General features: G+C 40.0%; 61 protein-coding genes, 1 riboswitch and 1 other annotated feature (2 of these 63 running past the window's edge). Of the genes, 44 read left to right on the top strand and 17 right to left on the bottom strand.

What is annotated here, in order from left to right:
- On the top strand, positions 1–2,058 hold the final stretch of the coding sequence (locus CGICJO_RS11870; protein ID WP_486499057.1) for a lamin tail domain-containing protein. The gene continues 2,544 nt to the left of window position 1, outside the view; only the last 2,058 of its 4,602 coding nucleotides appear in the window; its start codon lies beyond the left edge, outside the window; the stop codon is at positions 2,056–2,058.
- A 90-nt stretch (positions 2,059–2,148) separates the two neighbouring features.
- On the opposite strand, the gene yaaA is transcribed toward CGICJO_RS11870, so the two are convergent.
- Entirely contained in the window at positions 2,149–2,892 is a 744-nt protein-coding gene (yaaA, locus tag CGICJO_RS11865) for a peroxide stress protein YaaA (protein ID WP_486499056.1), read from the bottom strand.
- Between the two features lie 9 nt (positions 2,893–2,901).
- Positions 2,902–3,312 carry a peptide deformylase gene (locus CGICJO_RS11860; protein ID WP_486499055.1) on the bottom strand — a complete coding sequence of 137 codons (411 nt, stop codon included), beginning with the start codon at positions 3,310–3,312 and terminating at the stop codon, positions 2,902–2,904.
- A 192-nt stretch (positions 3,313–3,504) separates the two neighbouring features.
- Here CGICJO_RS11860 and CGICJO_RS11855 point away from each other — a divergent pair, with 192 nt between their 5' ends.
- From CGICJO_RS11855 to CGICJO_RS11845, 3 genes are all read left to right on the top strand, one after another.
- Positions 3,505–3,879, top strand: a complete 375-nt coding sequence (locus CGICJO_RS11855) for a YccF domain-containing protein (RefSeq protein WP_486499054.1) — start codon at positions 3,505–3,507, stop codon at positions 3,877–3,879.
- 31 nt (positions 3,880–3,910) lie between these two features.
- On the top strand, positions 3,911–4,996 hold the full coding sequence (locus CGICJO_RS11850) for a DUF5131 family protein (protein ID WP_486499053.1): 1,086 nt from the start codon (positions 3,911–3,913) through the stop codon (positions 4,994–4,996).
- A gap of 141 nt (positions 4,997–5,137) precedes the next feature.
- Positions 5,138–5,881 (top strand): transglycosylase domain-containing protein, encoded by a 744-nt coding sequence (locus tag CGICJO_RS11845; protein WP_486499052.1) that lies wholly within the window; start codon positions 5,138–5,140, stop codon positions 5,879–5,881.
- A gap of 43 nt (positions 5,882–5,924) precedes the next feature.
- On the opposite strand, the gene CGICJO_RS11840 is transcribed toward CGICJO_RS11845, so the two are convergent.
- The 6 genes from CGICJO_RS11840 to CGICJO_RS11815 form a co-directional block, all read right to left on the bottom strand.
- Entirely contained in the window at positions 5,925–6,314 is a 390-nt protein-coding gene (locus tag CGICJO_RS11840) for an arsenate reductase/protein-tyrosine-phosphatase family protein (RefSeq protein WP_087376044.1), read from the bottom strand.
- Position 6,315: 1 nt separating this feature from the next.
- Positions 6,316–6,636: a thioredoxin family protein gene (locus CGICJO_RS11835; protein ID WP_486499051.1), complete on the bottom strand. Its 321-nt coding sequence runs from the start codon at positions 6,634–6,636 to the stop codon at positions 6,316–6,318.
- A 20-nt stretch (positions 6,637–6,656) separates the two neighbouring features.
- Positions 6,657–7,658 (bottom strand): permease, encoded by a 1,002-nt coding sequence (locus CGICJO_RS11830; protein ID WP_486499050.1) that lies wholly within the window; start codon positions 7,656–7,658, stop codon positions 6,657–6,659.
- An 88-nt stretch (positions 7,659–7,746) separates the two neighbouring features.
- Positions 7,747–8,031, bottom strand: a complete 285-nt coding sequence (locus CGICJO_RS11825) for an ArsR/SmtB family transcription factor (RefSeq protein WP_486499049.1) — start codon at positions 8,029–8,031, stop codon at positions 7,747–7,749.
- A gap of 97 nt (positions 8,032–8,128) precedes the next feature.
- The gene (locus tag CGICJO_RS11820; protein ID WP_486499048.1) at positions 8,129–9,034 is read right to left on the bottom strand and encodes a DNA/RNA non-specific endonuclease; all 906 of its coding nucleotides are present in this window, start codon (positions 9,032–9,034) and stop codon (positions 8,129–8,131) included.
- On the bottom strand, positions 9,031–9,441 hold the full coding sequence (locus CGICJO_RS11815; protein ID WP_486499047.1) for a ribonuclease Z: 411 nt from the start codon (positions 9,439–9,441) through the stop codon (positions 9,031–9,033). Before CGICJO_RS11815 ends, CGICJO_RS11820 begins: the two co-directional genes overlap by 4 nt.
- 125 nt (positions 9,442–9,566) lie before the next feature.
- On the opposite strand from CGICJO_RS11815, the gene CGICJO_RS11810 reads away from it, so the two are divergent.
- From CGICJO_RS11810 to CGICJO_RS11800, 3 genes are read left to right on the top strand one after another with little or no spacing between them, the layout of a single operon-like run.
- Positions 9,567–10,067, top strand: a complete 501-nt coding sequence (locus CGICJO_RS11810; RefSeq protein WP_486499046.1) for a hypothetical protein — start codon at positions 9,567–9,569, stop codon at positions 10,065–10,067.
- Positions 10,068–10,094: 27 nt separating this feature from the next.
- Positions 10,095–10,838 (top strand): NAD-dependent protein deacylase, encoded by a 744-nt coding sequence (locus tag CGICJO_RS11805; RefSeq protein WP_486499045.1) that lies wholly within the window; start codon positions 10,095–10,097, stop codon positions 10,836–10,838.
- Positions 10,839–10,861: 23 nt separating this feature from the next.
- On the top strand, positions 10,862–11,974 hold the full coding sequence (locus CGICJO_RS11800) for an SLC13 family permease (protein ID WP_486499044.1): 1,113 nt from the start codon (positions 10,862–10,864) through the stop codon (positions 11,972–11,974).
- Between the two features lie 47 nt (positions 11,975–12,021).
- On the opposite strand, the gene CGICJO_RS11795 is transcribed toward CGICJO_RS11800, so the two are convergent.
- A complete protein-coding gene (locus CGICJO_RS11795) occupies positions 12,022–12,918 on the bottom strand; it encodes a LysR family transcriptional regulator (protein ID WP_486499043.1) in 897 nt (298 codons plus the stop codon).
- Between the two features lie 117 nt (positions 12,919–13,035).
- Between CGICJO_RS11795 and CGICJO_RS11790 the strand changes: the two genes are divergently transcribed.
- The 3 genes from CGICJO_RS11790 to CGICJO_RS11780 are packed head-to-tail and all read left to right on the top strand — an operon-like array spanning position 13,036 to position 14,974.
- Positions 13,036–13,539 (top strand): flavodoxin, encoded by a 504-nt coding sequence (locus tag CGICJO_RS11790; protein ID WP_486499042.1) that lies wholly within the window; start codon positions 13,036–13,038, stop codon positions 13,537–13,539.
- Between the two features lie 12 nt (positions 13,540–13,551).
- Positions 13,552–13,959 carry a cupin domain-containing protein gene (locus tag CGICJO_RS11785; protein ID WP_486499041.1) on the top strand — a complete coding sequence of 136 codons (408 nt, stop codon included), beginning with the start codon at positions 13,552–13,554 and terminating at the stop codon, positions 13,957–13,959.
- Positions 13,960–13,984: 25 nt separating this feature from the next.
- Entirely contained in the window at positions 13,985–14,974 is a 990-nt protein-coding gene (locus tag CGICJO_RS11780; protein WP_486499040.1) for an alpha/beta hydrolase, read from the top strand.
- Between the two features lie 61 nt (positions 14,975–15,035).
- Here CGICJO_RS11780 and CGICJO_RS11775 read toward each other — a convergent pair whose 3' ends face one another.
- Both CGICJO_RS11775 and CGICJO_RS11770 read right to left on the bottom strand, forming a co-directional pair.
- The gene (locus CGICJO_RS11775) at positions 15,036–15,533 is read right to left on the bottom strand and encodes a prolyl-tRNA synthetase associated domain-containing protein (protein WP_087376120.1); all 498 of its coding nucleotides are present in this window, start codon (positions 15,531–15,533) and stop codon (positions 15,036–15,038) included.
- Between the two features lie 69 nt (positions 15,534–15,602).
- Positions 15,603–16,997 (bottom strand): NAD(P)/FAD-dependent oxidoreductase, encoded by a 1,395-nt coding sequence (locus CGICJO_RS11770; RefSeq protein ID WP_486499039.1) that lies wholly within the window; start codon positions 16,995–16,997, stop codon positions 15,603–15,605.
- Between the two features lie 64 nt (positions 16,998–17,061).
- Positions 17,062–17,158: riboswitch (purine riboswitch) on the bottom strand.
- 226 nt (positions 17,159–17,384) lie between these two features.
- Here CGICJO_RS11770 and yfmF point away from each other — a divergent pair.
- The 12 genes from yfmF to CGICJO_RS11710 all read left to right on the top strand — a co-directional run bounded on the left by yfmF (position 17,385) and on the right by CGICJO_RS11710 (position 27,998).
- Positions 17,385–18,662, top strand: coding sequence for an EF-P 5-aminopentanol modification-associated protein YfmF (gene yfmF, locus CGICJO_RS11765; protein ID WP_486499038.1), 1,278 nt, complete (start codon positions 17,385–17,387; stop codon positions 18,660–18,662).
- Between the two features lie 2 nt (positions 18,663–18,664).
- Complete coding sequence (gene yfmH, locus CGICJO_RS11760; protein WP_486499037.1) at positions 18,665–19,939, top strand: EF-P 5-aminopentanol modification-associated protein YfmH; 1,275 nt, start codon at positions 18,665–18,667, stop codon at positions 19,937–19,939.
- A gap of 38 nt (positions 19,940–19,977) precedes the next feature.
- The gene (lgt, locus tag CGICJO_RS11755) at positions 19,978–20,814 is read left to right on the top strand and encodes a prolipoprotein diacylglyceryl transferase (RefSeq protein ID WP_486499036.1); all 837 of its coding nucleotides are present in this window, start codon (positions 19,978–19,980) and stop codon (positions 20,812–20,814) included.
- A complete protein-coding gene (gene folD / locus CGICJO_RS11750; protein ID WP_486499035.1) occupies positions 20,802–21,659 on the top strand; it encodes a bifunctional methylenetetrahydrofolate dehydrogenase/methenyltetrahydrofolate cyclohydrolase FolD in 858 nt (285 codons plus the stop codon). The genes lgt and folD overlap by 13 nt, the downstream gene beginning before the upstream one ends.
- Before the next feature lie 26 nt (positions 21,660–21,685).
- Positions 21,686–23,920 (top strand): ComEC/Rec2 family competence protein, encoded by a 2,235-nt coding sequence (locus tag CGICJO_RS11745; protein WP_486499034.1) that lies wholly within the window; start codon positions 21,686–21,688, stop codon positions 23,918–23,920.
- Between the two features lie 20 nt (positions 23,921–23,940).
- Positions 23,941–24,014, top strand: a sequence feature (ribosomal protein L21 leader region).
- Between the two features lie 14 nt (positions 24,015–24,028).
- Positions 24,029–24,337, top strand: coding sequence for a 50S ribosomal protein L21 (rplU, locus tag CGICJO_RS11740; protein ID WP_087376127.1), 309 nt, complete (start codon positions 24,029–24,031; stop codon positions 24,335–24,337).
- 2 nt (positions 24,338–24,339) lie between these two features.
- Entirely contained in the window at positions 24,340–24,660 is a 321-nt protein-coding gene (locus tag CGICJO_RS11735; protein WP_486499033.1) for a ribosomal-processing cysteine protease Prp, read from the top strand.
- 4 nt (positions 24,661–24,664) lie between these two features.
- Complete coding sequence (gene rpmA, locus CGICJO_RS11730; RefSeq protein WP_087376129.1) at positions 24,665–24,949, top strand: 50S ribosomal protein L27; 285 nt, start codon at positions 24,665–24,667, stop codon at positions 24,947–24,949.
- Positions 24,950–25,031: 82 nt separating this feature from the next.
- Positions 25,032–25,337, top strand: a complete 306-nt coding sequence (locus CGICJO_RS11725; RefSeq protein ID WP_087376130.1) for a hypothetical protein — start codon at positions 25,032–25,034, stop codon at positions 25,335–25,337.
- A gap of 77 nt (positions 25,338–25,414) precedes the next feature.
- The gene (gene obgE / locus CGICJO_RS11720) at positions 25,415–26,686 is read left to right on the top strand and encodes a GTPase ObgE (RefSeq protein ID WP_087376131.1); all 1,272 of its coding nucleotides are present in this window, start codon (positions 25,415–25,417) and stop codon (positions 26,684–26,686) included.
- Between the two features lie 28 nt (positions 26,687–26,714).
- Positions 26,715–27,122, top strand: coding sequence for a Mini-ribonuclease 3 (locus CGICJO_RS11715; protein WP_087376132.1), 408 nt, complete (start codon positions 26,715–26,717; stop codon positions 27,120–27,122).
- Between the two features lie 15 nt (positions 27,123–27,137).
- Positions 27,138–27,998, top strand: a complete 861-nt coding sequence (locus tag CGICJO_RS11710; protein WP_486499032.1) for a YitT family protein — start codon at positions 27,138–27,140, stop codon at positions 27,996–27,998.
- A gap of 117 nt (positions 27,999–28,115) precedes the next feature.
- On the opposite strand, the gene CGICJO_RS11705 is transcribed toward CGICJO_RS11710, so the two are convergent.
- The 3 genes from CGICJO_RS11705 to CGICJO_RS11695 form a co-directional block, all read right to left on the bottom strand.
- On the bottom strand, positions 28,116–28,496 hold the full coding sequence (locus CGICJO_RS11705) for a BlaI/MecI/CopY family transcriptional regulator (protein WP_486499031.1): 381 nt from the start codon (positions 28,494–28,496) through the stop codon (positions 28,116–28,118).
- Positions 28,497–28,708: 212 nt separating this feature from the next.
- A complete protein-coding gene (locus tag CGICJO_RS11700) occupies positions 28,709–30,055 on the bottom strand; it encodes an alanine/glycine:cation symporter family protein (protein WP_486499030.1) in 1,347 nt (448 codons plus the stop codon).
- A 76-nt stretch (positions 30,056–30,131) separates the two neighbouring features.
- The gene (locus CGICJO_RS11695; protein ID WP_087376136.1) at positions 30,132–30,773 is read right to left on the bottom strand and encodes an HAD family hydrolase; all 642 of its coding nucleotides are present in this window, start codon (positions 30,771–30,773) and stop codon (positions 30,132–30,134) included.
- Between the two features lie 233 nt (positions 30,774–31,006).
- Here CGICJO_RS11695 and CGICJO_RS11690 point away from each other — a divergent pair, with 233 nt between their 5' ends.
- The 4 genes from CGICJO_RS11690 (at position 31,007) to CGICJO_RS11675 (ending at position 35,099) form a co-directional block, all read left to right on the top strand.
- On the top strand, positions 31,007–31,957 hold the full coding sequence (locus CGICJO_RS11690) for a GDSL-type esterase/lipase family protein (protein WP_486499029.1): 951 nt from the start codon (positions 31,007–31,009) through the stop codon (positions 31,955–31,957).
- A 32-nt stretch (positions 31,958–31,989) separates the two neighbouring features.
- Positions 31,990–32,859 (top strand): GDSL-type esterase/lipase family protein, encoded by an 870-nt coding sequence (locus tag CGICJO_RS11685; RefSeq protein WP_486499028.1) that lies wholly within the window; start codon positions 31,990–31,992, stop codon positions 32,857–32,859.
- Between the two features lie 66 nt (positions 32,860–32,925).
- Complete coding sequence (locus CGICJO_RS11680) at positions 32,926–33,396, top strand: DUF4358 domain-containing protein (RefSeq protein ID WP_486499027.1); 471 nt, start codon at positions 32,926–32,928, stop codon at positions 33,394–33,396.
- A gap of 203 nt (positions 33,397–33,599) precedes the next feature.
- On the top strand, positions 33,600–35,099 hold the full coding sequence (locus CGICJO_RS11675) for a DUF1846 domain-containing protein (RefSeq protein WP_486499026.1): 1,500 nt from the start codon (positions 33,600–33,602) through the stop codon (positions 35,097–35,099).
- 66 nt (positions 35,100–35,165) lie between these two features.
- On the opposite strand, the gene CGICJO_RS11670 is transcribed toward CGICJO_RS11675, so the two are convergent.
- Positions 35,166–36,461 (bottom strand): Na+/H+ antiporter NhaC family protein, encoded by a 1,296-nt coding sequence (locus CGICJO_RS11670; protein WP_486499025.1) that lies wholly within the window; start codon positions 36,459–36,461, stop codon positions 35,166–35,168.
- Positions 36,462–36,642: 181 nt separating this feature from the next.
- On the opposite strand from CGICJO_RS11670, the gene CGICJO_RS11665 reads away from it, so the two are divergent.
- The 7 genes from CGICJO_RS11665 (at position 36,643) to CGICJO_RS11635 (ending at position 44,756) form a co-directional block, all read left to right on the top strand.
- Positions 36,643–38,172, top strand: a complete 1,530-nt coding sequence (locus CGICJO_RS11665) for a DUF3794 domain-containing protein (protein WP_486499024.1) — start codon at positions 36,643–36,645, stop codon at positions 38,170–38,172.
- Positions 38,173–38,185: 13 nt separating this feature from the next.
- Positions 38,186–39,664, top strand: coding sequence for a stage IV sporulation protein A (gene spoIVA / locus CGICJO_RS11660; protein WP_087376142.1), 1,479 nt, complete (start codon positions 38,186–38,188; stop codon positions 39,662–39,664).
- Between the two features lie 225 nt (positions 39,665–39,889).
- On the top strand, positions 39,890–40,276 hold the full coding sequence (locus tag CGICJO_RS11655; protein WP_087376143.1) for an OadG family transporter subunit: 387 nt from the start codon (positions 39,890–39,892) through the stop codon (positions 40,274–40,276).
- Between the two features lie 42 nt (positions 40,277–40,318).
- A complete protein-coding gene (locus CGICJO_RS11650; RefSeq protein WP_087376144.1) occupies positions 40,319–41,560 on the top strand; it encodes a sodium ion-translocating decarboxylase subunit beta in 1,242 nt (413 codons plus the stop codon).
- Positions 41,561–41,852: 292 nt separating this feature from the next.
- Entirely contained in the window at positions 41,853–42,545 is a 693-nt protein-coding gene (locus CGICJO_RS11645) for a YveK family protein (protein ID WP_486499023.1), read from the top strand.
- Positions 42,542–43,240 (top strand): CpsD/CapB family tyrosine-protein kinase, encoded by a 699-nt coding sequence (locus CGICJO_RS11640; RefSeq protein WP_486499022.1) that lies wholly within the window; start codon positions 42,542–42,544, stop codon positions 43,238–43,240. Before CGICJO_RS11645 ends, CGICJO_RS11640 begins: the two co-directional genes overlap by 4 nt.
- A gap of 196 nt (positions 43,241–43,436) precedes the next feature.
- Positions 43,437–44,756 (top strand): aspartate aminotransferase type Ic, encoded by a 1,320-nt coding sequence (locus CGICJO_RS11635; protein ID WP_486499021.1) that lies wholly within the window; start codon positions 43,437–43,439, stop codon positions 44,754–44,756.
- A gap of 5 nt (positions 44,757–44,761) precedes the next feature.
- On the opposite strand, the gene CGICJO_RS11630 is transcribed toward CGICJO_RS11635, so the two are convergent.
- Positions 44,762–45,034 carry a hypothetical protein gene (locus CGICJO_RS11630; protein ID WP_143256346.1) on the bottom strand — a complete coding sequence of 91 codons (273 nt, stop codon included), beginning with the start codon at positions 45,032–45,034 and terminating at the stop codon, positions 44,762–44,764.
- Between CGICJO_RS11630 and secD the strand changes: the two genes are divergently transcribed.
- Both secD and secF read left to right on the top strand, forming a co-directional pair.
- Positions 45,003–46,403, top strand: a complete 1,401-nt coding sequence (gene secD, locus CGICJO_RS11625; RefSeq protein WP_486499020.1) for a protein translocase subunit SecD — start codon at positions 45,003–45,005, stop codon at positions 46,401–46,403. The two genes, CGICJO_RS11630 and secD, sit on opposite strands and share 32 nt — an antisense overlap.
- Positions 46,393–47,349, top strand: coding sequence for a protein translocase subunit SecF (gene secF, locus CGICJO_RS11620; protein ID WP_486499019.1), 957 nt, complete (start codon positions 46,393–46,395; stop codon positions 47,347–47,349). Before secD ends, secF begins: the two co-directional genes overlap by 11 nt.
- A gap of 61 nt (positions 47,350–47,410) precedes the next feature.
- Here secF and CGICJO_RS11615 read toward each other — a convergent pair whose 3' ends face one another.
- A complete protein-coding gene (locus tag CGICJO_RS11615) occupies positions 47,411–47,968 on the bottom strand; it encodes an HAD-IB family phosphatase (protein WP_087376151.1) in 558 nt (185 codons plus the stop codon).
- Between the two features lie 165 nt (positions 47,969–48,133).
- On the opposite strand from CGICJO_RS11615, the gene CGICJO_RS11610 reads away from it, so the two are divergent.
- From CGICJO_RS11610 to CGICJO_RS11570, 9 genes are all read left to right on the top strand, one after another.
- The gene (locus tag CGICJO_RS11610; RefSeq protein ID WP_486499018.1) at positions 48,134–49,012 is read left to right on the top strand and encodes a DUF5685 family protein; all 879 of its coding nucleotides are present in this window, start codon (positions 48,134–48,136) and stop codon (positions 49,010–49,012) included.
- The gene (locus tag CGICJO_RS11605; protein WP_330395796.1) at positions 48,993–49,628 is read left to right on the top strand and encodes a DnaJ domain-containing protein; all 636 of its coding nucleotides are present in this window, start codon (positions 48,993–48,995) and stop codon (positions 49,626–49,628) included. Before CGICJO_RS11610 ends, CGICJO_RS11605 begins: the two co-directional genes overlap by 20 nt.
- 50 nt (positions 49,629–49,678) lie before the next feature.
- Positions 49,679–50,215 (top strand): hypothetical protein, encoded by a 537-nt coding sequence (locus CGICJO_RS11600; protein WP_486499017.1) that lies wholly within the window; start codon positions 49,679–49,681, stop codon positions 50,213–50,215.
- Between the two features lie 24 nt (positions 50,216–50,239).
- Positions 50,240–52,705: an SH3 domain-containing protein gene (locus CGICJO_RS11595; protein ID WP_486499016.1), complete on the top strand. Its 2,466-nt coding sequence runs from the start codon at positions 50,240–50,242 to the stop codon at positions 52,703–52,705.
- A gap of 26 nt (positions 52,706–52,731) precedes the next feature.
- Positions 52,732–53,538, top strand: coding sequence for a pyrroline-5-carboxylate reductase (gene proC, locus CGICJO_RS11590; RefSeq protein ID WP_486499015.1), 807 nt, complete (start codon positions 52,732–52,734; stop codon positions 53,536–53,538).
- 95 nt (positions 53,539–53,633) lie between these two features.
- Positions 53,634–54,548, top strand: coding sequence for a hypothetical protein (locus CGICJO_RS11585; protein WP_486499014.1), 915 nt, complete (start codon positions 53,634–53,636; stop codon positions 54,546–54,548).
- A 48-nt stretch (positions 54,549–54,596) separates the two neighbouring features.
- Positions 54,597–55,586 (top strand): hypothetical protein, encoded by a 990-nt coding sequence (locus CGICJO_RS11580; protein ID WP_486499013.1) that lies wholly within the window; start codon positions 54,597–54,599, stop codon positions 55,584–55,586.
- The gene (locus CGICJO_RS11575) at positions 55,576–56,175 is read left to right on the top strand and encodes a hypothetical protein (RefSeq protein WP_486499012.1); all 600 of its coding nucleotides are present in this window, start codon (positions 55,576–55,578) and stop codon (positions 56,173–56,175) included. Before CGICJO_RS11580 ends, CGICJO_RS11575 begins: the two co-directional genes overlap by 11 nt.
- Positions 56,176–56,296: 121 nt before the next feature.
- Positions 56,297–56,636, top strand: partial view of a DUF1810 domain-containing protein gene (locus CGICJO_RS11570; protein WP_486499011.1) — the 5' portion only. 74 nt of this gene lie beyond the right edge of the window; 340 of the gene's 414 nt are visible here — the first part of the coding sequence; its start codon is at positions 56,297–56,299; the stop codon falls past the right edge of the window.

The following is a 56,636-nucleotide window of genomic DNA, read 5'->3' as shown; positions in this document are numbered from 1 at the left end:
ATCACAGACTCAGGTTCAGGAATTGCCACATCAACTGTAAAGCTTGACGGTGAAGCTGTAGAACTTCCAATGGACATAAACGGAGTGGACATGGAAGCAGGCGAGCACACACTCCAGTTCAATGTTACTGATAAATGCTCAAATACCACAGATAAAACAATCACATTTATAATCCCTGAAGAAAATCCGGATATCTCAGACGGTAAGCCTGAGGACGGTTCAGAAACAGACACTGACCCTGTACTTTCCGTAAAGGTTGACGACCCAACAGGTGACGACATGAATGTTGTATTTAAGCAGGGCGAGCTTTATAGTCTTGGCGACAGCAACATAACAGTTTCAGAGGGAATAAGCGATACAGCAGGAACTTCCGAAAATGTTTTTGAAGAGAATACAGGAGACGGTTTCCCTTACCAGCAGTTTGAAATTTCACTTCCAAAGGGAATTGAAGCTGACGAAAACATCAGAATAAGCTGGAGCGGAGAAACAAACAATAACGCAACTTACCTTTATGTATACAATACAGACACAAACAGCTGGGACAAGACAGATGCAGAGCTTATAACAGAAAACGGAACTTCAACTCTTGAAGCTACAATACCTGCCGCAGCTCACGTGTCAGATAATGTTGTAAAGGTAATGGTACAAAACGGCGAAGGCTATACACCTACTCAGTACGCTGAGGGAGAGCCGGCAATACCTTCCGACAATGAAAATATAACAACATCAAACCCTGACGATTTGGACAGAAGCCTTTACGACTTCACATTCGCAATAGAAAGCGATACACAGTATTACAACGAGGATACACCGGATAACCCTGGTGCAATAGGACAATATCAGTATCAAAACGATATACACGACTGGCTTATTGCAAACCGTTCAAGAATGAATATTCAGTATCTTTTCCATGACGGAGATATTATAGATGACGAGCCTATCGAATCAGAGTGGATAAATGCAGACAATGCATACAAGAAGCTTGATGAAACAAACTTCCCGTATGGAATACTTGCAGGTAACCACGACGTAGGACATTTAAGCGGCGACTACTCAAAATTCTCCCAGTATTTCGGTGAGGACAGATACAGCTCAAATCCTTGGTACGGCGGAAGCTACAAGGACAACAGAGGACATTACGACCTTATTACAGTTGACGGAATAGACTTTATAATGATATTTACAGGCTGGGGAATAGGCGACGAAGAGATTAAGTGGATGAACGATGTTCTTGCACAGTATCCTGACAGAATAGCAATACTCAACTTCCATGAATATCTCCTTGCCAGCGGCGGCCTTGGAGAAGAACCTCAGAGAGTTTATGACGAGGTTGTTTCAGTAAATCCGAATGTACGCATGGTGCTTTCCGGTCACTACCACAACGCACAGACAGTAGTTTCTCAGTTTGATGACGACGGAGACGGAGTAAACGACAGAAATGTTTACCAGATGCTATTCGACTATCAGGGACTGACAGAAGGCGGCATGGGATATATCAGACTTATGCACTTCGACTGCGAGGGCGAAAAAATAATTATAAAGACTTATTCACCGTCACTTGACGACTACAATGCAAAGGATTATCCGGGAATAGGCGGAGAAGGTATTGTAGGTGAAGAGGATTTTGAAATCAGCTTTGCAGATTTGGGAATAACTCCTGAGACAAAGACAGTTTCCACAAGCGGATTTACCGCAGAGGTTCTCACTAACGATGTAATCGGTACAGTTGAAAATGTTAAGAGCGGTGAAACAGCTTCCGTAGTTTGGGAGAATGCACCGGAAGGCAGAAACGGCTGGTACGCAGAGGTTACAGACCAGTTCGGAGGAATTACAAGAAGCAAGGTTTCCTATGTAACTGTAGGCAATGAGAAGCTTTTGGGCGACCTGAACAATGACGGAAAAGTCACAGTTATGGACGCAACAATAATTCAGCTCCATCTTGCAGGCTCTGATAAGTACGGTGACTTGGATACAGCAATAGCGGATGTAAACAAGGACGGAATTGTCAATATAGACGATGCAAGTAAAATTCAGAGAATTGCAGCAAAAATGGAGTAACTAAAAATAATCAAAACATTTTCTGATTCATTATCTTTTATACTGCCATTAAAAAACGCTGTCGGACATTAGTCCGGCAGCGTTTTGAGTTTATTCCTTGATAAAAACATAGGTGTTTTTGTCCGAATGGTTTTCTGAAAATTTATATCCCAGACGGTCAAAAGCCTTTATTTCCTCAGGATTTTCTATGTTGTTTTCAGCCATAAATCTTACCATTTCACCTCGTGCCATTTTGCAGAAGGTTCCTTTTTCTGCAAGCTTGCCCTTAGAAAATTCCGCAAATGAACAGGTTATAAAATCAACATATTCCCTAATATAATCGGTAATACATTTAGAGTATTCTTTGGAGGCGAGATTTATTATGGTGCGGTCATTGCTGGTTATTTCCTTATAAATATCGTCTTTCCAGAACTTGTAAAGATTTGAAAAATTATCTGTTTTAAGCTTTGCCTGCATTTCCAGACGATAGGGAGTTACCCCGTCAAAGGGCTTTAAGACACCGTAAAAGCCGGAGATAATTCTCAGACTCTGCTGTACATACTCGAGCTGTTTTTCTGTAAATACAGAGGGCGCCATGTATTGATATTGTATTCCCTCGTAAGCGATAATAGCCGGAGTCAGATTCTTTCTTAAATCCATTTTATTAAGTCTTTCATAATTGAGGTTTGCAATATTATCATTGCATTTCCAGAGATTTTTAAGCTGTTCATTGGACATTGTTTTTAAAATACTTAAAAGCTCCTCAGTCCTGTTAAGAAATATCGGATAATCAATAAAGGAAAAACTGTCCGTGTCAGTGTTCATCTTTTTTGCAGGTGAAATAATTATCTTCATAAAATCTCCTTATATTAAAATCCCGTTGCAGTGGTCTATTTCGTGCTGGATAATCTGTGCTGTCCATCCGGTAAAAGTTGCAGTTATGTATTTGAATTTGTTGTTTTGATATTTCACGGTGATTTTTTCATATCTTTTTGTAGGTCTTGAACCCTCAAGGGAAAGACAGCTTTCCTCGGTTTCGTATTCTCCCGACTTTTCAATAATCTCGGGATTGAACATAACGGAAATCATTTTGCCGTTGTCAAAAACGATAATCCTCTTTTTAACGCCTATCATATTGGCAGCCATTCCAACGCATATTTGGCTGTTGTGTCTTAAAGTGTCCACAAGGTCATTGGCTGTTTGCATGTCATCTTTGGTGGCTTCTGTGGATTTTTGACCAAGAAAAAACGGGTCTTTAACTATATCTTTAACCATAACTTGTTCCTCTTTTCATGTTTTGCGAATAGTATATTTTATCTGTTAAAGAAATAATACGATATTTATCATCAAATATCAAGTGTATTGATTTTTATTAAAGTGTTGTTTTCCTGTCGGTTTAATAAAATTTCGGCGAAAACAGTTGAAAGTTTAATTTTTATGATATAATTTATTTTAAGGAGGGATAATATGGGCTGTTTAGGTAATGTATTATGGTTTATATTCTGCGGTTTATGGCAGGGACTTTCATGGACTGTTGCAGGAATACTCTGGTGTATAACAATAGTTGGAATACCTATAGGTATGCAGTGCTTTAAGATTGCGTCGCTGGTGTTTTTTCCTTTTGGAAAGGACGTTGTGTACGGCGGCGGAGCGGTTTCCTTTATTGCAAATGTTTTTTGGATAATTATAAGCGGAATACCTTTGGCACTGGGCGCAGTTTTAAACGGTCTTTTGCTTTGCTGTACAATAATAGGAATACCATTCGGTATGCAGTGTTTTAAATTTGCAAAGCTTGCACTTATGCCGTTCGGCGCAATGGTCGTAAATAAACCTATGTTTTGATAAGTAAACTGAGACAGAGTTGGTGTAATTTATGAACATATGGAACCCGTGGCATGGATGCAGTAAAATATCTCCGGGATGTAAAAATTGTTATGTGTACAGGCGTGACGCTATGTACGGCAAAGACAGTTCTGTGGTTTCTAAAACAAAGAATTTTAATTTCCCTTTGGCAAAAACCAGAAACGGCGATTATAAACTTCAAAGCTGTGACGGAAGAGTTTATACCTGCATGACCTCTGATTTCTTTTTGCCTGAGGCGGACTACTGGAGGCGTGAGGCCTGGAGCATGATAAGAGAAAGACCGGATTTAGAATTTGTTATAATAACAAAAAGAATAGAAAGATTTTACGAGGAGCTTCCATTGGACTGGGGGCAGGGATACAAAAACGTCACAATAATATGCACCTGTGAAAACCAGGAAATGGCGGATAAACGTCTCAAAATATTTCTTGAGCTTCCAATAATAAACCGTGAAATAATCGAAGAACCGATGCTCGAAAAAATCAACATTGAAAAATATCTGGCAACAGGAAAAATAAGCTGCGTCACCTGCGGAGGAGAGTCGGGAGATAATCCCAGACCCTGCGATTACAGCTGGATATTAGACACAAGGGAACAATGTGTAAGGCAAAACGTAAGCTTTCATTTTAAACAGACCGGAGGAAAATTCATAAAGGACGGAAAGGTTTATTTGATAGACAGAAAGTATCAGCAAACCCAGGCAGAACGTGCCGGAATAGATTTTACACCTGTAAAATTTTCCGAAAGCGAATTTCAAGAGCTTTTTGAAAAGCTGAAAAAATCAGAATTTCGCAGCAGTTTTAAGCTTAAACAAAGGGACAGAGAGTATATTGAGTCAAAAGGAATTGAAAAAATAGAAAGTCACTGCCGTGATTTCATAAGGGAAAGACTTGTCCCGAAAGATATTTCAAATGACGGAAAACAGACTCCCATAAAAGGTCATCCGGTTTTTATTGCCCAACATGCAACAGCTACCTGCTGCCGTGGATGTCTTTATAAATGGCATAAGATTGCCCCGGGCAGAGAGCTTACCGCCTGTGAACAGGATTATGTGGTTTCAGTTATTATGGAATGGATAAGAGGTCAGATTGAGTAGTGAGCCTTAAAGAATTTCTTACAAAAAGGTAAGAAGTTTCGAGAAAATGTAAGCAGGTTAGATTGGTTTTAGAGTTTCTTTTTTGCTAAAATAAATTCATAAGATGATATCTTACATTTTGGCATTAAGGGGAGAAAAAATATGAAAAAAGTGATAAAAACTCTGTTAAAGCTTATTTCATCGGTAATTTGTCTGTTGCTGTGTGTTGTCCTGATTGTAGGAGTTATCTTCGGAGTTCAGGGCTACAATATGTACAGCGAAGCCATAAAGGAAGAGTCAATAGAAAACAGGGTAGAGGAAATCCAAAGTGTAGATAACTATGTTGCCTTTGATGAACTTCCCGATATTTATGTGGACGCTGTTATCTCTGTTGAAGACCATAGGTTCTGGAAGCATGGAGGAATAGATGTAATAGCGATTTTCCGTGCGGCGGTAAACGATATAAAAGCCATGGACTATGTCGAGGGAGGAAGCACAATAACTCAGCAGATTGCAAAAAACATGCTTTTTACCCAGGAAAAAGAGCTTGAAAGAAAATTTGCGGAGGTATTCGCCGCTTTTGAAATAGAATCCCTTTACACAAAAGAAGAAATATTTGAAATATATGTAAACACAATTTATTTTGGCAGCGGTTATTATGGAATATACGATGCCGCAATGGGATATTTCGGAAAAGAGCCGAAAGAACTTACAAATGCCGAAGCGGTAATGCTGGCAGGACTTCCAAACGCTCCGTCAAATTATTCGCCTGATGTAAACCCGGAGCTTGCAGTGGAGAGAATGAAACAGGTTCTTGAAAGTATGGTGGAAAATAATTTGATAGACCAAACTTTATCCGATGAATTGGTAAGTCAGTGGTATAATGAAAACACTCTATATGTATAAAACAAAAAGGATACGGCTGAATGAACCGTATCCTTTTCTTGTATCAGTATTGTTCTTTAAGGGCTTTAACCCTTGTTTCTATTTCCTTTATAATTTCAATAAAGGTATTATCGTCGGAGCCGGTGGGGTCTTTAAGTCCCCAGTTTTGGTCAAATTCTCTTCCGATAAATGGACAGCCCACATCACAGCCCATGGATATTGCAATATCCGGGTTCGGTATCTTGTCAAAGGTTTTGCTGTACTGTGTTTTCTCCATGTCTATATTGTAAAGGCTTTTAATAAGTCTTACAGCGTCCTGATTTATCTGTGGTTTTGTCATTGTGCCCGCTGAATAAAAGTCAAATTTATCATTTAAAAAATGTTTTCCGAGAGCCTCGGCTATCTGACTTCGGCAGGAGTTGTGAACGCAGACAAAGGCGATTTTCTTTTTCATATTATTCACCTCTGTCGAATTTAACTATAAGCTTTTCAATATCGCCGGACTTTAAAACCTTTCCGGTTGATACCACTTTGTCGTTGATTGCAAGGGCAGGGGTGGTCATAATTCCGTACTCTGCAAGCTGTGCCATATCGGTAACGTGGACAGTATCTGCCTTTATATCCAAATTTTTTACTGCGTCCTGAAGATTACTAAAAAGTGTCTGGCATGATTTACAGCCTGAACCCAAAACCTTGATAGTGTAATCTCCCTTTACCTGAATTTTATCCTGTGATGAATTTTCGCTCTTATTTTTTCCAAAATTAAAAAGTGCCATAATAAAACCTCCGAAATCTGTTATATAAATAAATATTGAAATGCGTTGAAAAAGTATCCTACAATTATTATGCCTGCGGTGCAGATGGCTATAAAAATACCCAAAAGCTTTGGCTTAACCGCTTTTCTCAGCATAATAATAGACGGCAGGGAAAGGGTGGTAACAGCCATCATAAAGGACAGCACAACTCCCAGCAAAGCTCCTTTTGAAAGCAAAGCTTCCGCAATTGGAATAGTTCCGAAAATATCGGCGTACATGGGAACGCCTGCAACTGTTGCCAAAATTACACCGAAAGGATTGTTGTCACCTAAAATCTGAACGATTATATCCTGCGGTATCCAGTTGTGAATAACAGCACCGATTCCCACACCTACAAGAATATAAAGAATTACTTTTTTAACTGTGTTTTTTACCTGCTGAAAGCTGTAGGAAAGTCTGTCGGATATTTTAAGCTTTTCCTGCTCAATATCCACTGATTTTCCGGTTCGTATAAAGTCCTCAACGTAATTTTCAAGGTGAAGCTTTTCAATGAGAGTTCCGCCAAGTACGGCGATTACCAAACCTAAAATAACATAAACCACAGCAATTTTCCAGCCGAAAATGCTTGTGAGAAGCATTAAAGAGCCTAAATCAACCATAGGCGACGATATCAGAAAAGAAAAGGTAACGCCAAGGGGAAGACCTGCACTTGTAAATCCTATGAATAAAGGAATTGAAGAACAGGAGCAGAAAGGTGTGACAGTACCTAAAAGTGCCGCTAAAATATTTGCCGGCAGACCTTTAAATCTTCCCAAAATTCTTTTGGTGCGCTCCGGCGGGAAATAGCTTTGAATGTAGGAAATAATAAATATCAAAACACCAAGCAGAATTAAAATTTTAATTACATCGTAAATAAAGAAATGAATGCTTCCGCCCCAAGGACTGTTTATATCAAGTCCTATTGCGGTCAAAAGTGATGCCACCAGCCTGTTGAGCCAAGCTATGCCCAAAATTTCGGTTTGTAAAAAATCAAGTACGCCCAAAATATACGCCTCCTATATATTGTTATATTTACATATATCTATATGTTTGTCTTAAAAGAACCGTGGATTATTTCCACGGCAATATAGCTTATTGATTTTTTCCGAAAACATCGGAAAGGTAATTTGATATTTCGTTAATGCCCTCCTGTGAAAGGGAATAGTGCATCCATCTGCCCTCTTTGCGGGCGTTTACAAGTTTAGAATCGCACAGTATTTTCATGTGGTGAGACAGTGTAGGCTGTGAAACCTCCAGCTCCTCTAAAAGCTTACAGGCGCATTTTTCACCTTTGGAAAGCATAATAAGTATTTCCACACGGTTTTCATCGCTTAAAGCCTTGAATATCTCTGCAATTCTTTTTGTGTCTGCGTTCATAAAATCACCAGCCTTTATTTTTATTATATGCAATACATAGATGATTGTCAATATATAATTTTTAGAAAAGCCGGCACTTTTAAAATGCCGGCTTGTTTTACGGATTACATCTGCTGCATGGTTTATATCCCTCATCAATCAGTTTATCTCTTGAACCATTAAATTCCTCTTTGTTTTTGTCACTCATGGAACTTACGCTTGAGCAGTCCGGAAGATGAAAAACACGGGAGTTTGTGTTTAAGATATATTTCTGCTGCTGGTTTGAATCGGTTGGTTTTGTGTCAGCAAGGGAGCTGGTTCCGTCGCTGTAGTCGATATCAATTCCAGGCTGAACATTATAGCAGAATACATGGAAGCAAATACCCTCGCCGTCGTCCTCAACGGATTTTGCTTCCATTCTAACGCCGTAAGCCACCAAGTCATCATCAAAGAAAATAGGAGTTACTCTGTAAAGCACATGGTTTCCTGTTTCCTTTATGTAGTCTGCAATCATATTTTCAAAAGGAAGCATACCGTCTACATTTAGATAGCGTGTTCCTGTGATAAGGTTTTCCTCGTTGGCGTTTTCTGCGGTGAGCTGCCAGCCTATCAGATGACAGCGGTTATAAAGGTAGCCGCCGTCCACATTGTCGTATTTTGTGCTTTGCCAGCCTGTAGGCTTCACCTGACTTATTGAACCTCTGTCCTCGGTGGGCATTGTGTCCGTTGACACATTGGCATAAGCCATGGTACATCTTCCGAGACTGTCAAGGGGACTGTATGCTTCAAAGGATTCGGTTGTGTAGTCGGATTCCTCAAAATACGGCTCGTTGTTGTTTACTATTGTATATGGTGAGTCGTAATAATAGGGTATTTGGTCGTTGCAGTCAGGAGCTGTAAAGTTGTCCACAACAACCACCTGAGAATTATCAGGCTCATTTAATGATAGGCTAAATGAGCATCCGGTAAAAATCATTGTCGCCGAGATAAACAGGGCGGCAAATCTTAAATATAGCTTTTTCATCTTTTGTATACCTCAATTGTAATTTTTTCGTGGGATTTTCCCGCAAATTCCTTAGAAGATATGAGCTTCCATCCGCTGTTTAAATTTATATCAAAGTGAATATCCCCGGGGTAAGCTCTGTTCCAGCGAAACAAAATTATTTCGTCAGCAGATTTTTCAAAAACCGACGGGGCAGCGGTTTCGTTAAAGAAATATGAGTTGTCGGGAAAATCCAAAGAACTGTCGTCATGAATTATAAAATCATTAAATCCCGCCTCTTCAAAAAGCTTCTTTGAATATGGATTTATGAACAATTTTCCGTTTTTAGCCAGATTTATAACGACGTTGGTAACCTCTATATCACGGCTTTGACGTCTTTTGTTAAAGGTCATTCCCATGTTGTCATCAACACAGCAAATTAAAGTCATTATTTCACCACCGATTTATTATTTTAATGATATTATATATCTTTTTGATTAAGGATACAATAACTAAACCCGGTTATTCGATGAGCAAAAATAAATTGTTGAATATACAGGATTTTTATTCTATAATGTACGATGACAGACAGTTCTGTAACGGACACAGAACCGTAACCGAGGGTATGCCTATAGGATATCTTATCTGTGGAGATTACGAAAGGGAACAGAATCTGAAAACAATAATCGAAGCCAGAGCGGATGTGGGACATAATTTTCTTGCAGGGGTTGGCTGTGATTTCAGCGGTATTGAAAGCATGTCAAAGAAGCTGTGTTATTCTTTGGAAAATTTCTATGTGCTTCCCAGAGCTTTTTACGGAGTGGGCGGCATGAAGATATTCCGTGACCTTATATATGTTATGAGAGGTCTTATGAAAGCCGACCATAAGTTTTATAAAAAACACGGGGTATACGATTTCCCTCAGAAGCAAAGGGGCAGAATGTTGTTTATAATGCTTATAGGCGGATTGGCGTCAAATCCTAAAATGCAGAAAAAAATGGGAAATAAGATGAACGAGGGAATGTTAATGCCCTATAAAAAAGTCCTTGAAAAAGCCGATACAGACGGACTTTAAAATATAATGAACAGGAGGTCAAAAGCCATGAAAGCTGAAAATATGGAAAAATCGAAGGAGTTAAAAGAGATAATTAAAAACAGCAAAAAAATCTGTGTGTTTACAGGAGCAGGAATAAGCTGTCCCTCAGGTATTCCTGATTTCCGTTCCGCAGACGGACTTTACAATCAGAAAAGCGGATATAACTACAGTCCGGAGGAGATTATTTCCCACAGCTTTTTTGTGAGAAATCCCGACCTGTTTTATGACTTTTATAAATCAAAAATGCTTTATCCCAATGCACAGCCAAACAAGGCTCACAAGTATTTTGCAGACCTTGAAAAACAGGGAAAGGATGTTTCTGTTGTAACACAGAACATAGACGGACTTCATCAAAAGGCTGGAAGCAGTAAGGTTTTTGAGCTTCACGGAAGCGTTGCACGAAATTACTGCACCAAATGCAAAAAGAGCTATAGCCTTGAATATATTGCTAATTCTCAGGGTATTCCACGCTGTACAGAGGACAAGGCAATAATAAAGCCGGATGTAGTTCTGTATGAAGAGCCGCTGGACGGAGATGTAATTGAGGGTGCAATAAATGCAATTGCCAATGCCGATACGCTTATAGTTATAGGAACCTCACTGGTTGTATATCCTGCGGCGTCATTTATAAGATATTATAAAGGTAAAAATATGATACTTATAAATAAATCAAAAACCTCCTATGACACCATCGCCAATATGGCAATAAACGAGGATGTTATAGAAGTGGTTGAGTATCTGGAAAAATAAGAAAAAATGAGGAAGTATGAAGAATGACAAAAATTAAAAATTTCATAAAAAACGAGGCAGTTCTCTGTATTGCTGCCGCCTGTACGGTGATTTCGGCATTTTTTTCTCCGCCGTCTTTGGACTATTTCGGTTACATAGACTGGAGAGTGCTTTCGCTGTTGTTCTGTCTTATGGCGGTGGTTGCGGGGCTTAAAAAGTGCGGCTTTTTTTCGTCGGTGGGAGCGAAAATGCTGAAAGGTCAAAAGTCATTGGGATTTGTGTCACTTTTACTTGTGTGGCTGCCATTTTTTGCCTCAATGCTTATAACAAACGATGTTTCCCTGATAGTTTTCGTGCCCTTTGCGGTTATGATTTTGGGAAATCTCAAAGAGAAAAAATATCTCATGAGGGTTGTGGTTATGCAGACAATAGCAGCAAATCTGGGAAGTATGGCAACTCCTGTGGGAAATCCTCAAAACCTGTTTATCTATTCAGCTTTCGAGCCGGATTCTTTGGAGTTTATAATGACGCTTTTGCCGGTGGTTATAGCAAGCTTTGTTCTCGTGACAGTAACCACATATTTTCTTTGTAGGGGCGACGGACAGCAGGTGACTTTTGATGATGAAACCCACTGTAATAAGCTGTCGGGATGGCTGTATTTTCTGCTTTTTGTTTTGTGTCTGCTGGCGGTTTTCCGTGTGGTTCATTATCTGATAATTCTTGGCGTGGTTACATTTTTCCTTATAGCCTATGACAGAACCATACTTTTAAAAATCGACTATTTTCTTTTGCTCACATTTGTGTGCTTCTTCATATTTGCAGAGAATATCGGAAACATTCATCAGGTTTCACAGTTTCTTGGAAATCTTATGAGTATTTCGCCTTTCTTTACCTCTGCCGGCGCAAGCCAGATTATAAGCAATGTGCCTTCCGCAGTTTTGCTTGCCGGATTTACCGATAATTGGCGAGCACTGCTTTTGGGAACCGATATAGGAGGACTGGGAACGGTGGTTGCCTCCCTTGCAAGCCTTATATCCTTAAAGCTTTACATAAAGACAGAGGGCGCACAAACCGGAAAATATTTTGTACTTTTCACCATACTGAATTTCCTGTTTCTCGCCATATTTTGCGTGGGAGCGGTGCTGTTTTTACTTTAATAATATAAAAGAGAGTCTATTCAAAATGGATAGGCTCTCTTTTTGTGTTAAGCTTTATTTGTAAAATCCTCAGCCGCTTTTACAAAGCGCAGTACATCCTCAGGCGGGTCAAGACTGTAAAGTAAACCGTAGGGAATACTGTAATCCCAGTTTACCGGAATGGAAACAAGACCCGGGTGTACATCCTGCCAGCATTCTATTGTGAGCAGTACATTTTTGGTTTCTGCACAGCGGTTAAATACAGATAAGTCGTAAAAATGCGGTGTATCTTCAATTTTTATTTGAGGGTGATTTTTTTCTAAATCGCTTCGTATAAAGTCGTTTGCACCGGAATCTCCGGGACTTACCATCATCAGAGTTTCTCCGTACAAGTCCTCAATGTTTATGAGCTTTTTTGAAGCCAGACGGTGTTCCCTTGATACAGCTACCATCTTTTTATATCGTCCCAAGGGCATAAACTGACACAAAGAAAGCCACATTTTTGAGTCGCAGACCCCTATAAGAAAATCAAATTTTTCCCCCAGTTTTTTTATCTCAGACAATATTCCCTCGTGGTTGTCCTCAAAGGGAACAAGATGAAGCTTATAATCCGGAAAGCTTTGATTTATGCGGTACCATAAATCCATAAAAGGTTTCGCCGGATTAAGCAGGGAAGTCCCAACACAAAAGGTGGTGTCGTGGGCGTGAGCCATGTTTTGAGCGGCGGCAATAGATTTTTTTGAATAGTCTATAATAAATTCAGCGTCACGGTAAATCATCTCCCCGGCAGGAGTTAAGCTGACACCGGAGGGGCTTCTTTCAATAAGCTTTAAATTGAGGTGATTCTCAAGTGTATTCATCTGTTTCATAACCGCAGTCGGTGAAATATAAAGCTTGTCGGCGGCTTTGGTAAAGCTTTTGCAGTCTGCCACAGCGATAAAAGTATCAAGCAAAGGATTATACATACGTACCTCCTTGAATCTGTATAAACTTTAAGTTAATACGATGATAACATATCGGAAATTCCAAGTCAATGGAGAAAGTGTTATACTGTAATCAGAAAACAAAACGGAGGGATTAAAATGTCGAAAAAGTTAATAGCTTTTTATTCAAGAGCAGACGAAAACTATGTTAACGGACTTATAAAAGAACTTGAAGTTGGCAACACGGAAATTGCCGCAGGTATAATCCAAGAGTTGACAGGAGCTGATTTGTTTAAAATTGAACAGGTTAATCCCTATTCAAAGAGCTACAACGAATGTATAGCCCAGGCTCAGGAGGATCAGAGAAAAAATGCCAGACCGGAGCTTAAAAGGTATCCGGAAAGCATAGATGATTACGACGTTATTTATCTTGGATATCCAAACTATTGGAGCACTATGCCCATGGCTGTATTTACTTTCCTTGAACATTTTGATTTCAGCGGAAAAACAATAAAGCCTTTCTGCACCCATGAGGGAAGCGGTTTAAGCGGAAGTGTAAAGGACATTAAAAAGCTTTGCCCGAAAGCAAAGGTGGAAGCAGGCCTTGCAATTAACGGCGGAAGAGTGAGCAGAGCAAGAAAAGACATAGAGAACTGGATTTAAGGAGGTTTTAACATGAGTGTTAATGAATTGAGTGTTTTTAAAATGGGAGATAAAAACGACGGCTATGCACAATATTTTATAGGACAGAGCTATCTGAATATGTTGTCTACAGAGCAGGTTCCTGTGGGGAATGTTACCTTTGAGCCAAAATGCCGCAATAACTGGCATATACATCATGCGGATAAAAACGGCGGACAGATGCTTATTGTAACAGCAGGAGAGGGCTGGTATCAGGAGTGGGGAAAACCCGCATTGAAACTCAAGCCCGGCGACGTTGTAAATATTCCGGCAGGAGTTAAGCACTGGCACGGAGCGGCGGCAAATTCATGGTTTCAGCATTTAGCGCTGGAAGTTCCGGGAGAAAACTGCAAAACAGAATGGTGCGAACCGGTTTCCGATGAGGAATATGATAAACTCTAATGAGAAAAAAGGAGGATAAACAAAAATGACACTTAATCTGGTAAATGAATGGGATAAAACATTTCCAAAAAGCGATAAAGTAAATCACAGAAAGGTGACCTTTAAAAACCGTTATGGAATTACATTGGCGGCTGACCTTTACGAGCCTAAGGATGCAGAAGGAAAGCTCAGTGCTATTGCAGTCTGCGGCCCGTTCGGAGCGATTAAGGAGCAGGCGTCAGGATTGTATGCCCAGACAATGGCAGAAAGAGGATTTTTAACAATAGCTTTTGACCCGTCCTTTACAGGTGAAAGCGGCGGCGAGCCAAGATACATGGCTTCACCTGATATAAATACAGAGGACTTTCAGGCGGCTGTGGATTTTCTCTCAGTACAGAAAAATGTTGACCCTGAGAAGATTGGAATTATAGGTATATGCGGATGGGGCGGTCTTGCATTGAACACAGCGGCTCTTGATACAAGGGTTAAAGCGACGGTTACATCCACAATGTACGATATGAGCCGTGTAAACTCTAAAGGTTACTTTGACAGTGAAGACAGCGAGCAATCTCGTTTTGAAAAAAGAAAAGCTTTAAATGCTCAGAGAACAGCAGATTTTAAATCAGGAAATTATGCGCTGAGCGGAGGGGTTGTAGACCCGTTGCCTGAGGATGCTCCTTTCTTTGTTAAGGATTATTATGACTATTATAAAACAAACCGTGGCTATCATAAGCGTTCCTTGAACTCCAACAATGGCTGGAATGTGATAGGCTGTATGTCATTTATGAATATGCCTATTTTGAGCTACAGCAATGAAATACGCAGTGCTGTGCTTATGATTCACGGAGAAAAAGCTCATTCCTGCTATTTCAGCAAGGACGCCTACGAAAATATGATGAAGAATAATCCTAATCCCGACAACAAAGAATTGATGATTATTCCCGACACAGTGCATACTGATTTGTACGACGGCGGCGGTAAAAATGCAATTCCTTTTGACAAGATAGAAAAGTTCTTCAAAGAAAATTTAATCTGATATAAAAAAGCCTTTCTACAGTGTTTATAAGCTGTAGAAAGGCTTTTATCTTTTTATGAAATTATCCCGCTTTGGGAATATCTATAAATTTAATTTTGTTTCCGTGGTCCTCGATAATTTTCACCATATCCATAGGGGAAAGCCAAACGCTTGCCTCGTTTGTGTTTGGATGAACGCCTACCTTTTCGTTGTTCATTATGTCGTTGTCGATTATAACTTCAACGCTTCTGTCCTCATCGTTTAAAATTCCGAGAGGGGTAACAGAACCCTTTATTAAATCGAGCTTAATGGCAAGGTCAACTTCTGATGCAAAGCTGAGTTTTCTGGAGCCTATAACGTCCTTGAGCTTTTTCAAATCCGCCGATTTGTCGTGGGTCATAACCACAAGGTAATAATGCTCTTTTTTGTCATCCCTTAAAAATAAATTCTTAGCCACATATTCCATGTATGGTAAATTGCAGTTTTCCATTTCCTCAATGGTGAAAACCGCCGGATGGTCTACAGAAAAATAGTTGTAGCCGTTATGGTCAAGCATGTAATAAATCTGTTGTTTGTTCATTGTTTTCTCTTCCTTAAATAATACTTCTGCTACATTATAAGACATTATGGAAAAAAACTCAACAGAAAATTACTTTAATTTTCTTCCCATCAAAACACCCATAACGGAAGCCATCATAAGACCTCTTGTCCAGCCGCTGGAATCGCCCAGACAGTGAAGTCCCTCCACGTTTGTGTTAAAGTCCTTGTCAAGCTTTACCTTGTTGCTGTAGAACTTCAGTTCCGGAGAATAGAGAAGTGTTTCAGTAGAAGCAAAGCCGGGAACAACATGGTCAACCGCCTGAATAAAGTTGATTATGTTTATCATAGCTCTGTAAGGCATGGCGGCTGTTATATCGCCTGCTACTGCGTCCGGAAGTGTAGGTTTGATATTTGAACGGGAAAGCTCTTTTTCCCATGTTCTCTTTCCGTCAAGAATATCGCCGAAACGCTGAACAAGTATTTTTCCGTCGCCTAACATGTTGGTAAGCTCGCCAACCTTTTGGGCGTAGGCTATAGGCTGATTGAAAGGCTCAGAGAAGTTATGAGAACAGAGAATAGCAAGGTTTGTATTCTGGGATTTAAGCTCCTTGTAAGAATGTCCGTTTACAACTGCAAGGTCGTTGTCGTAATTTTCCTGACTTACAAAGCCGCCTGGGTTTTGGCAGAAGGTTCTTACCTTATTTTTGAAAGGAGCAGGGTAGCCGATAAGCTTTGACTCGTACAAAACATTGTTTACGGTTTCCATGATTTCGTTTCTCACTTCAACTCTTACGCCGATGTCAACTGTTCCCGGCTGATGAGCTATCTTGTGTTCATAGCAGATTTTTTCCAGCCAGTCTGCGCCACGTCTGCCCGTTGCCACAACGGTGTGAGGAGCCTTTATTTCCACCTTGCCCTCTTTGGTGTTAAGTCTTACACCGAGACATTTTCCGTCCTCTAAAATTATGTCCTCACATTCTGTGCCAAACATCATGTCAACGCCGTTTTTCAGGAGATGCTGCTCAATGGCGTAGTAGATTTCCTGAGCCTTTTCAGTGCCCAAATGGCGTATAGGACAGTCCACAAGTTTAAGTCCCGCCTGAATGGCTCTTTTTCTTATTCTCTTAACAGCGTCGTCGTTTCCGATACCCTCAATCTTTGTATCTGCTCCGAATTCAAGATAGATTTTATCTGTGTAGGCGATAGTTTCAGCGGCGAGATTTTCTCCGATAAGGTCGGGCAAATCTCCGCCTACTTCAGGACTAAGAGAAAGCTTTCCGTCGGAAAAAGCGCCGGCTCCTGAAAATCCGGTGGTTATGTGGCAGTAAGGCTTGCAGTTCATGCATTTTCCTGTTATGTGTTTCGGACAGCGTCTGTTTTCAATGGCGCTTCCTTTTTCGATAATTAAAATTTTCTTCTGAGAACCGCACTTTAACATTTCAATAGCTGTAAAAATTCCGGCAGGGCCTGCGCCTATAATTATTACGTCATAATTTGATTTCATAAAATATCCTCTCCTTAATAAAAATGAAAATGGCATAAAAAAAGCCTTTCCTGACAATATAATTTACCCGCAAAGGATAGATTATAGTCAGCTGAAAGGCAGCCGGTAGAAACATTCACCCGTCAATGTGAATTTATATAATCAAACTCAAAAATATTATCATATTTGCGTGTAGTTGTCAATAGCTTTTTGTATACTTTTCAGCTTTATTATATAAAATTTCTGCCACTTTTTCAATAGATATAAGATTTTTTATACCTGCATTACTATATTTTTTCAAATGCTTTTAAAAGCCTGTGAGTTGTGGTATAATAAATAAATTAAACAGGTAATATTTTGAAATTTTAGTTGGGTTCAATCCATTAAATTTATTTTGGAGTTGGTAAAATGACAAATATTGAAAGAAAGGAAATCGCACCTAACGTGTTTTTTAACAGCGTGAAGGTGGAAAGATTTAAAACAATGAAATTAAGCTGTACGGCTTATATTCCTCTTACAAGGGAATCAGCCGCAATGTCAGCTATGCTTTCTCAGGTTCTCACTAAATCCTGTGAGGAATATCCGACCCTTATGCAGTTCAGCAGAAAGCTGGGAAGTCTTTACGGAGCAACAGTAAGCGGAGGAGCCAATAAAAGCGGCGACGTAAGAACATTGAAGCTTGTGGTTTCTGCAATAGACGATAGATTTGCTTTGGGCGGCGAAAGCGTTGCCGAAGAGGTTTCAAAGCTTCTTTGTGAGGTGCTGTTTAAGCCGAAAGTAAAAGACGGAAAATTTGACAGTGAGGATTTGGAGCAGGAGCGCAGACAGCTTATAGAGTATATAGACGCACAGTTTAACGACAAGCAGGTTTACGCCGCTTTGAGATGCACAGAGATAATGTGCGAGGGTGAGCCTTACGGAATTACAAGACACGGCGGCGTTGACACAATAAATAAAATCGACTGCGAAAACCTCTATAATGGATGGCAGGAGCTTTTGAAAACCGCCAGATTTGAAATATTCTTTGTAGGCGGCAAGGGAGCAGAAGAAGCAAGAAATGTTTTTGAAAAAGCATTTTCAAATGTGGAAAGACAGCCTGCAAAGCTTGAAAATAAAGTGGTTTCCGATGTAAAAGAGGTAAAGAACGTAACCGAGGAAATGGAGCTTTCCCAGTCAAAGCTTATTATAGGAATGAGAACCGGAGTTGACTCACTTGACCCGAGAGCAGACGCCATGAAGCTTATGAGCACAGTTTTAGGAGGCACAGCACATTCAAAGCTTTTTAACAATGTAAGAGAAAAGCTGAGCCTTTGCTATTACTGCTCTTCAAGATACGACGGAAGAAAGGGTATCTTGAGAATAGAAAGCGGCGTTGAAAGCGAAAACATCGAAAAGGCAAAAGAAGCCATATTTGCAGAAATAGAGGAAATGAAAAAGGGCAACATTTCAGACTTTGAAATGGAGTCTGCAAAGCTCAGTCTCTGCGATTCATTCAGAACACTTGACGACTCTGTAGACGGCATAGAAGCATGGTACAGCTCTCAGGTCTTTGAAAACAGCTTTAAAAACCTTGATGAAAAGCTGGAAGGTATTATGAAGGTTACAAAGGAACAGGTTGTAGAGGCTGCAAACCTTTTGAAAACCGATACAATTTATGTTCTTAAAGGAAACCAGAAAGAAGGATGAAAATGAAGATAGAAGAAATAGTGTCACCGGCGCTGTCCGAAAAATACTATAAAACAACCCATAAATCGGGACTTGATATATATGTGTTCCCTAAAGAGGGATACAGAAGCACCTACGCCATATTCGGCACAAAGTACGGAAGCGTCAACAGATGTTTCAGCGTTGACGGAGGAGAAAAAGTAACCGTTCCCGACGGTATAGCCCATTATCTTGAGCATAAGCTTTTTGAAAGCGAGGATGGAGACGCCTTTGCAAGATACGCAAAAACAGGCGCCAACGCCAACGCCTATACAAGCTTTAGTAAAACCTGTTATCTTTTCTCATGCTCCGATAATTTTGAGGACAGCTTGAGAATACTTTTGGATTTTGTAACATCACCTTACTTTACACCTCAGACAGTTCAGAAAGAGCAGGGCATAATCGGACAGGAAATAAAAATGTACGACGACAGCCCGGACTGGCGTGTAATGTTCAATATGCTTGAGGCTATGTACGAAAAGCACCCGGTAAAAATTGATATAGCCGGAACAGTGGAGTCAATTTCCCATATAACAGCGGATTTACTTTATCAGTGCTACAACACTTTCTATAATCTCAGCAACATGGCTCTTTGCGTTGCAGGAAACGCAGACATGGAAACAGTTTTGAAAATCGCCGACGAGGTTTTAAAGGAGCAGAAGCCTAAAAAGGTTGAATCCTTCTTTGAGCCTGAAAGCGAGGGAGTTTCCAAAGATTATGTGGAGCAGGAATTCCCTGTAGCAGTCCCACTCTTTAATTTGGGATTTAAGGAAAACGGAAGCAAAAAGCTTTCAGATGAAGAAGCGGCTTTAAATGAAATTGTAATGACAATGCTTTTTTCCTCTACCGGCAAGCTTTACACCCAGCTTCTTGACGCCGGACTTATAAACTCCTCATTCTGCTATGAATTCAGCGAGGGTCCTGGATATGCGGTTTCAATTCTTTCCGGAGAATCCCGTGAGCCTGAAAAAGTGGCAAAGATGATTAAAGACTATATTGAAAAGGTCAAGAGAGATGGTTTTGAAGAGGAAGATTTTGAAATAGCAAAGAAAACCGTTTACGGTGATTTAATAGGTTCCTTCAATTCACCTTCATTTATAGGAAACGCCCTTATGGACTGTGCATTGTTCGGAGGAAACCTCTTTAACTATGCCAACGCTGTGGCCAATGCCGATATGGACGGCGCTAAAAAACGCCTTGACAATATGCTTATGACAGACAGAAGCGTGCTGTCAGTGATTGTGCCTCAGAAGCAGTAATTTTAAAGGGTTGAATTAAGGGAATGGACGGTGACTCTATGTACAATGTTAGTTTTCCGGGTTTTGGATGGGAATTTACAATAAATCCGGTTGCCTTTCAGATAGGCAATTATAAAATATACTGGTATGGAATTATAATTGCAGTAGGAATGGTTCTTGCAATGCTGTATGCCTTTAAGACGGCGGACAGATTTGAAATAAACAAAGACAAGCTTTTTAACTGCGTAATAGTTGGACTTATTTTCGGTGTAATCGGAGCAAGACTTTACTATGTGTTTTTTGAATGGGACAGATACGCAGGAGACCTGCTGAAAATCATTCAGATACACGACGGAGGCTTGGCTATATATGGAGGCATAATCGGAGCACTCGCCTCGGGATGCTTGGTTGCAAAACTTCAAAAACAAAAAATAATGAATATATTGGATTTAGTGGCTTTAGGTTTTCTCATAGGACAGGGAATAGGCCGCTGGGGTAACTTTATGAATCAGGAAGCTTTCGGAACTCCTACAGACTTGCCTTGGAGAATGGTAAGCGAGAACACCGGAGGAGTGGGAGTTCATCCATGTTTCCTGTACGAGTCAATCTGGTGCTTGCTGGGATTCGTGATTTTGCATTTTGTCAGCAAAAAATTCTACAAATATCACGGACAGATTTTCTTCATGTATATGGTTTGGTACGGATTTGAAAGAATGATTGTAGAGGGCTTGAGAACAGACAGCCTTTATATGCATTTTTCAATTTTCGGATACACTCCAAGAGTTTCACAGGTGTTGTCCTTTGCAATAATGGTTTTGGGAATTATCCTGTTGATTGTGTTTGGTTTAAGAAATAAGAACAAGCTGAAAGGAGCGCATTTAAAATGTCAAGAATAATAGACGGCAAGCTGGTTTCTGCAAAGGTAAGAGCCAATGTTGCCAAAGAAACAGAAGAACTCAAGGAAAAGGGTGTAAGCGTAGGACTTGCAGTTGTAATTGTGGGAAATGACCCTGCTTCCAGAGTTTATGTAAACAATAAGAAAAAGGCCTGTGCAGAGGTTGGCTTTATTTCAAGAGAATATGCGCTTCCTGAGAAAACAACACAGCAGGAGCTTTTAGACCTTGTAAACGAGCTTAACAACGACAAGGAAATAAACGGAATTTTGGTTCAGCTTCCTTTGCCGAAGCATTTGGATGAAAAGCAGGTTATAGAGGCTATAAGTCCGTTAAAAGACGTTGACGCCTTTAATGCTGTAAACGTGGGTAAAATTATGATAGGCGATTACGATTTTCTCCCATGTACTCCGGCAGGCGTTATGGAAATGCTCAAGGAATACGACATCGACCCGAAATCTAAAAACTGTGTGGTTATCGGAAGAAGCAATATTGTGGGCAAGCCTATGGCAATGCTTTTGCTCCATAAGCACGGAACAGTTACAATCTGCCACAGCAGAACAGTAAACCTCAAGGAAATCTGCGCAAAGGCTGACATTCTCGTTGCAGCTATAGGAAAGGCTAAATTTGTAACAGCGGATATGGTAAAAGAGGGAGCTGTAGTAATCGATGTTGGCATGAACCGTGACGAAAACGGCAAGCTCTGCGGAGATGTTGACTTTGAAAATGTAAAGGATAAAGCGGAAGCTATTACACCTGTTCCGGGCGGAGTAGGTCCAATGACAATAGCTATGCTTATGAAAAATACTCTGAAAGCCGCAAAGCTTCAGAACGGAATTGAAGAATAAAAAATTTTAAAAAATGAGGGCTTGAAATGAAAAGACCGTTGGCGTGTTTGGGAATAACCTATCTTGCTGTTATAGCCACGGCTTTTTATGTCAAGTCCTCTTTGTTTTTGTGGGCGGTTTTGATTTTCGTCATTTGTTTTGCAATCGCCCTGACAGTCAAACTCCTTTTGAAGAAAAGGGTTAAAGTGCCTTTTGATAAATTTATGGTGTGCCTTGCCATGCTTTTGGGCGTTATCTCCTATACAGTGCATACGGATTGTTATTTTGTTCCTTTAAGGGAGAAGTACGGCGATACAGATTGTTATGTAACCGCAAGGGTATGTGAAAAGCCGGAATACAAATATGAAAGATATTATTACACCCTGGAAACTTTGACAATCGATGATGAAGAGGTCAGCGCAGGAGTGATTTTAAGCTGTCCCCTTTACATAGACGCAGACATCGGAGATATAATATCAACGGATATGACCCTTTTAAACACTGACAACAGCTACTATATCTCAAATGGAATAAATTTCACAGTTAAGGCTGAAACAAATTTCGGAATAGAAGTTGAAAAGTTTACAGGCTTTTCCCTTTACAAGCTTTCGTCACAGATAAGGGAAAGTATTTCCCATATTTTCGACAATGGAATGACCGAGGAAAACGCCTCATTTTTCAAGGCTCTTGTTTTAGGAGATAAATCACAGATGTCGGAATACACAATAGAGAGCTTCAGAAAATCCGGAGTTTCCCATTTTATTGTTGTGTCCGGTCTTCATATGTCGGTGGTTGGAATGTGTTTTCTCTTTATACTGAGAAAGCTTTTGAAAAATAAGTTTCTGTACGTGTTCGGTTCCTGCGCTGTGATAGTTCTTTACATGGGAATTACGGGATTTTCTCCGTCGGTAGTCCGTGCAGGCGTTATGTTTATAGTTTACGTAATCGGTATGCTGTTTAACCGGAAGCCCGACTCTTTTTCATCTTTGGGCTTGGCGGTTCTCATACTGACAGCTGCAAACCCATATGCCGGAGGAAATATAGGACTTCTTTTGTCGGTTACGGCGACCTTGGGTATTTTGCTTTGGAACGGAAGAATAAATGCTTTTCTAAAAGGCGGTTGGTTTGAGGTTATAAAGGAAAAGAAATTTATCGGAAGTTTTACGGATATAGTTTTGTCCTGTGTTTCAGTATCTCTAAGCGCCACAATAGGTGTACTGCCTTTGCAGGTTTGGTTCTTTCAGGAGATATCCTTGGTGGGAATTGTTACAAACCTTTTGATAGTTCCTCTTTCTTCACCTCTCATAATCTGCGCCTTGCTTTTTGTCTTGTTTGCGGTGCTTTCGGGATTTGCCGGATTTTTTGTATACCTGTCATCAGCCTTCGGATTTATAAGTCAGATACTTTCCGGCTATGTGCTGAATACAGTTAAATTCTTGGGAGAGCTTCCTTTTAGCAAGATAGACGTTAAAGATAATTTTTATATTTTTTGGATAATAATAACTGTGGCTATGTTTGCAGTCGGCGGACGTTTCAAGAAAAAATTTGGCTCGGTTTTGCCCATTGTGACCGCAAGCTTTACAATTTTGGTTGCGTGTATTCTTGCAGGAAACCTGTGGGGCATGGGAACCATGAAGCTCCACGTTTTAAGAAACGGGGGAGGAAACACAGTACTGCTTACCATAGACAACAAAAGTGCCATGCTTTCCACTGCCGGAAAATACAACTTCGATGACGAGGTTATCAGCTATATAGAAAGCACGGTAAAGGGAAAACTCAGCTTTCTGGCGGTAACTGAGAACTATAAAAATTCCGGCATATATGCAGATGAAATTTTGCAGGAGATAGGCGCAGAAAACGTGCTTTTCTATCACAACGAAAAGACCGACGAGGAAACATTAAACGCAATAGATGAAAACGGAAACGTGACCTATTTACAGCAGGATACAGGAGAAGCGACTCTCTGGAACAAAGCAATTATCAAATACATAAAAGAGGGCAACGGGTTCTATCAGTATGTAAAAATTTCCGAGGGTTACAGCCTTTTGATAATTCCCAAAATGGCTGATATTAAAAATCTTCCTGAGGAATACAGATATGCCGACATCATTGTGGGCGGAGGAAATATTAAAAATTCTCAGCTTTTAAGCTGTATGATTTTTGTGGATACAAGCGACGATGACTATAAAGGAACAAACCTGATAAACTACGATTTTACGGCAAAAACAAAGGATGAAAACGTGGTTTTAAATATGTCCAGGAAAAATGAAAAAAGCCATTGACAATCAGCCTTTTGTTATGGTATAGTATATAAGCCGCATATTGTGGGCTTAGAAGAGGTATGCCCCGCCCACGGTAGCGAGTCTGAATAAAGGAATGGTACTTAAATTATGTACGCAGTTATCGAAACAGGCGGCAAGCAGTACAAAGTAGAGAACGGCAGCGTTATCTTCGTTGAAAAGCTTGCAGCAGAGGAAAATGCAACAGTTGATTTCAAAGTTGTAGCTCTTGGTTCTGACGACGGTATTAAGGTTGGCGCTCCTTATGTTGAGGGTGCAACAGTTACAGGCACAGTTCTCAAGAACGGTAAGGGCAAGAAAATCAATGTTATGACCTACAAGCCAAAGAAGGGCGAGAAGAGAAAAATGGGTCACAGACAGCCTTACACAAAGGTTGAGATTAACTCAATCAACGGCTGATTATGATTGCAGCGGAGTTTAAACAAAGAAAAGGCACGGGCATTGTGGAGTTTTCCATAAAAGGTCATTCCGGCTACAGTGAAAGCGGAAGCGACATTGTTTGTGCGGCGGTGAGTTCAGCGGCTTATATGGCTGCAAACACTATAACCGATGTAATCGGCGCAAAGCCTGAGATTGATTTGTCCGATGGTTTTCTTGTTTTAAAACTGAGTTTGCAGGACGCTTTAAAGTGTTCGGTGATAACCGAGGGTTTAAAGCTCCATGTGCTGGCTCTTTCAGAGCAGTATCAAGATTTCATTAAAGTTAAAATTTCGGAGGTGTAAGGTAATGTTGAAGATAAATATCCAGTTGTTCGCTCATAAAAAAGGTATGGGTTCTACAAAGAACGGCCGTGACAGTGAGTCAAAGCGTCTTGGCGTTAAGCGTGCAGACGGTCAGCACGTTCTTGCAGGAAATATCCTTGTTAAGCAGAGAGGCACACACATTCACCCGGGTGTGAATGTTGGCAGAGGTTCTGACGATTCTCTCTTTGCTAAGGTTGACGGCGTTGTTCGTTTCGAGCGTGTAGGCAAGGACAGAAAGCGTGCAAGCGTTTATCCTGTTGAGCAGTAATTTATTAACACAAAACCTTTGGGGCGGATATAATTTATCCGCCCTTATTGTTTAACCTTTTATCCCTTTAATAAGTGATAAGATGAAAGAATTTAATAACAGAAATAAAAAAGACAATAATAAAAAGTATTGGTACTTTCCTTTTTTCAGCGCAAAGTTCCCCACACAGAAGGTCAAAGCCTCGGTTGGCAACATTTGGTGGTCGCTTTCCGTTATAGCCGTGGTTTTTGTCTGGTGTTTCCATGCGGTGAAAGAGCAAAACTGGCTTTTTCTTGTACTTGGAATATGCGGAGGAGCTGCAGCTGAATTTTTCCTCATAAGAGATTTTGTGAGAACACGTAAATCCGAAAAGGAAGATAAAAACCCTGACAAAAAAGAAATAAAATAGAGTTTATATATGATTTAGTAATATTTTGCATGTAAGCAAGATAATATTAAAGGATTTTTTGCCTTTGGGAGGTATATATGTTTGTAGATGTAGCAAAAATTAAAATTAAGGCAGGCGACGGCGGAGACGGCGCTGTGTCTTTTCACAGAGAAAAATATATCGCTTCCGGCGGCCCTGACGGCGGAGACGGCGGCAAGGGCGGCAATATAGTTTTTGTGGCTGACAGCAACCTTTCCACCCTGGCTGATTTCAGATACAAGAGAAAATATCTGGCACAAAAGGGTGAAAACGGAAAAGCGGCACGCAGAAACGGAAAAAATGCACCGGACCTTATTATACATGTGCCTATAGGAACTCTTGTTAAGGATGCGGAAACAGGCAGACTTATGGCTGACGTTTCCACAAAAGAACCTGTAGTTGTGGCAAGAGGCGGAAAAGGCGGCTGGGGAAATACCCATTTTGCAACTCCGACAAGACAAACTCCACGTTTTGCAAAGCCTGGACTTCCGGGCGAAGAGTTCGACGTTCAGCTTGAGCTGAAGCTTTTGGCTGACGTTGGCTTGGTCGGTTTTCCAAATGTAGGAAAATCAACACTTGTTTCCGTTGTTTCTCAGGCAAAGCCGGTTATAGCCAACTACCACTTTACCACAATAACACCTGTTCTGGGAGTTGTTTCAATGGGCGAGGGAAGCTCATTTGTAATGGCTGATATTCCGGGTCTTATCGAAGGCGCATGGGAAGGCACAGGACTGGGACACCAGTTTTTAAGACATGTTGAAAGATGCAGACTGCTTGTTCATATTGTGGATATTTCCGGCAGTGAGGGAAGAGACCCTATTGAGGATTTTGAAATAATAAACAGAGAGCTTGAAAAGTTTAACCCGGAGCTTGCCAAACGTCCAATGCTTGTAGCCGGAAACAAATGCGACCTTGCAACAGATGAACAAATAGAGAATTTTAAAAACTACGTCGAGGAAAAAGGTTACATGTTCTTTCCAATTATGGCGGCTATCAGATATGATGTTGATCCTCTTCTCAATAAAATTCAGGAGATGCTCTCAAAGCTTCCGCCTATAGCGGTTTACGAGGCAGAGCCTGTGCCGGTTGTTGCGGCAGAAAATGTGGGCAGACACGATGTTAAAATCACAGTACACGACGGTATTTATTTTGTTGAGGGTAAATGGCTTCTCAATGTCATTAAGTCCGTAAACTTTGACGATTACGAAAGCCTTAACTATTTCCAGAAAGTTCTCATAAACAGCGGCGTTATCGACGCTCTCCGTGAGGCTGGAATAAACGAAGGCGATACGGTTTCAATCTATGATTTGGAATTTGATTTCGTTGAGTAATAGGATTTAGACGCAAAGAGGAGAAAAGATGGAGAAGTTTATAGATAAGGAATGTCGTGCAAAGTCGGTATCTCCTTTGACCCTTGCTTTTTTGGGTGACGGGGTTTACGACTTGCTTATTCGTGATTTTCTTGTTACACAGGCAAACAGACCGGTTGGAGAGCTTAACAGGCTTAAAATTTCGGTGGTATGCTGTCAGGCTCAGTCAAAGGCTATGAAAAAGCTTTTGGATGCGGATTTCCTGACGGAAGAAGAAATGTCAGTGTACAAGCGTGGAAGAAATTCCACAGTGAATAATGTTCCGAAAAATTCCAGCGCTGCCGATTATCACAGCGCAACAGGCTTTGAAGCCTTGCTTGGATTTTTGTATCTTCAAAATAAAATAGACAGGATAACTGAAATATTCGATTTTGCCGTAAAGGAAGAACTTCTTTAAAAGGAGGTTTGTTTTATGACAAAGAAAAGGTTTTTTCACGATATTACAGATTGGACAACCATAATTTTCGGAAGTCTTATTTATGCGGTGGCAGTAAGCTGTTTTACAGCTCCGAATAATATAGCCCAGGGCGGACTGACCGGTGTGTCGATTATGCTTAATTTCGTATTCAACACACCTATAGGTATAACAACAATGATTATGAATATACCTCTGCTTATATGGGGACTTGTCGAAAACGGTAAAAGCTACCTTGCAAAAACTGTGGTGGCCATAGTGGTGTCATCTGTGGCGATTGATGTTATTTCATCATTTACTACAGGTTATCACGGCGAAAAGCTGTTGGCTGCCATGTTCGGAGGAATATTAAGCGGCTGTGGTTTGGGTCTGATTTTCTATCGTGGCGGTTCAACCGGCGGTGTGGATATTGTAGCTCAGAATATTCACAAGCATCTTCCTTTTCTTTCTGTAGGCAAACTGATATTACTGGCAGACGCTCTTATAATTTTTGCCACAATACCTGTTTACGGCGGAATAGAGAGTGCAATGTACACATCAATCTCTATTTTCCTGAGCGTTAAGGTTATAGATACGGTTACAAAGGGCTTTGCAAGGGATAACGGAAAGCTTATGTTTATCATAACCTCAAAGTATGCTGAGATAACCAAAGAGATAATCGAAAATGTAGAGAGAAGTGTAACTGTTGTTGACGGCAAGGGAGGATATACAGGGGACGATAAAAAGGTTGTTTTGTGCGCATTAAGACCACGTCAGGTTTATAAGGTGAGAAGAATAGCCGAAGACATCGACCGCATGTCCTTTATAGTTGTAACCGATGCGGAAAATATAATGGGCAAAGGTTTCAGAAACAGATAATTAAAATACTAAACGGGAATGTACTTTTAAATACATTCCCGTTTTTATATGTATATTAAAAAATGTATGCAAAGCATATTTCCCCCAAAAAAGCATTGCATACAAGTGAGAAGAATATCAGCATTTGAGTTCCTGTTTTTTTCGCTCAAGCATCTTTTCCAATTTATCAATAACCTGTGGGTCATCTGTATTTTCTATAAGAGCCGCAAAAAGATTTTCCTTTGAGCCTTTATTAAACTCGCTGCTGTTTGTAAATTGCTTAACCGCATATTCTTCTCTTGTGAACACAGGTACAAAAGTTCTTGCATAGTTTTTTGTGGTTTTTACAAATCCCTCAACTTTGATTACTTCCTTCTTTAACAGGGAGTTGATCAAAAGATGAATATAGCTTTTTTTCCAAGTTCTGTTTACTGATAAATTGACAATTTCAGTACTTGTCATGGGTCTATTTTCTGTCCAAAGTAAGTCCAAGATTTCCTCTTCACTTTTTGTCAACATATTTATTAACTCCTTCTCATTTTTATAGTATAACATAATTCACCAAATAAAAATATATCACTATTATTATATAATTATAATGTCATATTGTCAATTGAAATACAGGGTTTTTTAAACGAATATGTATATTTTTAGCATAATTATGTATATAATATTGTTTTTTATAAATGTATTAGCTCCTATATCAGGACTAATTTTAACACTTATATAAGTTATATTTGGTTATTTTTAATATAATTGGATAATAAAAATACTGCTACTATATTAGGAATTGTCATAAGTCCGTTAAATAAATCGGAAAGACACCATATAAAAATCATGGGGACAAAAGGAGAAATAATTGAAGCAATAACCCATAAATAGCGAAATTTTCCTACTGACTTTTCTCCAAATAGAAAGATACAGCATTTTTCCCCGTAACAGCTCCATCCCAACAATGTGGTAAAAGCAAAAAATAAAATACATGTAACGATTATTAGTTTTCCTGCGTAAGGAATTCTTGAAAAAACAAAGTACATAAGGGCTTCTCCGTCAACAGAGGAGATGTCTATTCCCGTGGCGATTGCGGTGGTCACAGCGGTAAGGCCAGTTAGAAAACATAAAACACCGGTGTCCCAAAATGTTCCCGTGGAGGTTATGAGAGCTATAGTGTCCGGAGAGTCTGTCTGAGCTTCAACAGATATCAAAGGCGCCGAACCCATTCCAGACTCTCCGGAAAAAAGTCCTTTGGAAATTCCGTAGCGGCAGGCATTTATAAATAAAGCTCCGGTAAACCCTCCGGCAATACTTTTAAAACCGAAAGCTTCACTGAGAATAGAGGCAAATGCGTCGGGAAGATAATGTCTGTATGCAAAAAGTAAAAACAAACATCCTCCCATATAAAGCAAAGCCATAGCGGGAACAAGGATTTCGGATATTTTTGAAACAGACTTTACGCCGCCGATAATTGAAACCGAGCACAGCAAGCCGGCGACAATTCCTGTAAAAAGTTCCACGGCAGTTATGTTTACTCCGGAAAAGGACAGCAAAACAGCATCTGAAAAACAGTTTTTTAACGTCTGAGAAATAGCACCTGTCTGTACTGCACAGCCTATTCCAAAGGAAGCGGCAAGTCCGAAAACCGAGAACAAAACAGCACTTATGGGCATGTTAAGCTGGTTTTTTAAAAGATACATTGCGCCGCCTCGGTAAGAGCCGTCTTTTGTTTTTGTCCTGTATTTTACGGCAAGATAGGTTTCGGCGTACTTGGTGGCAATTCCCAGCAAACCTCCAATCCAGCACCAGAAAACAGCTCCCGGCCCGCCCAAAACAATTGCTGTGCCAACACCTATGATATTTCCTGTGCCTATTGTTGAAGCCAGGGTGCAGGTAAGTGCTTTAAAAGGGCTTATGCCGTCGCCTGAATCTGTCCGTTTCATTGAAAGCCGTATTCCTTTAAAAAGTCTTTTTTGTACAAATCCGGTTTTTACCGTATTATAAATATGTATTGCGGGAAGCAGAATAATAAGAAAGTTATTCCATAAGAAATCATTTATGTATGTAAAGAATTGCAGAAACATAAAAAGCCTCCGGACATATAAACGCTTTAAAACATTTATATGTGACGAAGGCATTTTTTATTTCAGTTAAAATTAGTTACAGCAGAGGGATAACGCAGGAAAGGTCATCGCATACGCTGTAAAGGAGAGGTATTAAATCCTCGGTTGGTTTGTCCAAATCCGGCACCATTATTGTGGCACAGCCGGCAGTGCTTGCAGAAATCACACCGTTGGGAGAATCCTCAAGAGCAATACATTCTTCAGGTTTAAGGTTTAACTTTTCGCAGGCAAGCAGATATATGTCAGGCTTTGGCTTGCTGTTTTTTACCATAGAGCCGCAGGCAAACTCATCGAAATACTTGAAAAGTCCCACGCTTTCCAGATGTTCCTTAGCTCTTTCAAAAGGGGAGGAGGTGGCAAGAGCAATTTTAACTCCGTTTTGTTTTGCAAATTCCAAAAGCTCCTTTGCGCCCTTTTTAGCTTCCACACCGTGTTCCTTTATGTAAGCGTCCATAAGCTCAACACGCTTGTCATGAACAGGAACATAGTCAAAGCTTCCGAAATAACCGGCGAGCTTTTCAGTGGTAAACTGTCTGTTAAGACTTCTTATGCTTAAAGCGTGTTCAAATTCCATTGGATATCCGTAAAACCTTGCGGCTTCCGTCCAAAATCTTACATAAAGCTTTTCGGTATCCAGAAGAAGTCCGTCCATATCAAAAATTAGTCCCTTAAATTTCATAAAAATCACCCTTTTAATTTTACCATAGTTTTTATTATTTCACAATCTTTTTTTCTTTAGGGGAAAAAGTAGCCAAAAATGATATTGTAGATTTAAAATATTCTTACTTTTTTATTATGGCAATAATTTGTCACATATGATATAATTTATTCCAATGAAATTTGAAAATGTCTTATTATGTTATTGTAAGTAACTTTTATTATAATTTTAGATGAAATTTGAGGAAGAATTAGATGAAAAACAAAGAAAATAAAGATAAAAAAGATAAAAAAGATTCATTCTTTAAGAATATAGTTAAATATAAAAGATTAAACGGAGCAACAACCGGCAAAATGAAGGGTAAAAAGACCGTATTTTGGCTGGTTGTGACTGCTTTGGTGACCGTTGTTTTCGGAACCTGCGTTTTTGCTCTTGGAAATTATAACAGAGAAAGCATGATGCTTCCTACAGAGCCTGGAATGTTCGGAACAGACGATATCAGCGAATCTTCGGAAAGCTCTTCAGAGGAAACAACAGAAAATCCAAATGTTCCGGGAGAAGAGGTTGAGTTTAAAACTGTTGAGGACGACTATTTCAACAATTCAGTTTTTATAGGCGACAGTATTTCTTACGGACTTACTTTGTATGTAACTGAAAAGAGAGCCGAAGGTGAAAACGTGCTGGGTACAGCTCAGTTTTTAACAAGCGGAAGCCTGAGCTTCGGAAACTCCCTTTGGGATGTCAGCGACGAGTCTGTACACCCAACATACAACGGTGAAAAAATGAAGCTTGAGGACGCTGTTGGTCAGATTCAGCCTGATAAGATTTATATCCTTTTGGGAACAAATGATGTGGCCTTGTACGGCGTTGAAGCCACAATAGCCAATGCAGACGAAGCAATCAACAGAATGCTTGAAGCAAGCCCGAACTCAAGAATAATCATCCAGTCTGTTACACCTAAATATATTTCGGAAAGCAATGCAGACGACGATTTGAACAACGATAAAATCAACGCAATGAACGAAGCTCTAAAGACATTTGCGGAGGAAAAGGGATATGTATATCTTGATATAGCTTCACAGTTTAAGGACAGCAATGGGGGACTTGCGTCTGAATACTGCGGAGACCAGGAAGGTATGGGTATTCATTTCTCAAATGCCGCATATGAAATGTGGATTGATTATTTGTACAGTCACGGGGTATGATTGACTAAACATTTACATGAGGAGGGTATGGTTTGAAAAGGGTTTTAATTATTGTCTGCGCTTGTTTGCTTATAGTTTCATCATTTTTCAGCGGCTGCGGAACTTCTGATACACAAAGTACAACCGAAGAGGTGACACAGGCAACAGAAGAGCAGACATCAGAAGCTACAAGCGAAGAAGTGACCGAGACACAGGAAGAAACTACGGAAGAAGCTGAGAAAGTTTCAGTATCAGAGGAATCGCCTGTTACATATGAATATACTCAGGTTGATGATTCGTATTTTAACGACGCTGTATTTATCGGCGACAGCATTTCATATGGCTTTGAGCTCTATGTTACCGAGAAACGTGCCAACGGGGAAACCGTTCTGGGAGAAGCGAAGTTCTTAACAAGCGGAAGCTTAAGTTACGGAAATTCCCTTTGGGATGTCAGCGATGAATCTGTACATCCAACATATAACGGTGTAAAGATGAAGCTGGAAGACGCCATAGCTCAGATAAAGCCGGGAAAAATTTTCATACTTTTGGGGACTAACGATGTGGCTCTGTACGGTGTTGAACAGACCATTGCAAATGCCGATACAGAGATAAGCAGGATGCTTGAGGCGTCTCCGGGAGCAGAGATATTCATAATGTCTACAACTCCCAAGTATTCACCTGCGGAAAGCGATGTTGACGGCGCCCTTAACAATGCAGATATAGATGCGCTGAATGTTGCAATGAGAAATTTTGCCGTTGAAAAGGGATATAATTTCATGAACATTGCACCTCTGTTTAAAGACGAAACAGGAGGTCTTGCCGCCGACTATTGCAGTGACAAAGAGGGAATGGGAATACATTTTACATCTGCCGCTTATGATATTTGGCTTAACTTTCTTTACAGCTACGGAAAACAGCAGTGATGTTAAAGTATAGTTGAGTTAATATATAAATGAATTTGAGTACAGTAGAGTGAAAGGAGTTTAAAAATGAAAAGGGTATTGTGTCTTATTATGATGATTGTCACAGGTGTGGTTTTTGCAGGCTGCTCAAATGCAGAGGATGCAAAAAAATACGACATTCAGAAAGCAGGAGAGGAAATCGTTTCTCAGATTGAGAGTGCTTCTCAGATGACAAAAGTAAACGACGATATACTCACAAGCTTTTATGGTATTGATACAGCTGATGTAAATGATTACTTTGCACTTATCAGCACAGATTCAACAAAGCAGGATGAAGTAATCATGGTTGAAGCAAAGGATGCAGACGCTCTGAAAAGAGTACAGGAGAAAATCCAGACCAGATACGACTCAAAATATGCCCAGACAAAGGATTATCTTCCGGAAGAGGCAAAGCTTATTGAAGCAAGCAAGGTTGAAACCGACGGAAATTATGTATGGATGTTCATATCAGCAGACGCAGATAAAATGAACGAGATTTTCCTCGGAACAGCGGCATAAAATTTTTATAAATGCAGGAATACGGGATGGCAATAGCTGTCCCGTTTTTATGTGAGTTTTTATTTTATCAAAATAATTGATTAGATAAAATACAGTGGAAATACCGTGGCTATGTGTTGACTTTTCAATCTTTTGATAATATAATTACTAAGATAATGTTAAAAACGAATAATAAAATACTACAGGGTAAGAGAGGAATTCATATGTGTACAGATAAGATTAAAATTGGTTTTGATAATGACAAATATCTCCGTATGCAGTCAAAGCATATCAGAGAAAGAATTTCTCAGTTTGACAATAAACTTTACCTTGAGCTTGGCGGAAAGCTTTTTGACGATTATCATGCGTCAAGAGTTCTTCCGGGATTTCAGCCGGACAGCAAAATAAAAATGCTTTTGAACATGGCTGACGAAGCAGAGGTAGTTATTGTAATCAACGCTGACGATATAGTTAAGAATAAGGTCAGAGGTGATTTGGGCATTACTTATGATGCCGATGTTCTCAGACTTATCGACGCTTTCAGAGAAGCCGGACTTTATGTTGGCAGTGTTGTAATTACCCAGTACGCAGGACAGACAGCGGCAGATATTTTCCGCAAAAGACTTGAAAGCCTGGGAATGAAAGCATATCTTCATTATCCTATTGAGGGATATCCGAATAATGTGCCGCTTATTATCAGTGAAGAGGGCTTCGGTAAAAACGAGTATGTGGAAACAACACGTCCTTTGGTAATTGTAACTGCTCCGGGCCCTGGAAGCGGAAAGATGGCAACCTGTCTTTCTCAGCTCTATCACGAGCACAAGAGAAATATCAATGCGGGCTATGCAAAGTTTGAGACTTTCCCGGTTTGGAATTTGCCTTTGAAGCACCCGGTAAATCTTGCATATGAGGCAGCAACAGCTGACTTAAACGACGTAAATATGATTGACCCGTTCCACCTTGACGCTTACGGAACAAAGGCAGTAAACTACAACCGTGATGTTGAAGTTTTCCCTGTACTCAATTCAATCTTTGAAAAGATTTCCGGAAAGAGCCCATACAATTCACCTACAGACATGGGCGTTAATATGGCAGGCTTGTGTATCATAGATGATGAGGTCTGCGCCGAAGCTTCAAGACAGGAGATTATAAGAAGATATTTCAACACCCTCTGCGATGAGAAAATGGGAAAAATAAGCAGTGAAGCTGTTTATAAAATAGAGCTTCTCATGGCAAAGGCAGGAATAGAAGCCAATGACAGACTTGTTGCAGTAAAGGCAAGAGAGGTTGCAGAGCTTACAGATAATCCTGCTGCGGCAATTCAGCTTCATGACGGCAGAATTGTTACAGGTAAAACATCAGCCTTGCTGGGTTCATCATCAGCAGTGCTTTTGAACGCTTTGAAAACTCTCGGAGATATAGATGATGAAATCCTTCTCATTTCACCGAGCGTAATCGAGCCTATCCAGAAGCTTAAAATTCAGAATTTGGGAAATAAAAACCCAAGACTTCACTCAGATGAAATTCTTATAGCTTTGAGTATTTGCGCAGCTACAGACCCAACTGCCCGCAAGGCAATGGAGCAGCTTCCAAGACTTAAAGGCTGTGACGTTCATTCATCCGTTATCCTTACTCAGGTTGACTCATCAATTTTCAGAAAGCTTGGAATGAATCTCACATGCGAGCCTTCCTATCAGTCAAAGCGTCTTTATCATAAACAATAATTGTATACATATAAAAAATTACACCTCAATGCAGTTTTTAATTGCATTGAGGTGTTTTTGGTTTTATCAGCCTTTTTTAGGCTTTGGAGAATTTTTTGAAAATGCTATAAACAGCAGTGCGCTTATACCCATAAGGATAGGATAATAAAGATATGGGATTACCTCAACAGATGTTATTCCAACAAGTCCGGCGGCTGTGAGAAGCTGTGCGCCGTATGGAATAATTCCCTGGAAAATAGAGGTGAATATGTCGAGGAGGGAAGCGCTCTGTTTTGGCTCAATTCCGTATTCGTCGCTGATATCCTTTGCAATTTCACCGGAAAGAACGATTGCTATTGTGTTGTTGGCTGTTGCAATGTCCACGCAGGAGGCGAGAGCGGCAATTCCGAACTGTGCGCCTTTCTTTGTCTTTATTCTTGAACGGACAATATGAAGTATTGCCTGTATTCCGCCGTATTCCTTTATAAGTGCGCTGATACATGCAACAACTATTGAAATTACTGTTATGTCGTACATCTTAGTAACGCCGTCACCGATAGCTGTAAACATATCGCCTACTGCCAATGCGCCTGTAGCTATGCCGGCGATGAGAGATGTTACAGTTCCTGTTATAAGTACAAGAAATACGTTAAAGCCCAGCAATGCACCAATAAGAACTATCAGATACGGGATAACCTGGAAAATATTGTAGGAAAGGTCGTCTGTAAGTTCAAAGGTAGAATTAAATGTGAGAGCAAAGAATATTATAGCTGTAATAATCGCCGCAGGCAGTACAATTTTAAAGTTGGTTTTGAACTTGTCGTTCATGTTACAGCCCTGAGTTTTAACAGCGGCGATGGTTGTATCGGAAATCATTGAAAGGTTGTCGCCGAACATTGCACCGGAAACAACAGCTCCTGTACAGAGAGCCACATTAAGTCCTGTCTGTTCGCTTATACCCAAAGCGATAGGGGCGAGAGCAGTTACAGTTCCCACAGATGTACCCATAGATATGGAAATAAAGCATCCAATTATAAAAAGACCAATTACTGCGAAATTGGGAGGCAGAAAAGAAAGACCGAGATTAACGGTGCTTTTTACTCCGCCGGATGCGCTTACCGCTCCGGAAAAAGCTCCTGCGGCAAGGAAGATAAGACACATTGTTATAATGTTTTCGTCGGCAACGCCTTTTGCTATTACTTTAAGCTTGTCGTTAAACTTTAATTTTCTGTTTTGCAGAAAAGCCACAAACAAAGCGATTAAAAACGCCACTATAGCAGGCATTGAGTCAAAGTCATTGAAAATAATTCCGCTTCCGATAAAAATTACCAGAAAAACAGCGATGGGGAGCAGTGCGGAGATTCTGCCCTTATTGTTTTCCATCGGTATCACTCCTTTTAAATTTTAGATATACGGCTATTATACTTTATATGATAAGTTTTTGCAAGGAAAAGAATTTTTTGTTTAAGTTTTCTATTTTGGCTTCAATAAGTATATTTTGAACTCCGCCATAATATATTTTTTATATCTCAAGAAAATACAGACTAAAAAAGGAGAGATAAAAATGGAATATACTTTAAAGCCACAGGAAATCGGATGTCTGCAAACAATTCTTGACACTGTAAGCGAGCAGGGAGTGGATATGGACATAACCCTTCCCGATTATTGTCCCGATATTGAGAAAGTGCTCAACTGCACATTTTCTCCGAAAATATTTACACAGAACCTTTCGGGAGGTCAGCTTAGAGTAGAAGGCGCAGTGACAGTCAGGGTGCTCTACTGTGACAGCGTTAAGAAAAACGTCAGATGCTTTGAACAGACCTCGCCTTTTTCCGCAGGTTTTAATGTTAAGGACTTGACCGACCAGTACGGAGTTATCACAAGCACCAAAAACGAATACATAAACTGCCGTGCGCTCAGCCCGAGAAAACTGACTGTACACGGTGCTTTTTCACTGTATGCAAAAATTATCGGCAAAGGCTGTCTTACTGCATACAGTCCGGGAGAAGATAAAACTCTTTGCACAAAAACAAGAAAAATAAGAGGTATGGAGCTTTCAGCTTTTTGTCAGGAGCAGTTTACAGTTACCGATGAGGTTTCCCTTGAGGGCAGACCGCCTGTTGAATCACTGCTGAAATCAGAAGTCAGAATACTTTCCAGTCAGTGCAAGGCGGTAAACGGAAAGATTATGCTCAACGGCGAAATCAATATGAGACTTATGTATCTCTCAAATTTTGAAACGGGAGATATCGAGATTGTGGACTATGTGACCCCTTACAGTCAGATAATCAACTGCGAAGGGGTTACTGAAACAACTGTAAACCATATAAATGTAAATCTTATGTCCGGAGAAGTAAGGCTCAAGGGCGACGCTTTTTCAGACAATCCTCTGATAGTCCTGGACGCAAGAATTTGCTTTACAGAAATGGGATATGTTCCGGTGGATATAACAGTGATTGAGGATTCCTATTCCACAAAGTTTGCTTCTTCACAGCAGTTCACTAGTATGGAGGTTTTGAAGTCCACAATCCCATTCAGGGATACTTTCATGCACAAGTCAACGGTAAAAACTGACGGTGCATCCATTACAAAAATAATCGACATGGAATGTACACCGGCAAGCTCATCTTTCTCTGTGTCAGAGGGAATAAAAGCAGAGGGAAAATTCAACTGTTGTATAACCGCCGTAGGAGATGACGGATATCCTGTTTATATAGAAAGAATAGTGGATTTACAGCGTGACCTTTCCGTTGAAGCGGGAGCGGACAATATTGAAAATCTTGATTTCTTTATAAACTCCATGAGCTACAGAATTGCCGAGGACGACAGCATTGAGCTGAGATGCGAAATAGTTATGACCGGATGTGCCCAGCTTAGAGAAACAATAAGCGGCGTAAACTATATAGAAATATCCGAGGATAAACCAATAGAGGAGGACGGCTGTTCTCTGACCTTGTATTACTGCGACAGCGGGGAGAAGATTTGGGACATTGCGAAAAGATACAACACCTCTGAGGATTTGATAATTTCCGAAAATCTTCTTGAGGGCGACAGAATTGACGAAGCCAAGATGCTTTTGATAACAAGAATATAGGGAGGAAAAACGTATGGAAGAGAGAAGCATTTATCAGGACATTGCCAAAAGAACCGACGGAAACATTTATATAGGTGTTGTAGGCCCTGTGAGAACAGGTAAATCCACCTTTATAAAAAGGTTTATGGACACCATCGTTTTGCCCAATATTGAAAATGAGGATAAAAGAAAAAGAGCAAATGACGAGCTTCCCCAGTCTGCGGCAGGCAGAACAATAATGACCACAGAGCCGAAATTTATCCCCGAAGAGGCTGTGGAGATAGAGCTTTCCGACAATGCGGTTTTCCGTGTAAGGATGATAGACTGTGTTGGATACATTGTGGACAGTGCGCTGGGTTACATAGAGGGCGACTCACCAAGAATGGTAAAAACTCCCTGGTACGATGAGGAAATACCATTTAACACAGCGGCAGAGGTGGGAACAAGAAAGGTTATCACAGACCACAGCACAATAGGCCTTGTTATCACCACAGACGGAAGTATCAGCGATATACCAAGAAGCGATTATGTGGAAAGCGAAACAAGGGTTATAAATGAATTAAAAGAGATAAATAAACCTTTTATTATCCTTTTAAACTCTGTAGAGCCAAAGGCAAAAAGCACCGTGGCGCTGGCAGAGGAGCTTAGCCGCAAGCATCAGGTTCCGGTAATTCCAGTAAGCTGTGTTGACCTTGACGAAAATGAGATAAAGAGAATTCTTGTTCAGGTGCTTTTTGAATTCCCAATAAAGGAAATAAAGGTAAACATACCGGGCTGGATGGTAGCCCTTGAAAGCGATAACCAGTACAAGAGAGATATTTTCACCACAATTAAAACCACTGCGGAAAAAATAACAAAAATAAGAGAAATACAGTACGCCGCCGCTGAGATGGAGAAAAATCCCCTTATTACCAATACGAACATATCATCACTGGATTTGGGTATAGGCAGAGGCTCAATAAATATTACCATAGACAGCGGACTGTTCTTTAAAACTATGTCCGAGAAAACGGGAATGGATATCCCAGATGAAAAATCCTTGCTTGACTGTGTCTGCAAGCTTTGCGCAAAGCAAAGGGAATTTGATAAAATCGCTCAGGCGTATAAGCAGGTTCAGGATACCGGCTATGGAATAGTTATGCCAACAATGGAGGAGCTGACTCTGGAAGAACCTCAGATTATAAAGCAAAGCGGAAAATACGGTATAAGGCTGAAAGCCTCAGCACCGTCCATTCACATGATGAAAATTCATACAAACGCCGAGGTAACCCCAATAGTTGGCTCAGAACAGCAGTCGGAGGAGCTTGTTTCCTATATGCTCAAGGAGTTTGAAGAAAATCCCGTTAAAATCTGGGAGTCAAATATATTCGGAAAATCCGTCCACGAGCTTGTAAACGAGGGATTGCACAACAAGCTTTACCGAATGCCGGAGGACGCAAGAATGAAGGTTGCCCAGACTATAGAGAAGATAATAAACGACGGCTGCAACGGACTTCTGTGTATAATATTGTAACTTAGAACCAATATATTTAATTTGTTTTCAGGCACTTTTGTCTTTTTTTAAAGTTAAAAAAGCAAGAGTGCCTTTTTATATACAAAAACACGGTCATAGAATGGTATAATCTGTAAAAATTGGTCAATTTGACAGAAAAACAGAAAGTCGTATTTAGTTATTGAAAAAAAAATACTGCTATAGTATAATAAATTTGTATGCTGAATTATTTACGGGGGTAAAATTATGGATATTACTGAAAAACTGATTACCTCTCTGACCGTATTGCTCACGGGTTTGGTGGTTGTTTTTGCCGTATTGTTTATACTCATAGGTATAATCAAGGGTTGCGGTATTATCGTCACAAAGTTCGAGAACATGGTTAAAGAGAAAAAAGCCCAAAAAGAAACTGCTTCGGCAAAACCAGTGGCTCCTGTGCAGCAGAAACCGGTGCAGGTGACCGAAACTGCCGAAAGCGGAATTTCCGATGAGATTGTTGCTGTTATCGCCGCTGCCGTAGACGCTATGTACGGCTCTTCCGGTAAAGCAAGAATCAAAAGCATCAAAAAATCCGACAACAGCCGCTCTGCATGGAGTAAGGCAGGTATCTTGGATAACACAAGACCATTCTAATTTGTTCGGGTTTAAATTTTATCGGAAAGGAATTTGCGTTTTATGGAAATAATAAACGGTTTTGTTGACTCTATTGTGGGTCTTTTTCATGATTCTGGCCTGATGGTTCTCGGATGGCAGAATTACGTTATGATACTTGTGGCTATTGTCCTCATTTATCTGGCAATCAAAAAGCAGTACGAGCCTTTGCTTTTGCTGCCGATAGCATTCGGTATGCTTCTTGTAAACCTTTATCCGAGCATTATGGCTGCTCCTACAACAACTCTCCAGCCAGTAACAGAATACATGGCTGAACACGGAGGACAAGCGGGAAGCTATGCAATAACTGTTTTAAACGGTGTTGAATATTACAATGTTCCCGAATACGGCGGACTTTTGTACTACCTCTATCAGGGCGTTAAGCTTGGTATTTATCCTCCGCTTATCTTCTTGGGTATCGGCGCTATGACAGACTTCGGTCCTCTTATCGCTAATCCAAAGAGCTTTATTCTCGGAGCTGCTGCTCAGCTTGGTATTTTTATCACATTTATCGGCGCAATTTTCCTTGGATTTACAAGCAAGGAAGCAGGCGCTATCGCAATCATAGGCGGTGCGGACGGTCCTACAGCGATTTATGTTGCCACACGTCTTGCATCACACCTTTTGGGACCTATCGCTGTTGCAGCATATTCCTACATGGCATTGGTTCCGATTATTCAGCCTCCGATTATGAAAGCTTTGACAACAAAGAAGGAAAGAGCTGTAAAGATGACACAGCTTCGTACAGTTTCAAAGCTGGAAAAGATTATCTTCCCAATTGTTGTAATCATCGTTGTTGCTTTGTTCCTTCCAAGTGCAGCTCCTCTTGTTGGTATGCTCATGCTTGGTAATATCTTCAAGGAAAGCGGAGTTGTTGACAGAATCTGCAAAGCAGCTCAGAACGAGCTTATGAACATAATCACAATCTTCCTGGGCGTTACTGTTGGTGCAACAGCTACAGGTGAGGTATTCCTCACAGCTCAGACTCTGGGAATTGTTGTTCTCGGATTGCTTGCATTCTGCATGGGTACAGCAGGCGGCGTTCTCTTCGGAAAGATTATGTACAAACTTACCGGAGGAAAGGTAAATCCTCTCATCGGTTCAGCCGGTGTTTCAGCTGTTCCGATGGCAGCCCGTGTATCACAGAAGGTTGGACAGGAAGAAAATCCTTCAAACTTCCTTCTCATGCACGCTATGGGACCAAATGTTGCCGGCGTTATAGGCTCAGCAGTTGCAGCCGGTGTTCTTCTTAGTGTATTGCAATAATTTCGGTTGTTATGGGCTTTTTACCGAAAAGTAAGAAACACTTTTAAGACAAACTTTTACAAAAATCAATTTTTTGAAAAGGAGACAGGTAATCTTGTCTCCTTTTCTGTTGCTCTGTAATGTAATGTAATGTTGCTAAAGAAACAAGGTAAGAAACTATTGATTTAATGCAAAGTATAGAAAGACTTTGAATAGATTTTTTAATTCTTTTATGCAATTAAAAAATCTTATAGCTACATTATAATATTCATGTTGATAAATGTGCTTTCTAAATAACGCAAGGAGATGTATTATGAAAAAAGAATTTTCGTTGATGGACTTTTTAAATATGTTGAAAAAGCACTTGAAGATGGTTATTATACTTCCGATAATCGGTTGTATATTGGCGCTTTCATATTCATTTTTATTGGTAACTCCGCAATATACCGCTTCTTCTTTAATTCTCATACAAAACTATGAGGTTGTAAACAATAATGGTGACGAAGCATCAACCGATGAATACAGAGTTTACAGCAGTGACCTTCAGGCTTCTGCAACACTTGCAAAAAACTGCTCAATACTTTTTTCCGCCGACCCTGATATGAGAGCTGTTTTGGGTTCTTCAAAAATGAGTGTTTCAAGTATGGATGAATCAAACTTTTTGAAAATTACAATCACATCCGACAATCCTCAGGTTGCAGCAGATACAGCAAATAAAATTGCAGATATGGCATATGACGTTTATCTTGAAGTGTTCAAGGCTGGTAATGTAACAACAATTTCCACTGCAGAAGCTCCTGCAAAGCCATCATCTCCAAATATCGCTAAAAACGGACTTTTTGGTATCGTAGGCGGTCTGGTAGTTGCATTTGTAATCGCATTTCTTATTGAAATTTCCGACAATACAATCAAAAAGGACGATGACCTTTATAAGATTTACAATATTCCGGTATTTGCCGAGATTATTGACTTTACATCATCTGAAGGCAGGGGGAATAAACGATGAGCAAAAACAAACAGGGAAAAGCTTACGGTTCTATTGGCATTGAAAACGGAAAATTTGCTATCGTAGAAGGCTACAAGCTTGCCAGAACAAACATTGTATTTACTCTTTCTGCCGGACGCAGCAACTGCTTTGCAGTTACAAGCTGGTCAAAGGGTGAGGGAAAAAGTACAGCGACTACAAACCTTGCTATTTCATTTTCAAAGATGGATAAAAAGGTTATCCTTATCGACGCCGACTTGAGACGTCCTAACGTTGCAAACCTTTTGAATATTGAGAAAAGACAGGGACTTACAGATTATCTTTCAGGGCTTGCAAGTTATGAGGATATTATAGCAGCGGATGTTCTTCCTAATCTGGATGTAATTACCTGCGGAACAATACCGCCTAATCCTTCAGAGCTTTTGGGTTCAGAAGAGATGACACGTTTTGTTGAGAAGGTAAAGGATAGTTACGACTATGTTATTTTCGATACACCTCCTGTAGGAGTTGTGGCTGATGCCTTGCTTTTAAATCAGCATATTCTTGGATTTGTAGCTGTTGTAAGAGAAAATTCTACAACACACAGGGATATCGAAAACCTTGTTCAGAATATAAACCTGGCTCATTCAAAGGTTATCGGATTTATAAAAGTCGGATGTTCACTTCAGGATGAGAAGTACACAAAGAGCGGAAAGTATTACAGGTACGGATATTGATAAAATCTGTAAGAAAAGTTTATGATAATCTTGTTTTAAAGATTTATACAGGTTGACTTACAGTTTTATTTGTACACAACACCCATTACCCGTTGCAGGGTAGTGGGTTTTTTTGTGTATTGTTCTAAAAATGCAGGAATTTAGAAAATAACTTGCATTTTTTCTCGTTGTATAATAAAATATAAAAGGTTCACGAATGAATAATGCAATTTTTTTACGAGGTGACGGCAAAATGTTTTATAAAGAGATGAACAAGGAAGAGCTGTTGAAGGAAAAGGACTCCTTGCAGAAGGAATTTGACGGATATAAGGCAATGGGACTCAAGCTGGATATGTCCAGAGGTAAGCCGGGAAAAGAGCAGCTTGATATCTCCGAGAGAATGCTTGACATCGTAAACAGCGGTACAGAATGTAAAACAAGAGACGGTCTTGATTGCAGAAACTACGGACTTCTTGACGGTATTCCATCATGTAAAGAGCTTTTTGCACAGCTTCTTGGTGTAGAGCCTGAAAATGTTATGGTAGGCGGCAACTCAAGCCTTAACATGATGTTTGATACAATAGCATGTATGATGACAGCTCCTATTGTTGAGGGATGCAAGCCATGGTATGAGGTAAAGGACAGAAAATTCCTTTGTCCTGTTCCTGGATACGACAGACATTTTGCTGTTACAGAGTACTTTGGTTTTGAAATGATAAACATTCCAATGCTTCCTACAGGTCCTGATATGGATATGGTTGAAAAGCTGGTTGCAGAGGATGAGTCAATAAAGGGTATCTGGTGTGTTCCTAAATATTCAAACCCACAGGGTATCACTTATTCCGATGAGACAGTTCGCAGATTTGCAAATCTCAAGCCAAAGGCTAAGGATTTCAGAATTATGTGGGATAATGCTTACTGCATCCACGATGTAACAGATACACCTGACAATCTTTTGAACATCTATGAGGAATGTAAGAAGAACGGAACAGAGGACAGCGTAATTCTTTTCTGCTCCACATCAAAAATTACTTTCCCGGGTTCCGGTGTTGCAGCAATGGCTTCAAGCCCTGCAAACATGAAGGTTTTCAAAAACAGATATTCATGGCAGACAATCGGCTATGATAAGATAAACATGCTCAGACATATGCTCTTCTTTAAGGATTTGGACGGAGTGAAGAAGCATATGGATAAGCACAAGGCTATCTTGAAGCCAAGATTTGACACAGTTATTGAAAAGCTTGATACAAAGCTTAAAGATACAGGAATTGCTTCATGGACCAATCCAAATGGAGGATATTTTGTAAGCGTTGATGTTTTGGAGGGAACAGCTAAAAAGGTTGTTGCTCTTTGCAAGGAAGCAGGAGTTGTGCTCACAGGCGCAGGCGCAACATATCCTTATGGTAAGGATCCAAAAGACAGCAATATCAGAATAGCACCTACATTCCCACCTGTTTCAGAGCTTGAAACAGCAATGGATATTTTCTGTGTTTGCGCAAAGCTTGCCGCAGTAGAAAAATTGCTTGAAAATAAATAATTTAATCATTTAAAGGTCAAATGCGAAATGCAGGATTTTTTCTGTGTTTCGCATTTTTCTTGTTTAAGCTGGGTAAAAAATACTATTTTGATAAAAAAATGACGGTTTTTGGAGATAAAGTTGTCTAATCTATTGACTTTTAATAAAAAAAACTCTATAATTATTTTTGTTACGTCTGCAAGTGTGTTTGCTGGCCGTTTAAGCAAAGACGTTTGCAGATAATTATTTTTACTGGAGGTTTCAGGCATGAAAAGAGTTCCAAAGCCGGTATTCTTCATCGTTGCCCTCCTTATACTTGTTTTTGCAAGCACAGCAATATTCGGTGTATCTTATTACAATGGAGATAATAAGGTAACGGTTATTAAAGGAGTCAATGACATAAGATGGGGAATCGACATCCGTGGCGGCGTTGAGGCTACATTTAAGCCGGCGGGAGATATTGACGCAACGGAAACAGATCTTGATTCTGCGAAAACAATCATCGAAACAAGAATGGTTTCACAGGGCATTACAGACTATGAGCTGTACGCTGACTATGGTACAGACAGAATTATCGTACGTTTCCCTTGGAAAGAGGATGAAACAAGCTACGATCCAAAAGAAGCAATTGACGAAATTTCAGCAACTGCACAGCTTACTTTCCGTCCGGGAAATTCCTACGAAAGTGTTGATCTTGACGGCGAGGGAGATATAGTTTACAAAACTCCTACAGGCGACACAGAGGAAATCCTTATGGATGGTTCAATGATCGAAACAGCTGTTCCTAATTTTGATACAAGCACAAATAAGTACGTTGTATCCCTTGAATTTACCAGTGACGGTGCGGCTAAATTTGAAGAGATTACCACAGAGTATAACGGCAAAGTTGTTTCCATCTGGATGGATGATATAATGCTTTCAGCACCAACTGTACAGAACGTTATATCAGATGGTAAGGCAGTTATTACAGGTGACTTTACAGCAGAAGAGGCAACAAGCCTTGCAAACAAAATTCAGGCAGGTGCTTTGCCATTCCAGCTTGAGACTGCTTCATACGGTTCAGTAAGCCCAACTCTCGGCTTAAACTCACTGACCGCAATGGCATATGCAGGTGTGATTGCAATTATTATAATCGGATTGTTCATGATTATTATGTACAGAATTCCTGGTTTTGTTGCATTCATCGCACTTTTGGGACAGGTTGGACTTTCAATCGCAGTTATCTCAGGATATTTCACAGTATTCAATTCATTTACAATGACACTCCCTGGTATTGCGGGTATCATACTGTCGATAGGTATGGGCGTTGACGCCAACATCATCACAGCAGAGCGTATCAAGGATGAATTCAGAAGCGGAAAATCTTTGGAACTTGCTATAGACAGAGGAACAAAGAACAGCTTGTCTGCTATCATCGACGGTAACATGACAGTTGTAATTGTATCCCTTATTCTTCTCTTTGTTTTCGGACCAACACAGATACTTTCCGGTATTTTCGGTCCGTCAACTACAGGTACGGTTTACGCTTTCGGTTACACACTCCTCACAGGTGTTATTGCAAACTTCATCATGGGCGTTGGTCTCTCACGTTTGATGCTCAAGAGTATTGCAAGACTTAAATTCCTGCGCAAAAAGTCTTTCTTTGGAGGTGCTAAAAATGAAGAATAAGAGAATTTTCGATTTTGTCGGTCACAAAAAGATATTCTTCGGCATTTCCCTTACAATAATAGCAATAGGTATTATTTGCAATTTTATTTTCGGAACACAGCTGGACATTCAGTTCAAGGGCGGTTCAATCGTTAAGTATTCTTACACAGGAACAGTTGATGAAACAGAGCTTAAGGATACACTCCAGAATGCAACTGAGACTCAGGTATCATTTGCAATTTCAAAAGACCTTTTGGGAACAGACGGACAGGAATCCTATGTTATTTCCGTTCAGTTTGCAGGCAACGAGGTAATCAACGCAGATGTTCAGGATACAATGACAAAGGCATTGGAGGAGAAATTCCCGGACAACAACTTTGCATATCTTGAGTCTAACTCCGTTGAAGCTTCCATGGGTGCTAAATTCCTTTGGAAATGTCTTGCAGCTATTGCAATAGCCGGTGTTCTTATGGTTCTTTATGTTACAATAAGATTTAAGAAAATCGGCGGTCTTTCCGCAGGCGTTATGGCTTTGATTGCACTTGTACATGACGTAGCTATGATTTACTTCATGTATGTAATATTCAGAATGCCTATAGACAGTAACTTCATCGCTGTTGTACTTATGATTATCGGTTATTCTCTTAACGATACAATCGTTATTTACGACAGAGTCCGTGAGGAAAAGAAACTCCTCGGAAATACTGTTAATGCTGCAGAGCTCTTTAACATAAGCGCATCAGGCGTTATGAAGAGAACAATCTGCACATCAGCAACAACACTTGCCGCTATCGGCACAGTTTATGTTGTTGCTTTGGTATTCAACATTCCTTCAGTTCAGAGCTTTGCTCTTCCGATGATAATCGGTGTTATCTCCGGTTGCTTCTCATCACTTTGCATTGCCGGTGAACTTTGGGTTATGTGGCAGAATCACAAGCTGGCAAAAGCAAATACAAATAAAAGATAATTTCTTTTATACATAATAAAAGCGTCATCCTTTATGGGTGACGCTTTTGATATTATTAGATTTATTTCCAATCGCTTATGATATTTCCTTTTACAAGATATGCCTTTTTTGCAATAAGAGCTAAAGGGGTATCGCTTTTGCTGTCGGAGTAAAACTCATCAATTTTGCCGTTGGGAAATTCCTCGTAAAATCTTCTGACCTTTTCTTCTCCGTGACAGTTAAGACCATTATATTTTCCGGTTTTTTTGTCAACAGGTGAGGCGATAAGATATTTTATTCCAAGCTTTTGACAGATAGGGGTGAGCAGAAAAACAGATGACGCCGAGATGATAACATCGTCAGGCTTTTGCTGTTTTAAGTACCAGCCTTTTACATTTGAAATGTGCTTATCCCAGAAATCATTTACATCCTTCTCAAGGTCAATGCATTTTAAAAATCTGTACATCTTTTCCTTAAAGTGGGTTTTGTCGCCCTTTTTAAAGATATAATATCCGGCAAATCCTGCGGCAAGAGAGGGGATATATTTTATCATTGAGGGATGTCTTTTTAAGCAGAAAAAATAGAAATGAGCGGTGGAGTCTCCTTTATAAATTGTATTGTCAAAATCGTATACATTCATATAAAAACAACCTTTTTAGAATATTTTAGTAAAATTATACGTTTTTAACCAGAGTTCGTCAATAGATTATTTATTTTATCTTTATTTTCGTAAAAGGTTGCGTAAATAAATTTGTTATAGTATAATAAGCGTGATATATTATTTTCTATTTAGGATGTGTAACGTGTGTTTGGTTATGTACAGATAGAAAAAAGCGAATTGCTTGTAAAAGAATACGAAACATACAAGAGTATATACTGCGCCCTTTGTAAAACACTGGGAAAGGAATACTCTGTTTTTGCGAGATTTATTTTAAGTTATGATTTTACATTCTTTGCAGCTCTCAGCATGGGTGTTCATGACCAAAAGGTTTGTTTCAATAAGGGAAGGTGTACTTTTAATCCCCTGAAAAAATGTGTTTTTTGCGGCACAGGTAATGACGATATGAAAAAAGCGGCGGCTTTGTCAGTTATAACCGCTTTTTATAAACTGAAAGATGATATCAGGGACGGGAGAATAGGTAAAAAAATTCGTTCTTATTTTGTTTATCCTTTTTTCTCAAGATGGAGAAAGAAAGCTGCGCAGAAATATCCTGAATATGAAGAAGCAGTATCAGCAATGTCACAGATGCAGGAACAGGTGGAAGAGGATCAGATGTGCCATATAGATATGGCGGCTGAGCCAACAGCCAAAATGCTTGCCTCGGTTATGGAGATGCAGGCTAAAGACGAAATGGAAAAAAGAATATTTTCCGAGCTTGGTTACCACTTGGGAAGATGGATTTATTTCATCGATGCGGTTGATGACTTGGAGAAAGATAAAAAAGACGGCAACTTTAATCCCTTTCTTAAATATATAAAAGATGAGGGAGATAATGAGAATTTAAAAAAATATTGCAATGAGGCATTGAATCAGTCAATGTGTTTGAGCTATAACGCTTACAACCTTGCGGATATCAAAAGATTTAAAGGAATTTTAGACAACATTTACCTCAAAGGGCTTCCTTTTGTTCAGAGGAAGGTTTTATTTGGAAAAGGAGAATTTAATGATGAAGAATCCCTATGAAGTTTTGGGAGTGTCAGAAAACGCAACAGACGAGGAAATAAAAGCAGCTTATAAAGCTCTTGCAAAAAAATATCATCCTGACAACTATGTTGATAGCCCTCTTGCTGATTTGGCAAACGAGAAAATGAAGGAAATCAACGAGGCGTATGACACAATAACCGACATGAGAAAAAAAGGCGGCTCAGCCAACAGCGGTTATTCCGGATATTCCGGCGGAAATTCAAACAGCTATACAGGTTATGGATATTCCGGCAGCAGCCAGTTCCAGAACATCAGAATGATGATAAATTCCGGAAGAATTGCCGAGGCGGAGCAGGCGCTCAACAGCATACCTCAGGCTCAGAGAAATGCCGAATGGTATTTCCTTAACGGTATGGTTATGATGAATAAGGGATGGAGTGAACAGGCTTACAGCTGTTTCAGACAGGCATACACAATGGACCCAAATAACCCAGAATACAGGGCTGCATTTAACAGAATGAACAGCCAGAGAGCTTACGGCGCAGGCGGATACGACCCAAGAGGCGGCGCAGCCGGATGTTCATGCTGTGATATATGCGTAGGTCTGTGGTGTGCAGATACCTGCTGTAGCTGTATGGGAGGAAACTGCTGCTGATTGCGGCAGTTTATCTTTTAATTAGGAATTTTAAAAGAAGGTTTTGAACAATGAAATCCACATTTAAAATTGCTCTCGGCGGTGTAATGGCGGCGTTTTGTATTGTGCTTATGCTTCTTACCGCCATAGTGCCCATAGGTTCTTTTGCTTTGCCCTGCATTGCAGGACTTATTCTGCTTATGGTTTCCTATGAAGTTGGCATAAGCTGGGCAATTCTTATTTATGCTGCGGTGGCAATTTTATCAATACTTTTTGTAGCGGACAAAGAGGCGGCGCTGCTTTTTACAATGTTTTTGGGGTATTATCCTATTTTAAAGGAATTCCTTGATAAAAAAATCAGAAACAAAGCGATTAACTATATAGTTAAATTTGCGGTATTTAATGTATGCGCAGTTTCCGGATTTTTTATAGGCGTTTACTTGCTTGGAATTCCAAAAGAGGGATTTGAAATAAACGGAATTTACCTTCCATGGTTATTTCTCATAATAGGAGAGGTGGCATTCTTTATATATGAAATATGTCTTTCACGAATAAGGGTAATTTACCTTACCGGATTCAGAGACAGAATATTTCATAGGATAAAGTAAGTTTTTTATGGCAGGTGATAAAATTTGAGAAATTTAAGATACAGGCTTCCCATAAGCTTGATATCATTTTTGTTGGCGGTGACTGTGCTTTTTAGTTCATTGCCTTATTCAGTTTCGGCGGAGGAGAGCTTTCAAATTTACTGCACAGGTTCATCGGTGCGTGTGCGTGATGCGGCTTCCCTCAGCTCCAATGTGCTTGGATATTTAGATAATGACCGGGCTGTTACTCTTTTAGAGGACAGCTATAACAGCTGGGCGTATATAGAAACCTCAAGCGGATTGAAAGGATATACAAGCACCAGATATCTCAATAAATCTGAGGGTTCTCAGGTTTCAATGAGTGGATATGCCACAGAGAATATAAATGTTTACAGTGATAAAAGCTCAGGTTCTCAAAGCGTTGGCAGTATTAAGTCAGGGGAAAGTGTTACGGTTACAGATAACTCTGACTGTGACTGGGCGAAGGTTCAGCTTTCCGACGGAACTTCCGGATATGTAAATCAGGATTTGTTTATTGTTGAACTCAAAAAATATGAAGCTCCATCCTTTACTCCGGAGGAAACACCTAATATCAATTCACAGATAACATCTAATATGTATGCCGGCGACTTTGTTTTACTTGAAAACAGTGTGACATTGAAAGAGGGAGAAACATATTTGATTTCACCGACTCTGTCTACAAACTATGGAGCCAGCGGACTTATGTATTACAACAGCTCTGACAATGATGTTGCGTCTGTTTCTTCTGTGGGAAGAATAACTGCAAATAGTGAGGGACAGGCTGTAATAACCGTAACATCTCCCTTTTCCGAAAAAAGCCAGTCGATGAGTATCACTGTTGAAAAAGATGAAAGCAATACAGAGCCTACTCCTGAGCCTACTGAGGAAACCACAGAATCCGAAAGCTCAGGCGGAGATTTCGAAATATTGGAAACAGCGGTTTCCGTATATGTTGGAGAAAGATATTCGGTTAAGGTTTTCGGTGATACAGATTTAAGCTGGAAAAGCTCAAATGAAAGCGTGGCTACAGTTTCAGGGGGAACAATTTACGGAAAGTCCTCAGGAGAAGCCACAATAACAGCCTATAACGGTTCTTATGAGAAGAGCTTTAAAGTGACAGTTACAACACCGTCCTCAGGCGGAAGCATTTCACATACATATATAGAAATTCCGGCAGGAAAATCCTATATGGTGTCCTGTTCAGGTTCCGACGCAGTTTGGTCATCTGACAATACAAGCATTGCGCAGGTTGACTGGGACCCGGTTGGTAGCTCATCCTATGTTTATATAGAGGGACAGAACCCGGGAACAACAGTCATAAGAGGAAAATCCTCTAAAGGAAATGTTTCATGTATGGTAAAGGTTACAGAGGCGGCACCTCAGAGATTTGCCTATACTTCTCCGAACTCCGGATATTCCGGCGGAGTTATGACCTTTATTGCAATAACAGGAAAAGAACAGCAGGCTGTAAAATTTGAAGTGTCAATGGGCGGTGAAAACTTCACTGTTTACGCAGATGAGAAAACCGAAAACGGCGGAACAATTATCTGGAAAGGCACAAAGACCCTTTACTCACCAGGAAAATATTCTGTAGTTACCTATTCTCAGAATAAAAGGGGAGAATGGGAGACATGCAGTGACGGCGTTACAGATGCTTTTGTGACAAGTGTAGACGACCCAAAGAGAACTGTCTGTGAAGAACACAGAACAAGTGATGAGGGTATAGCTCTGATATCAAATTATGAAGGCTTTTTAAGCGAAGTGACAATAGACTCCATAACCGGAAAAGACCCAACTTTGGGATACGGAAAGGTTGTGGGAGTTGGTTCAAGCTTCTATAATCATATAACAAAGCAGGAAGGTTTGGCATATCTTTATCAGACCGTAAACCTTGGATATTACTCAAAAGCAGTCAATAACTATCTGATTTCAAACGGTGTAAAGTTTAACCAACAGCAGTATGACGCTTTGGTAAGTATGGTTTATAATTTGGGTTCCGGCGTTCTGTATGACAGCGACGTTATGGACGTGCTGATATACGGAAGCGGCTCCTCAGGAACAGGTACTCCGTCCGTTGGCGATACAGGAACAATTAACGGCACATATGTTGCCTTTAGAGAGGGCCCGTCCACCAATTACAATAAAATGAGAGAGTTTGAGCTTGGAGAAAAAGTCACACTTCTTTCAGGAAGCACTGACGATTGGTACCATGTAAGGGATTCATATGGTACAGAGGGATATGTATATGCAAGCTATGTGACGTTTGCCGTCGCAACAGGCAGAGACCTCAATAACGTGGATGAAGAAGCCATGAAAGAGGTAACCCTTGTTTATCATCATGCGGGAACAACCTGCTATTGGGGACTGCTTTACAGAAGAATAGACGAAATGGAGATATTCTTCCACGGCGACTATATCCTTGACGGAAGAAATAATAAATATGGTTACCATTATTACTGTCATTTGGACAGCAGTTTTGGTGTGGGATAAAATAATATCAGAGAGAAGGATATAAAATGGATTATGTTTTTGGTTTCATAGGCGCAGGAAATATGGCTACAGCCATAATAAAAGGTCTTGTAGGAAACAGTGTTGTAGAGCCTGATAAAATCTGCGTATGCGATGTGGATATGGACAAGGCTCAGAACTTGTCAACTGAAATCGGTATTGAGGTTGTTTCAGAAGCAGAAAAGCTTGCTGAAATGTGCCATATAATCGTTTTGGCAGTAAAGCCTCAGAATTACGCTGAGGTGCTGGAGCAGATTAAGGGAACAATGACAGAGGAGAAGGTAATTGTTTCAATAGCCGCAGGTATTTCAATAAATTATGTCAGAGAACAGCTTGGTATGAAATGCCCTGTAGTGCGTGTTATGCCAAACACACCATTGCTTTTGGGAAAGGGTGCAACAGCAATTTGCCCCTCTGAAAATGTTTCAACCAGAGATTTCGGAATTGTAAAGAGCATGTTCTCCCTTAACGGAACAGCGGAAGTTGTTGAAGAAAAGCACATGAATAGCATAATTTCCGTAAACGGAAGCAGTCCTGCTTATATCTATATGTTTGCAAAGGCTGTTGTTGAGTATGCAAAGTCACAGGGAATAGACGAGAACACAGCTTTAAAGCTTTTCTGTGCAACCTTGGAGGGAAGCGCCGCAATGCTTATGGAAAGCGGCGATGACCCAGACACACTTATCGGAAAGGTTTGCTCAAAGGGCGGTACAACTATTGAGGCTGTAAATAAGCTCAACGAGAATAATTTCTGCGAAACCATAAAAGAGGCAATGGACGCCTGCACAAAGAGAGCAGAAGAGCTTGGAAAATAATTTTAAAAGTCAAGCAGGCATAAAATTTTAATGGGTATAAAATACATAGGTCAAGCATAATATCCAGTAAAAGGACAAACCAAAAGGAGGATATTATGAAAGGTCTGGTATTATCATTAAAACCCTTTAAACAAAAAGACAGGAATGTTTTGCTGAAAAATCCTGAATATGAGGAAAGCGGAAAAGCCGAACCCCAGCGCAGAACAGCTTCGGGAAGAGGCTTTTTCCGAGATTCCCAGGGAAACCTATCCGGTCATCAGCCGTCTGGAGAAGTCTTTTACAGAGAGCCTAATACAGAATATACGGCGGAAATGTTGGAAAGACCCGATGTACGAAAGCCGGAAAGACAAGTTTATAATCCAAAAGAAAAATATGATATAGGGGAAATCCCGGTACCATTAAACGCAGTAAAAGGGAAAGACAGCGAAAATCTGAAAAAGTACGGAATGTCCGTGCTCTTTGCGTTTGTAGTTTTGCTGGGCGTAATAGCCGGAACAGCGGCAGCCGCCGGCATTGATATGGATATAGTGAAAAGTCTTGAGTTTCTGATGTTTACAAATGCAGGAGAGGGGACAAACAGCAGTCTACAGGTTTTTTCCTCTGCTTTTGCAGTAAACTTCATTTATCTTTCAGTGATTTTTCTTGTTGGACTTTCACCCTGGGGAATGGGAGTTATACCATTTGTGTGTCTTTTCAAAGGCTTTGAAACAGGACTTGTAGCCTCTTATTTAGGCGTTACATATGAATGGGGAATGAATTATTATTTTCTGATTATAGCTCCCGGTATATTTGTGTTTGCTTTTTCAATGATTATACAAAGCGGATATGCGGTTAGAATGTCATCTGCTTTGGGAAAATTTATGTTTACAGTACAGCAGGACAGCGGATGGATCAAGGATAATATAAAGGACTACATGTATAAAAGCGGTTCTATGATGATACTTGCCACCGCCGCATCTTTAGTGAATACGGTTATGTGGACATTATGTTCCAACATGTTTGATTTATAATCGGCAATGTATTTGAATAAGGAATTTTAAAATAAGGGAAGTTTGGTTATGGCGAAAAAATTAAAGACCACCAAGGGTAAAAAGCAATACAGCTTTGAACAGCGCCCCGGAATGATAAAGCTTTGCAAAAGCTATGGCAGTAACTTTAAAAAGCTGTTTTGCGCAAACCTGTTGTTTTTAATACCATCGGGAATAATCGCAGGAGTGCTCACATGGCTTAGTGTAATAACCGGAGATAATCTCATGCTCCTGGCATTTTTATCAATTATCTTTTGTATGCCTTTCTTTGGAGGACTTACAAAGGTAACTGCGGAACTGGCGAGAGGAAACCGTGATATAAATGTATTTCAAACATTTAAGGAAGCTTTGATTGGTAAGGGTCTGCGATTTCTTCTTATAGGTGTTATTCTCTATCCTTTTACAATAGTATCCCTTTATTCCTTCCTGCTGTATTACTACATGTCGGAAGAAATGGTCACAATGTACCTGTTTATGGGATTGTGCGGAATATTTATTGTAATAATACTGTTTGTAGCCTTTTATCTCTGTTCACTCGCCGTAAGCACAGATAAGGGCATGAAGTATGTTTTTAAAAACAGTTTTTATCTCAGCTTCTATAAGGCAAGATATAACTACAGAACACTTTTAAGACTTGTTTTGGTTATAGCCATTGTAGCTCTCGGCGAGTATTTAACCAGCTTTAATCTTGTGGGAAATATAGTTTATTGGTGTGTAATACTTTTGTTTTTGCCTGCTCTTGTTTCCTTTGTTATAAACTTCGGTGTCATAGATTTTATCGACAGAAAGATAAACTACGATTCAGGAATTAAACGAGGCTTGGAGAAAATGGCCCAAAGCCCAGAGGAGATAGAAAAGCAGAGAACGCCGGAAGAAACTCAGCGTGTAGCAGAGAATCTTCAGAGAATTGCAGAAAGCGGAAACGACGACGACTATATTTTCCATAACGGAAAGATGGTTAAGAGAAGCGTTTTGATTAAAGAACTGGAAAGACAGGAGAATTTAGAGGATGGAAGGTAAAAAAGTATTCGGCGGATTGGTGCTGGGAATTGTTTCCGTCATTGTTTTAGGTATAATTCTGACTTTCGTGGTTTTTGATAATGGAAGTACGGAAGCTACAACGGAAAATACAACAGGTGAAACTCAGACGGTTGAGACTGAAGAATCCAGAACAGAGGAAAGCAGTTCATCCACAGAAGAGATAACAGAAGCCACTGAAACAGAAGCAGTAACCGAAGCTAAACCGATTTCCGAGACACAGCAGGAAACAGCAGACAGAACCTCCTGTTACGGAACCTGGAAGCCCTCTAAAGTAGAAGACGGCTTGACAGGGGAAGAGATAAGCTTCAATGAGGCTTTCGGAAATGATTTCTATGAGATTGAAAACGGACTTACATTGTCAGAGGACGGAAGTTTTGAGCTTGTGTTGGGAACAATGAAAAGCGAAGACGAAGGACATGGAACATTTACAATAAATGATGACAGTCTTGAAGTTACATATGCAAACGGCAAAAGTGATATTTTTAATCTGACAAAAGACGGCGACGGAAATATAATTTATATTCTTGTTCCGAGATACAATTTCACAGTTTATTTTGAAAGAGCTTAAAAGTAAAGCACACAGTTTTTAAAGGCTGTGTGCTTTTGTATTTGCTAAAATAATTAAAACTATAGACATAATTTTAAAGAAATGGTAGAATTAAACTTAATAAATAGCAGGAGGGATAGAAATGGCAGATTTGGAAAGATTTCTTAAAGCACAGGAGTACTCTTACGACACTGCGCTGAAAGAAATAAAAAACGGCAAGAAGGTTTCGCACTGGATGTGGTACATATTTCCTCAGATTGAGGGACTTGGAACCAGTTCCACAGCTATGTATTACGCAATTAAAGATAAAAAAGAGGCGGAAGAATATATAAGTAATCCTGTACTTTGGAACAGAATTTTGGAAATTTCCTCGGCGTTGCTTTCCACTGACAGCAGCGACCCATATGAGGTTATGGGATATCCCGACAACAGAAAGTTAAAGTCATCAATGACTTTATTTTACGAAGTAAGCGGAAATGAAA

Source organism: Candidatus Limousia pullorum, from assembly GCF_057405065.1.
The sequence above is the reverse complement of the archived record's forward strand: the minus strand, read 5'-3'. Positions and strand labels throughout refer to the sequence as shown.

Bases quoted from the DNA above. Each gene is read 5' to 3' on its own strand.
- yaaA (WP_486499056.1), bottom strand. From the start codon at position 2,892: ATGAAGATAATTATTTCACCTGCAAAAAAGATGAACACTGACACGGAC.
- CGICJO_RS11860 (WP_486499055.1), bottom strand. From the start codon at position 3,312: ATGGTTAAAGATATAGTTAAAGACCCGTTTTTTCTTGGTCAAAAATCC.
- CGICJO_RS11855 (WP_486499054.1), top strand. From the start codon at position 3,505: ATGGGCTGTTTAGGTAATGTATTATGGTTTATATTCTGCGGTTTATGG.
- CGICJO_RS11850 (WP_486499053.1), top strand. From the start codon at position 3,911: ATGAACATATGGAACCCGTGGCATGGATGCAGTAAAATATCTCCGGGA.
- CGICJO_RS11845 (WP_486499052.1), top strand. From the start codon at position 5,138: ATGAAAAAAGTGATAAAAACTCTGTTAAAGCTTATTTCATCGGTAATT.
- CGICJO_RS11840 (WP_087376044.1), bottom strand. From the start codon at position 6,314: ATGAAAAAGAAAATCGCCTTTGTCTGCGTTCACAACTCCTGCCGAAGT.
- CGICJO_RS11835 (WP_486499051.1), bottom strand. From the start codon at position 6,636: ATGGCACTTTTTAATTTTGGAAAAAATAAGAGCGAAAATTCATCACAG.
- CGICJO_RS11825 (WP_486499049.1), bottom strand. From the start codon at position 8,031: ATGAACGCAGACACAAAAAGAATTGCAGAGATATTCAAGGCTTTAAGC.
- CGICJO_RS11820 (WP_486499048.1), bottom strand. From the start codon at position 9,034: ATGAAAAAGCTATATTTAAGATTTGCCGCCCTGTTTATCTCGGCGACA.
- CGICJO_RS11815 (WP_486499047.1), bottom strand. From the start codon at position 9,441: ATGACTTTAATTTGCTGTGTTGATGACAACATGGGAATGACCTTTAAC.
- CGICJO_RS11810 (WP_486499046.1), top strand. From the start codon at position 9,567: ATGTACGATGACAGACAGTTCTGTAACGGACACAGAACCGTAACCGAG.
- CGICJO_RS11805 (WP_486499045.1), top strand. From the start codon at position 10,095: ATGAAAGCTGAAAATATGGAAAAATCGAAGGAGTTAAAAGAGATAATT.
- CGICJO_RS11800 (WP_486499044.1), top strand. From the start codon at position 10,862: ATGACAAAAATTAAAAATTTCATAAAAAACGAGGCAGTTCTCTGTATT.
- CGICJO_RS11795 (WP_486499043.1), bottom strand. From the start codon at position 12,918: ATGTATAATCCTTTGCTTGATACTTTTATCGCTGTGGCAGACTGCAAA.
- CGICJO_RS11790 (WP_486499042.1), top strand. From the start codon at position 13,036: ATGTCGAAAAAGTTAATAGCTTTTTATTCAAGAGCAGACGAAAACTAT.
- CGICJO_RS11785 (WP_486499041.1), top strand. From the start codon at position 13,552: ATGAGTGTTAATGAATTGAGTGTTTTTAAAATGGGAGATAAAAACGAC.
- CGICJO_RS11780 (WP_486499040.1), top strand. From the start codon at position 13,985: ATGACACTTAATCTGGTAAATGAATGGGATAAAACATTTCCAAAAAGC.
- CGICJO_RS11775 (WP_087376120.1), bottom strand. From the start codon at position 15,533: ATGAACAAACAACAGATTTATTACATGCTTGACCATAACGGCTACAAC.
- CGICJO_RS11770 (WP_486499039.1), bottom strand. From the start codon at position 16,997: ATGAAATCAAATTATGACGTAATAATTATAGGCGCAGGCCCTGCCGGA.
- yfmF (WP_486499038.1), top strand. From the start codon at position 17,385: ATGACAAATATTGAAAGAAAGGAAATCGCACCTAACGTGTTTTTTAAC.
- yfmH (WP_486499037.1), top strand. From the start codon at position 18,665: ATGAAGATAGAAGAAATAGTGTCACCGGCGCTGTCCGAAAAATACTAT.
- lgt (WP_486499036.1), top strand. From the start codon at position 19,978: ATGTACAATGTTAGTTTTCCGGGTTTTGGATGGGAATTTACAATAAAT.
- folD (WP_486499035.1), top strand. From the start codon at position 20,802: ATGTCAAGAATAATAGACGGCAAGCTGGTTTCTGCAAAGGTAAGAGCC.
- CGICJO_RS11745 (WP_486499034.1), top strand. From the start codon at position 21,686: ATGAAAAGACCGTTGGCGTGTTTGGGAATAACCTATCTTGCTGTTATA.
- rplU (WP_087376127.1), top strand. From the start codon at position 24,029: ATGTACGCAGTTATCGAAACAGGCGGCAAGCAGTACAAAGTAGAGAAC.
- CGICJO_RS11735 (WP_486499033.1), top strand. From the start codon at position 24,340: ATGATTGCAGCGGAGTTTAAACAAAGAAAAGGCACGGGCATTGTGGAG.
- rpmA (WP_087376129.1), top strand. From the start codon at position 24,665: ATGTTGAAGATAAATATCCAGTTGTTCGCTCATAAAAAAGGTATGGGT.
- CGICJO_RS11725 (WP_087376130.1), top strand. From the start codon at position 25,032: ATGAAAGAATTTAATAACAGAAATAAAAAAGACAATAATAAAAAGTAT.
- obgE (WP_087376131.1), top strand. From the start codon at position 25,415: ATGTTTGTAGATGTAGCAAAAATTAAAATTAAGGCAGGCGACGGCGGA.
- CGICJO_RS11715 (WP_087376132.1), top strand. From the start codon at position 26,715: ATGGAGAAGTTTATAGATAAGGAATGTCGTGCAAAGTCGGTATCTCCT.
- CGICJO_RS11710 (WP_486499032.1), top strand. From the start codon at position 27,138: ATGACAAAGAAAAGGTTTTTTCACGATATTACAGATTGGACAACCATA.
- CGICJO_RS11705 (WP_486499031.1), bottom strand. From the start codon at position 28,496: ATGTTGACAAAAAGTGAAGAGGAAATCTTGGACTTACTTTGGACAGAA.
- CGICJO_RS11700 (WP_486499030.1), bottom strand. From the start codon at position 30,055: ATGTTTCTGCAATTCTTTACATACATAAATGATTTCTTATGGAATAAC.
- CGICJO_RS11695 (WP_087376136.1), bottom strand. From the start codon at position 30,773: ATGAAATTTAAGGGACTAATTTTTGATATGGACGGACTTCTTCTGGAT.
- CGICJO_RS11690 (WP_486499029.1), top strand. From the start codon at position 31,007: ATGAAAAACAAAGAAAATAAAGATAAAAAAGATAAAAAAGATTCATTC.
- CGICJO_RS11680 (WP_486499027.1), top strand. From the start codon at position 32,926: ATGAAAAGGGTATTGTGTCTTATTATGATGATTGTCACAGGTGTGGTT.
- CGICJO_RS11675 (WP_486499026.1), top strand. From the start codon at position 33,600: ATGTGTACAGATAAGATTAAAATTGGTTTTGATAATGACAAATATCTC.
- CGICJO_RS11670 (WP_486499025.1), bottom strand. From the start codon at position 36,461: ATGGAAAACAATAAGGGCAGAATCTCCGCACTGCTCCCCATCGCTGTT.
- CGICJO_RS11665 (WP_486499024.1), top strand. From the start codon at position 36,643: ATGGAATATACTTTAAAGCCACAGGAAATCGGATGTCTGCAAACAATT.
- spoIVA (WP_087376142.1), top strand. From the start codon at position 38,186: ATGGAAGAGAGAAGCATTTATCAGGACATTGCCAAAAGAACCGACGGA.
- CGICJO_RS11655 (WP_087376143.1), top strand. From the start codon at position 39,890: ATGGATATTACTGAAAAACTGATTACCTCTCTGACCGTATTGCTCACG.
- CGICJO_RS11650 (WP_087376144.1), top strand. From the start codon at position 40,319: ATGGAAATAATAAACGGTTTTGTTGACTCTATTGTGGGTCTTTTTCAT.
- CGICJO_RS11645 (WP_486499023.1), top strand. From the start codon at position 41,853: ATGAAAAAAGAATTTTCGTTGATGGACTTTTTAAATATGTTGAAAAAG.
- CGICJO_RS11640 (WP_486499022.1), top strand. From the start codon at position 42,542: ATGAGCAAAAACAAACAGGGAAAAGCTTACGGTTCTATTGGCATTGAA.
- CGICJO_RS11635 (WP_486499021.1), top strand. From the start codon at position 43,437: ATGAATAATGCAATTTTTTTACGAGGTGACGGCAAAATGTTTTATAAA.
- secD (WP_486499020.1), top strand. From the start codon at position 45,003: ATGAAAAGAGTTCCAAAGCCGGTATTCTTCATCGTTGCCCTCCTTATA.
- CGICJO_RS11630 (WP_143256346.1), bottom strand. From the start codon at position 45,034: ATGAAGAATACCGGCTTTGGAACTCTTTTCATGCCTGAAACCTCCAGT.
- secF (WP_486499019.1), top strand. From the start codon at position 46,393: ATGAAGAATAAGAGAATTTTCGATTTTGTCGGTCACAAAAAGATATTC.
- CGICJO_RS11615 (WP_087376151.1), bottom strand. From the start codon at position 47,968: ATGAATGTATACGATTTTGACAATACAATTTATAAAGGAGACTCCACC.
- CGICJO_RS11605 (WP_330395796.1), top strand. From the start codon at position 48,993: ATGATGAAGAATCCCTATGAAGTTTTGGGAGTGTCAGAAAACGCAACA.
- CGICJO_RS11600 (WP_486499017.1), top strand. From the start codon at position 49,679: ATGAAATCCACATTTAAAATTGCTCTCGGCGGTGTAATGGCGGCGTTT.
- proC (WP_486499015.1), top strand. From the start codon at position 52,732: ATGGATTATGTTTTTGGTTTCATAGGCGCAGGAAATATGGCTACAGCC.
- CGICJO_RS11585 (WP_486499014.1), top strand. From the start codon at position 53,634: ATGAAAGGTCTGGTATTATCATTAAAACCCTTTAAACAAAAAGACAGG.
- CGICJO_RS11580 (WP_486499013.1), top strand. From the start codon at position 54,597: ATGGCGAAAAAATTAAAGACCACCAAGGGTAAAAAGCAATACAGCTTT.
- CGICJO_RS11575 (WP_486499012.1), top strand. From the start codon at position 55,576: ATGGAAGGTAAAAAAGTATTCGGCGGATTGGTGCTGGGAATTGTTTCC.